General features: G+C 67.5%; 61 protein-coding genes, 1 pseudogene and 1 riboswitch (2 of these 63 only partly in view). Of the genes and pseudogenes, 22 read left to right on the forward strand and 40 right to left on the reverse strand.

Annotated elements, in window-relative coordinates; all coding sequences use genetic code 11:
• The 5 genes from KBZ33_RS01110 to KBZ33_RS01130 form a co-directional block, all read left to right on the forward strand.
• Positions 1–200, forward strand: the end of a protein-coding gene (locus KBZ33_RS01110) for a CHAD domain-containing protein (protein ID WP_254949558.1). It extends 772 nt beyond the left edge of the window; 200 of the gene's 972 nt are visible here — the last part of the coding sequence; its start codon lies off the left edge, out of view; it ends in the stop codon at positions 198–200.
• 77 nt (positions 201–277) lie between these two features.
• Complete coding sequence (locus tag KBZ33_RS01115; RefSeq protein WP_254949557.1) at positions 278–910, forward strand: Crp/Fnr family transcriptional regulator; 633 nt, start codon at positions 278–280, stop codon at positions 908–910.
• 44 nt (positions 911–954) lie between these two features.
• Positions 955–1,647 (forward strand): response regulator transcription factor, encoded by a 693-nt coding sequence (locus KBZ33_RS01120; protein ID WP_254949556.1) that lies wholly within the window; start codon positions 955–957, stop codon positions 1,645–1,647.
• Positions 1,648–2,748: a cell wall metabolism sensor histidine kinase WalK gene (locus tag KBZ33_RS01125; RefSeq protein WP_254949555.1), complete on the forward strand. Its 1,101-nt coding sequence runs from the start codon at positions 1,648–1,650 to the stop codon at positions 2,746–2,748. It begins immediately after the preceding gene.
• A gap of 1 nt (position 2,749) precedes the next feature.
• Positions 2,750–3,955 carry an aminotransferase class I/II-fold pyridoxal phosphate-dependent enzyme gene (locus KBZ33_RS01130; protein WP_261362139.1) on the forward strand — a complete coding sequence of 402 codons (1,206 nt, stop codon included), beginning with the start codon at positions 2,750–2,752 and terminating at the stop codon, positions 3,953–3,955.
• A gap of 13 nt (positions 3,956–3,968) precedes the next feature.
• On the opposite strand, the gene KBZ33_RS01135 is transcribed toward KBZ33_RS01130, so the two are convergent.
• Genes KBZ33_RS01135 through KBZ33_RS21570 form a run of 4 tightly spaced genes read right to left on the reverse strand, consistent with a single transcriptional unit; the run spans position 3,969 to position 5,873 of the window.
• A complete protein-coding gene (locus tag KBZ33_RS01135; protein ID WP_254949554.1) occupies positions 3,969–4,667 on the reverse strand; it encodes a hypothetical protein in 699 nt (232 codons plus the stop codon).
• A complete protein-coding gene (locus tag KBZ33_RS01140; RefSeq protein WP_254949553.1) occupies positions 4,664–5,029 on the reverse strand; it encodes a biopolymer transporter ExbD in 366 nt (121 codons plus the stop codon). Before KBZ33_RS01140 ends, KBZ33_RS01135 begins: the two co-directional genes overlap by 4 nt.
• Positions 5,026–5,379 carry a hypothetical protein gene (locus KBZ33_RS01145; RefSeq protein ID WP_254949552.1) on the reverse strand — a complete coding sequence of 118 codons (354 nt, stop codon included), beginning with the start codon at positions 5,377–5,379 and terminating at the stop codon, positions 5,026–5,028. The genes KBZ33_RS01140 and KBZ33_RS01145 overlap by 4 nt, the downstream gene beginning before the upstream one ends.
• Positions 5,376–5,873 (reverse strand): MotA/TolQ/ExbB proton channel family protein, encoded by a 498-nt coding sequence (locus KBZ33_RS21570; protein ID WP_254949551.1) that lies wholly within the window; start codon positions 5,871–5,873, stop codon positions 5,376–5,378. Before KBZ33_RS21570 ends, KBZ33_RS01145 begins: the two co-directional genes overlap by 4 nt.
• Positions 5,874–6,007: 134 nt before the next feature.
• On the opposite strand from KBZ33_RS21570, the gene cysK reads away from it, so the two are divergent.
• The 3 genes from cysK to KBZ33_RS01165 all read left to right on the forward strand — a co-directional run bounded on the left by cysK (position 6,008) and on the right by KBZ33_RS01165 (position 7,809).
• Positions 6,008–6,988, forward strand: coding sequence for a cysteine synthase A (gene cysK, locus KBZ33_RS01155; protein WP_254949550.1), 981 nt, complete (start codon positions 6,008–6,010; stop codon positions 6,986–6,988).
• A 37-nt stretch (positions 6,989–7,025) separates the two neighbouring features.
• The gene (locus KBZ33_RS01160) at positions 7,026–7,451 is read left to right on the forward strand and encodes a hypothetical protein (RefSeq protein WP_254949549.1); all 426 of its coding nucleotides are present in this window, start codon (positions 7,026–7,028) and stop codon (positions 7,449–7,451) included.
• Positions 7,452–7,527: 76 nt separating this feature from the next.
• Complete coding sequence (locus tag KBZ33_RS01165; protein ID WP_254949548.1) at positions 7,528–7,809, forward strand: 2Fe-2S iron-sulfur cluster-binding protein; 282 nt, start codon at positions 7,528–7,530, stop codon at positions 7,807–7,809.
• On the opposite strand, the gene gorA is transcribed toward KBZ33_RS01165, so the two are convergent.
• From gorA to KBZ33_RS01180, 3 genes are read right to left on the reverse strand one after another with little or no spacing between them, the layout of a single operon-like run.
• Entirely contained in the window at positions 7,810–9,168 is a 1,359-nt protein-coding gene (gene gorA / locus KBZ33_RS01170) for a glutathione-disulfide reductase (protein WP_254949547.1), read from the reverse strand.
• Positions 9,165–9,821, reverse strand: a complete 657-nt coding sequence (locus KBZ33_RS01175) for a pentapeptide repeat-containing protein (RefSeq protein WP_254949546.1) — start codon at positions 9,819–9,821, stop codon at positions 9,165–9,167. The genes gorA and KBZ33_RS01175 overlap by 4 nt, the downstream gene beginning before the upstream one ends.
• Positions 9,799–10,104 (reverse strand): metalloregulator ArsR/SmtB family transcription factor, encoded by a 306-nt coding sequence (locus KBZ33_RS01180; RefSeq protein ID WP_094584033.1) that lies wholly within the window; start codon positions 10,102–10,104, stop codon positions 9,799–9,801. The genes KBZ33_RS01175 and KBZ33_RS01180 overlap by 23 nt, the downstream gene beginning before the upstream one ends.
• 146 nt (positions 10,105–10,250) lie before the next feature.
• Here KBZ33_RS01180 and acsF point away from each other — a divergent pair, with 146 nt between their 5' ends.
• Positions 10,251–11,303, forward strand: coding sequence for a magnesium-protoporphyrin IX monomethyl ester (oxidative) cyclase (gene acsF / locus KBZ33_RS01185; RefSeq protein ID WP_254949545.1), 1,053 nt, complete (start codon positions 10,251–10,253; stop codon positions 11,301–11,303).
• Between the two features lie 50 nt (positions 11,304–11,353).
• A complete protein-coding gene (locus tag KBZ33_RS01190) occupies positions 11,354–12,043 on the forward strand; it encodes a long-chain fatty aldehyde decarbonylase (RefSeq protein WP_254949543.1) in 690 nt (229 codons plus the stop codon).
• A 13-nt stretch (positions 12,044–12,056) separates the two neighbouring features.
• Here the strand turns inward: KBZ33_RS01190 and KBZ33_RS01195 are convergent, their stop codons facing one another.
• Both KBZ33_RS01195 and KBZ33_RS01200 read right to left on the reverse strand, forming a co-directional pair.
• Positions 12,057–12,989 (reverse strand): L-lactate dehydrogenase, encoded by a 933-nt coding sequence (locus KBZ33_RS01195; RefSeq protein WP_254949800.1) that lies wholly within the window; start codon positions 12,987–12,989, stop codon positions 12,057–12,059.
• 100 nt (positions 12,990–13,089) lie between these two features.
• Positions 13,090–13,509 (reverse strand): tellurite resistance TerB family protein, encoded by a 420-nt coding sequence (locus KBZ33_RS01200; protein ID WP_254949542.1) that lies wholly within the window; start codon positions 13,507–13,509, stop codon positions 13,090–13,092.
• Between the two features lie 342 nt (positions 13,510–13,851).
• On the opposite strand from KBZ33_RS01200, the gene KBZ33_RS01205 reads away from it, so the two are divergent.
• Entirely contained in the window at positions 13,852–15,333 is a 1,482-nt protein-coding gene (locus tag KBZ33_RS01205) for a hypothetical protein (protein WP_254949541.1), read from the forward strand.
• A 250-nt stretch (positions 15,334–15,583) separates the two neighbouring features.
• On the opposite strand, the gene KBZ33_RS01210 is transcribed toward KBZ33_RS01205, so the two are convergent.
• Complete coding sequence (locus KBZ33_RS01210) at positions 15,584–16,009, reverse strand: hypothetical protein (RefSeq protein WP_254949540.1); 426 nt, start codon at positions 16,007–16,009, stop codon at positions 15,584–15,586.
• Positions 16,010–16,149: 140 nt separating this feature from the next.
• Between KBZ33_RS01210 and KBZ33_RS01215 the strand changes: the two genes are divergently transcribed.
• Together KBZ33_RS01215 and hemN are read left to right on the forward strand one after the other, a co-directional pair.
• Positions 16,150–16,887: a biliverdin-producing heme oxygenase gene (locus tag KBZ33_RS01215; protein WP_254949539.1), complete on the forward strand. Its 738-nt coding sequence runs from the start codon at positions 16,150–16,152 to the stop codon at positions 16,885–16,887.
• Between the two features lie 37 nt (positions 16,888–16,924).
• Complete coding sequence (hemN, locus tag KBZ33_RS01220; protein WP_254949538.1) at positions 16,925–18,295, forward strand: oxygen-independent coproporphyrinogen III oxidase; 1,371 nt, start codon at positions 16,925–16,927, stop codon at positions 18,293–18,295.
• Positions 18,296–18,302: 7 nt separating this feature from the next.
• Here hemN and KBZ33_RS01225 read toward each other — a convergent pair whose 3' ends face one another.
• The 3 genes from KBZ33_RS01225 to KBZ33_RS01235 all read right to left on the reverse strand — a co-directional run bounded on the left by KBZ33_RS01225 (position 18,303) and on the right by KBZ33_RS01235 (position 20,553).
• A complete protein-coding gene (locus tag KBZ33_RS01225) occupies positions 18,303–19,022 on the reverse strand; it encodes an SDR family NAD(P)-dependent oxidoreductase (RefSeq protein WP_254949537.1) in 720 nt (239 codons plus the stop codon).
• A gap of 87 nt (positions 19,023–19,109) precedes the next feature.
• Positions 19,110–19,448, reverse strand: a complete 339-nt coding sequence (locus KBZ33_RS01230) for a P-II family nitrogen regulator (protein ID WP_254949536.1) — start codon at positions 19,446–19,448, stop codon at positions 19,110–19,112.
• 586 nt (positions 19,449–20,034) lie between these two features.
• Positions 20,035–20,553 (reverse strand): phycocyanin subunit beta, encoded by a 519-nt coding sequence (locus tag KBZ33_RS01235; protein ID WP_254949535.1) that lies wholly within the window; start codon positions 20,551–20,553, stop codon positions 20,035–20,037.
• A gap of 119 nt (positions 20,554–20,672) precedes the next feature.
• On the opposite strand from KBZ33_RS01235, the gene KBZ33_RS01240 reads away from it, so the two are divergent.
• The 3 genes from KBZ33_RS01240 to KBZ33_RS01250 are packed head-to-tail and all read left to right on the forward strand — an operon-like array spanning position 20,673 to position 22,894.
• Positions 20,673–21,968 carry a glutathione S-transferase family protein gene (locus tag KBZ33_RS01240; protein ID WP_254949534.1) on the forward strand — a complete coding sequence of 432 codons (1,296 nt, stop codon included), beginning with the start codon at positions 20,673–20,675 and terminating at the stop codon, positions 21,966–21,968.
• A gap of 26 nt (positions 21,969–21,994) precedes the next feature.
• Positions 21,995–22,570, forward strand: coding sequence for a DUF2808 domain-containing protein (locus KBZ33_RS01245; RefSeq protein ID WP_254949533.1), 576 nt, complete (start codon positions 21,995–21,997; stop codon positions 22,568–22,570).
• Between the two features lie 45 nt (positions 22,571–22,615).
• The gene (locus tag KBZ33_RS01250) at positions 22,616–22,894 is read left to right on the forward strand and encodes a DUF427 domain-containing protein (RefSeq protein ID WP_254949532.1); all 279 of its coding nucleotides are present in this window, start codon (positions 22,616–22,618) and stop codon (positions 22,892–22,894) included.
• A 13-nt stretch (positions 22,895–22,907) separates the two neighbouring features.
• Here the strand turns inward: KBZ33_RS01250 and KBZ33_RS01255 are convergent, their stop codons facing one another.
• From KBZ33_RS01255 to KBZ33_RS01300, 10 genes are all read right to left on the reverse strand, one after another.
• A complete protein-coding gene (locus tag KBZ33_RS01255; RefSeq protein WP_315859114.1) occupies positions 22,908–23,159 on the reverse strand; it encodes a hypothetical protein in 252 nt (83 codons plus the stop codon).
• Positions 23,160–23,231: 72 nt separating this feature from the next.
• Entirely contained in the window at positions 23,232–24,380 is a 1,149-nt protein-coding gene (locus tag KBZ33_RS01260; RefSeq protein WP_254949530.1) for an NAD(P)/FAD-dependent oxidoreductase, read from the reverse strand.
• Positions 24,377–24,796 (reverse strand): tellurite resistance TerB family protein, encoded by a 420-nt coding sequence (locus KBZ33_RS01265; RefSeq protein ID WP_255011401.1) that lies wholly within the window; start codon positions 24,794–24,796, stop codon positions 24,377–24,379. Before KBZ33_RS01265 ends, KBZ33_RS01260 begins: the two co-directional genes overlap by 4 nt.
• 110 nt (positions 24,797–24,906) lie before the next feature.
• Positions 24,907–25,173, reverse strand: coding sequence for a DUF3136 domain-containing protein (locus KBZ33_RS01270; RefSeq protein WP_254949528.1), 267 nt, complete (start codon positions 25,171–25,173; stop codon positions 24,907–24,909).
• Between the two features lie 137 nt (positions 25,174–25,310).
• Complete coding sequence (locus KBZ33_RS01275; RefSeq protein WP_254949527.1) at positions 25,311–27,479, reverse strand: glutamine synthetase III; 2,169 nt, start codon at positions 27,477–27,479, stop codon at positions 25,311–25,313.
• 107 nt (positions 27,480–27,586) lie between these two features.
• Complete coding sequence (locus KBZ33_RS01280; protein WP_254949526.1) at positions 27,587–28,015, reverse strand: Hepatitis C virus core protein; 429 nt, start codon at positions 28,013–28,015, stop codon at positions 27,587–27,589.
• Positions 28,016–28,028: 13 nt separating this feature from the next.
• Positions 28,029–28,394, reverse strand: a complete 366-nt coding sequence (locus KBZ33_RS01285) for a hypothetical protein (protein ID WP_254949525.1) — start codon at positions 28,392–28,394, stop codon at positions 28,029–28,031.
• 70 nt (positions 28,395–28,464) lie between these two features.
• Positions 28,465–29,157: a pirin-like bicupin family protein gene (locus KBZ33_RS01290; protein WP_254949524.1), complete on the reverse strand. Its 693-nt coding sequence runs from the start codon at positions 29,155–29,157 to the stop codon at positions 28,465–28,467.
• Between the two features lie 13 nt (positions 29,158–29,170).
• Positions 29,171–29,689: an NADPH-dependent FMN reductase gene (locus KBZ33_RS01295; RefSeq protein WP_254949523.1), complete on the reverse strand. Its 519-nt coding sequence runs from the start codon at positions 29,687–29,689 to the stop codon at positions 29,171–29,173.
• Position 29,690: 1 nt separating this feature from the next.
• On the reverse strand, positions 29,691–30,758 hold the full coding sequence (locus tag KBZ33_RS01300; RefSeq protein ID WP_254949522.1) for an alkene reductase: 1,068 nt from the start codon (positions 30,756–30,758) through the stop codon (positions 29,691–29,693).
• A gap of 239 nt (positions 30,759–30,997) precedes the next feature.
• Here KBZ33_RS01300 and KBZ33_RS01305 point away from each other — a divergent pair.
• Positions 30,998–31,165: pseudogene (locus tag KBZ33_RS01305) on the forward strand (winged helix-turn-helix transcriptional regulator); the annotation flags it as partial.
• Between the two features lie 14 nt (positions 31,166–31,179).
• Here KBZ33_RS01305 and KBZ33_RS01310 read toward each other — a convergent pair.
• From KBZ33_RS01310 to KBZ33_RS01325, 4 genes are all read right to left on the reverse strand, one after another.
• Positions 31,180–33,147, reverse strand: coding sequence for a glycosyltransferase (locus KBZ33_RS01310; RefSeq protein ID WP_254949521.1), 1,968 nt, complete (start codon positions 33,145–33,147; stop codon positions 31,180–31,182).
• A gap of 633 nt (positions 33,148–33,780) precedes the next feature.
• Entirely contained in the window at positions 33,781–35,028 is a 1,248-nt protein-coding gene (gene glnT / locus KBZ33_RS01315; protein ID WP_254949520.1) for a type III glutamate--ammonia ligase, read from the reverse strand.
• 43 nt (positions 35,029–35,071) lie between these two features.
• Positions 35,072–36,103 (reverse strand): alpha/beta fold hydrolase, encoded by a 1,032-nt coding sequence (locus KBZ33_RS01320; RefSeq protein ID WP_254949519.1) that lies wholly within the window; start codon positions 36,101–36,103, stop codon positions 35,072–35,074.
• A gap of 11 nt (positions 36,104–36,114) precedes the next feature.
• Positions 36,115–37,086 (reverse strand): fatty acid desaturase, encoded by a 972-nt coding sequence (locus tag KBZ33_RS01325; protein ID WP_254949518.1) that lies wholly within the window; start codon positions 37,084–37,086, stop codon positions 36,115–36,117.
• A 171-nt stretch (positions 37,087–37,257) separates the two neighbouring features.
• On the opposite strand from KBZ33_RS01325, the gene KBZ33_RS01330 reads away from it, so the two are divergent.
• Together KBZ33_RS01330 and KBZ33_RS01335 are read left to right on the forward strand one after the other, a co-directional pair.
• Positions 37,258–38,118 (forward strand): sugar phosphate isomerase/epimerase, encoded by an 861-nt coding sequence (locus KBZ33_RS01330; RefSeq protein WP_254949517.1) that lies wholly within the window; start codon positions 37,258–37,260, stop codon positions 38,116–38,118.
• A 22-nt stretch (positions 38,119–38,140) separates the two neighbouring features.
• Positions 38,141–38,362, forward strand: coding sequence for a hypothetical protein (locus KBZ33_RS01335; protein WP_255011405.1), 222 nt, complete (start codon positions 38,141–38,143; stop codon positions 38,360–38,362).
• Here the strand turns inward: KBZ33_RS01335 and KBZ33_RS01340 are convergent.
• The 10 genes from KBZ33_RS01340 to KBZ33_RS01385 all read right to left on the reverse strand — a co-directional run bounded on the left by KBZ33_RS01340 (position 38,311) and on the right by KBZ33_RS01385 (position 47,055).
• Entirely contained in the window at positions 38,311–39,360 is a 1,050-nt protein-coding gene (locus KBZ33_RS01340; RefSeq protein WP_254949515.1) for an aromatic ring-hydroxylating dioxygenase subunit alpha, read from the reverse strand. The genes KBZ33_RS01335 and KBZ33_RS01340 overlap by 52 nt on opposite strands.
• Before the next feature lie 10 nt (positions 39,361–39,370).
• A complete protein-coding gene (locus KBZ33_RS01345; RefSeq protein ID WP_254949514.1) occupies positions 39,371–40,138 on the reverse strand; it encodes an ABC transporter ATP-binding protein in 768 nt (255 codons plus the stop codon).
• A gap of 5 nt (positions 40,139–40,143) precedes the next feature.
• Positions 40,144–40,920, reverse strand: coding sequence for an ABC transporter permease (locus KBZ33_RS01350; RefSeq protein WP_254949513.1), 777 nt, complete (start codon positions 40,918–40,920; stop codon positions 40,144–40,146).
• Between the two features lie 5 nt (positions 40,921–40,925).
• Positions 40,926–41,936 (reverse strand): ABC transporter substrate-binding protein, encoded by a 1,011-nt coding sequence (locus KBZ33_RS01355; protein ID WP_254949512.1) that lies wholly within the window; start codon positions 41,934–41,936, stop codon positions 40,926–40,928.
• 125 nt (positions 41,937–42,061) lie between these two features.
• On the reverse strand, positions 42,062–43,426 hold the full coding sequence (gene glnT, locus KBZ33_RS01360; RefSeq protein ID WP_254949511.1) for a type III glutamate--ammonia ligase: 1,365 nt from the start codon (positions 43,424–43,426) through the stop codon (positions 42,062–42,064).
• Positions 43,426–44,127: a hydrogenase nickel incorporation protein HypB gene (gene hypB / locus KBZ33_RS01365; protein WP_254949510.1), complete on the reverse strand. Its 702-nt coding sequence runs from the start codon at positions 44,125–44,127 to the stop codon at positions 43,426–43,428. The genes glnT (KBZ33_RS01360) and hypB overlap by 1 nt, the downstream gene beginning before the upstream one ends.
• Before the next feature lie 6 nt (positions 44,128–44,133).
• Entirely contained in the window at positions 44,134–44,520 is a 387-nt protein-coding gene (locus KBZ33_RS01370; RefSeq protein ID WP_261362140.1) for a hydrogenase maturation nickel metallochaperone HypA, read from the reverse strand.
• A 19-nt stretch (positions 44,521–44,539) separates the two neighbouring features.
• Positions 44,540–45,754: an agmatinase gene (gene speB / locus KBZ33_RS01375; protein ID WP_254949508.1), complete on the reverse strand. Its 1,215-nt coding sequence runs from the start codon at positions 45,752–45,754 to the stop codon at positions 44,540–44,542.
• Positions 45,755–45,785: 31 nt separating this feature from the next.
• Positions 45,786–45,931: riboswitch (guanidine-I (ykkC/yxkD leader) on the reverse strand.
• A gap of 68 nt (positions 45,932–45,999) precedes the next feature.
• Positions 46,000–46,278: a DUF3136 domain-containing protein gene (locus KBZ33_RS01380; RefSeq protein ID WP_254949507.1), complete on the reverse strand. Its 279-nt coding sequence runs from the start codon at positions 46,276–46,278 to the stop codon at positions 46,000–46,002.
• A gap of 90 nt (positions 46,279–46,368) precedes the next feature.
• On the reverse strand, positions 46,369–47,055 hold the full coding sequence (locus tag KBZ33_RS01385; RefSeq protein WP_254949506.1) for a response regulator transcription factor: 687 nt from the start codon (positions 47,053–47,055) through the stop codon (positions 46,369–46,371).
• A 121-nt stretch (positions 47,056–47,176) separates the two neighbouring features.
• Between KBZ33_RS01385 and KBZ33_RS01390 the strand changes: the two genes are divergently transcribed.
• Together KBZ33_RS01390 and ppk2 are read left to right on the forward strand one after the other, a co-directional pair.
• The gene (locus tag KBZ33_RS01390; RefSeq protein WP_254949505.1) at positions 47,177–47,335 is read left to right on the forward strand and encodes a hypothetical protein; all 159 of its coding nucleotides are present in this window, start codon (positions 47,177–47,179) and stop codon (positions 47,333–47,335) included.
• 375 nt (positions 47,336–47,710) lie between these two features.
• Positions 47,711–48,673, forward strand: a complete 963-nt coding sequence (gene ppk2, locus KBZ33_RS01395) for a polyphosphate kinase 2 (protein ID WP_254949504.1) — start codon at positions 47,711–47,713, stop codon at positions 48,671–48,673.
• Here the strand turns inward: ppk2 and KBZ33_RS01400 are convergent.
• From KBZ33_RS01400 to KBZ33_RS01410, 3 genes are read right to left on the reverse strand one after another with little or no spacing between them, the layout of a single operon-like run.
• Entirely contained in the window at positions 48,664–51,024 is a 2,361-nt protein-coding gene (locus KBZ33_RS01400) for a type II CAAX prenyl endopeptidase Rce1 family protein (RefSeq protein WP_254949503.1), read from the reverse strand. The genes ppk2 and KBZ33_RS01400 overlap by 10 nt on opposite strands.
• 31 nt (positions 51,025–51,055) lie before the next feature.
• A complete protein-coding gene (locus KBZ33_RS01405; protein ID WP_254949502.1) occupies positions 51,056–51,637 on the reverse strand; it encodes a rhomboid family intramembrane serine protease in 582 nt (193 codons plus the stop codon).
• Positions 51,638–51,674: 37 nt separating this feature from the next.
• A complete protein-coding gene (locus KBZ33_RS01410) occupies positions 51,675–52,616 on the reverse strand; it encodes an AEC family transporter (protein WP_254949501.1) in 942 nt (313 codons plus the stop codon).
• A 66-nt stretch (positions 52,617–52,682) separates the two neighbouring features.
• On the opposite strand from KBZ33_RS01410, the gene KBZ33_RS01415 reads away from it, so the two are divergent.
• Positions 52,683–52,774, forward strand: partial view of a prohibitin family protein gene (locus tag KBZ33_RS01415; protein WP_254949500.1) — the start only. Its footprint extends 712 nt past the window's final position; only the first 92 of its 804 coding nucleotides appear in the window; its start codon is at positions 52,683–52,685; the stop codon falls past the right edge of the window.

The following is a 52,774-nucleotide window of genomic DNA, read 5'->3' on the forward strand; positions in this document are numbered from 1 at the left end:
GCCTGCCGGCTCTGGAGGCCCTGCTGGACCACAGGGCCCAGGGCTGTTGGGAGCAGTGGCGGCAGCGGGCCGAGGGTCTGATGCTCCCCGAACGGCGCCTGAGCCTGTCGATGGCCCTCTGGCTGGAGCGGGGCTCCGACAGCCACTGCGACAGTCACCTGGATTCGGCCCTGCCGGCCCTGGCCTTACCAAGCCCTTAACCAAAGCACTACCAGCCCTTTGCTCGATTCCGGGGTGTTGCTGCATACAGTTCGGTGCATCCAACGCGCTTTTCCCGATGGTATTCACGCCTTCCCGTGAATCCGGCAGCAAAGATGGATTCCGCGAGCTTCTCGAAGCCAATTATCAGAAACGCAGTCTGGTTCATGTCAGTGCCGGCAGCCATGTGCCGCTGCTGAAAAATAATGTCTGGCTTGTGGTTCGCGGCATGGTCAAACTCAGTGCCATCACGATTCACGGCGATGACATGCTGCTCGGGCTGGCCGGCCCCAACGAACCCTTTGGTGATCCCCTCAACGGCGTCGAGGCCTACGCCGCCACCACCCTGGCCGACACTGACCTGCTCTGCCTGAGTTGCAGCGAGATCCGTCAGGACGGTGCCCTGGCTGTGGCCATGCTCGAGGCCCTCGGCCTGCGCCTCCACCAGAGCCAGGCCCTGCTGGCCCTGATGGGGCTCAAGCGCGTCGATGAACGGGTTCGCGGTTTTCTCGAACTGCTGGCCAGTGAGTATGGCCAGCCCTGCGAATCGGGCCTGCGCCTCAACCTGCGCCTCACCCACCAGGAGGTGGCCAGTGCCCTGGCGACCACCCGCGTCACCGTCACCCGCGTCATCGGTGCGCTGCGTGATGAAGGCTGGTTGCAGCTGGACGGCCAGCGCCGCCTCGTGGTCAGCTATCTCCCACGTCGTTGAGTCAGTTCTGGGATCTGCCTCCCGCAGACGCCGATAATGCCGGCATGCACCCCCCCCTCCTAGTCGTCGAGGACGACGACACGATCCGTGAAACGATCCGCGACGTCCTCGTGCTGGAGGGTTTTGCCGTCACGGCCTGCGGCAATGGCCGGGAGGCCCTGCGCACCCTGCAGGAATGCCCGCCGGGGGAGGAGTTTTCCCTGGTGGTTCTTGATCTGATGCTGCCCGGTCTGGGGGGCCTGGATCTCTGCCGCCAGCTGCGGTTGGCTGGCAACCAGACCCCCATCCTCGTGGTCAGCGCCCGCGACAGCGAAACCGACCGGGTGCTGGGGCTGGAGGTGGGCGCCGACGACTACCTGATCAAGCCCTTCGGCCTGCGGGAGCTGGTGGCCCGCTGCCGGGCCCTGCTGCGCCGCAGTCGCTCGCAGGAGGTCGCGGCCAAGGTTCTGCAGCACGCCAACCTGAGCCTCTTCCCTGAGGAATGCCGGGTCACCCGCGATGGCCTGGAGGTCAATCTCTCCCCCAAGGAATACCGGCTGTTGGAGCTGTTCATGCAGAACCCGCGCCGCGTCTGGAGCCGCGACAAGTTGCTGGAGCGGGTCTGGGGTTACGACTACTTCGGCGACAGCAAGACCGTCGACGTTCACATCCGCTGGCTGCGCGAAAAGCTGGAGGCCAATCCTTCGGCCCCCGAGCATCTGATCACCGTCCGGGGCTTCGGCTACCGCTTCGGCTGAATGGGCCTGCTGCTGGCCGGGCTGCTCGGGCTTGCCCTCGGCTGGCTGCTGGGGCGCCGCCGCCGCCGCCCCGGTCAGGGCCTCTCCGGGCTTTCGTTGCGCCAGCTGCTGCGTTGGATCGGCGAGGCCCCCGATGGCTGGTTGATCCTCGATGGCGCCGATCGCATCCAGTTGATCAACCTGCGGGCTGAAAAGCTGCTGGATGTCCCCGGGGCCGGTCTGGGCCGCCAGGAACCGCTCGAGATGGTCTGCCGTTCTGCCGAGCTGCTCGAAGGGATCCGCAACGCCCGCCGGCGGGAGCGGCCCCAGCGGCTGGACTGGGAGCCGGGCGATCAGCAACTGGCGGTGGTGATTCTGCCCGGCGATGACGGCTGGGTGGCGCTGCTGCTCCAGAGCCGTCGTTCGCTCGAAGCCCAGCTGGAGCAGCAGGAGCGCTGGGTGAGTGATGTGGCCCACGAACTCAAGACGCCCCTCACGGCCCTGCTGCTGGTGGGGGACAGCCTGGCGGCCCATGTCAACGACGCCAATGCGGTGCTGGTGGAACGGCTGCAGCGCGAGTTGCTGCGGCTGCAGCGGCTCGTCGGTGATCTGTTGGAACTCTCCCGACTGGAGAACACCCTGCCGGAGGGGGTGCGCCTGCGCAGCCGTGTCGATCTGCCCCAGCTGGTGCAGCAGGTGTGGCTGGGTCTGCGCCCCCTGGCCGAGCGCCGCTGCATTCGCCTGGAGCTGGCGGCGGAGTCCCCCCTGGGCGTGCTGGGCGATGGCTCGCGGCTGCACCGGGCGGTGCTCAACCTGCTGGACAATGCCCTGCGCTACAGCCCGGACGGTGGCACGGTGCTGGTAGAGATTGAGGCGACGGCGGGCTGGTGCCTGCTGACCATCCGCGACGAGGGCCCCGGCCTGAGTGAGGACGACCTGGAGCACATGTTCGAGCGCTTCTATCGCGGTGATCCCTCCCGGGTGCGCAGCGACCGGGGCGGCAGCGGCCTGGGCCTGGCGATCGTCCAGCAGATCGCCGTCACCCACGGCGGCCGCATCCAGGCCACCAACCACCCCGGCGGTGGCGCCGTGCTGGAACTGTTGCTGCCGGCAGCGGCCTGAGATGGGCGACGCGTACCCACGGGCGGCGGAGCGGATGGCGGCGGTGGCCGATCCGGTCATCGCCCAGGTCGGCGCCCTGCTGCACCAGTGCCCGCAGGCCCTGTCCCTGGCCCAGGGCATGGTGGCCTGGGCGCCCCCGCCGGGGGTGGGCCAGGCCGTGGCCGTGGCCCTGGCCCAGACCGATCGGCGGCTGGATCGCTATGGGCCGGTGTGGGGCGAGGAGCCCCTGCTGGAGGCCGTGCGGCGGGAGCTCATCGAGGGGCGTGGCCTGGATCTGGAGGGCAGTGACCTGCTGGTGACCGCCGGCAGCAACATGGCCTTCAACGCCATCGCCCAGGTGCTCTGCGACCCCGGCGATGAGGTGCTGCTGCCGCTGCCGTTCTATTTCAACCACGCCATGGCGATCCGCCTGGCCGGCGGCGTGCCCGTGCCGGTAGAGGCGGGGCTGGTGGCCGATCCCGACCGGCTGGCGGCGGCGATCACCCCCCGCAGCCGCGCCATCGTGACGATCTCCCCCAACAATCCCAGCGGCCTGGTGACGCCGCCGCAGGTGCTGGCGGCCATCAATGGCCTGTGCCACCGCCATGGGCTGGTGCATGTGAGCGATGAGGCCTATGCCGACTTCGTCCATGGCTCGGTGCCCCATGCAAGTCCTGGCCGGCTGCCGGGCAGCGGCGGCCACACGGTGTCCTTGTATTCCCTTTCCAAGGCCTACGGCATGGCGGGCTGGCGGGTGGGCTACGCGGCGGTTCCCCGCCAGCTGATGGGGGCCCTGGCCAAGGTCCAGGACACGGTGCTGATCTGCCCGCCCCAGGTCAGCCAGAGGGCGGCCCTGGCGGCCCTGGAGGCCGGGCCGGCCTGGTGCCGTCCCCATGTCGAGGCCCTCGGGCAGCGGCGGCGGCAGTTGCTCGACGCGGTGGCGGCGGCCCGTAGCGGCGGCCTGGCCGTGGAGCTGCTGGGTCCCCCGGATGGGGCCTTCTATGGCCTGCTGCGCTTTCCCTGTTCCCTGGATGGCGCCGCGTTGCTGCGGCACCTGGTGCTGGGGCACGGGGTGGCGGCCCTGCCGGGCGACAGCTTCGGCCTGCCGCCAGTTGGCGGCCGGGGCCTGCTGCGACTCAGCTACGGCATGCTCGGTGCCCCTGATCTGGAGGAGGCCCTGGGGCGACTGTTCCAGGCTGTGGCGGCCCTGGAGGCGTCCGGCCGCTGAACGTTGCGGCCGTTCAGGGGCTGGAGCTGGCCGCTTGGCTCTCGCCCGCGGCGCCCAGCATCCAGAGCGCTGTGCCCTCCGGCCACAGCAGCAGCACCCTGCCGCCAAAAAGCACGGCCAGGGGATCGCCCAACGGCAGCCCGGCGGCGCGTGCCTTGGCCAGGGGCAGGCGCCGCCATTCCAGGCCGTCCGCCGTGAGGCTCATCCCGGCAGGAGACTCCTTCGTGGGTGAGGCCTGCTCCCACAGACCCGCCACGGATGTGGCCTCGCTCGCCTCGATGGCCTTGGCCTGCAGGGCCAGGGCGAGCAGTCTGCTGACCGCCGTGGGTTCCGCGCCGGAGCTGGAAGGGGGGCGCTCCTGGGCTGTCCTCTCGCCCCGGCCGGGGGTGGTGGCCGCCCGGGCCTGGGGTCTGGCCGTGCTGGCAGCGTTGCCACGCCGGCCGGCCGGCAGATCCGTCGGCGGTGGCGGCGGCAGGGAGCTCAGGGAACCCAGGGAGAGGGGGGTCAGCAGTGGCAGGGCTGGTTCCCGGGCCTGCTGGCGGCTGAAGCGCAGCAGCTCGGGAGTGTCATCCGCTGGGGCCGTGGCTCTGCTGGGCACGGGACGCTGGGAGGGCCGCAGGGCCGTCAGCAACGGCAGCCCGTTCAAGGCCAGGGCCACCAGCAGGGGCAGCTGGAGACGGCGCCAACCGGGGAAGGGCAGGCTGGCTTTCATGGCAGCTGCAGCTCCAGGGGCAGGTCCGTGCGGCCCAGCCGCCCCATCAGCTGCTGCACCGCCCCCCAGGGCACATCGCGATCGGGGACCAGCCGCACGGTGGGGCGGGCCTGGCCGGCTTCGAGCTTCTGCAGCACGCCCATCAGCTCCCCGCTGGGGATCGGCTGGTTCCACAGCCGCAGCTGTCCATCGGCAGCCAGGTGCAGGCTGACGATCCCCTCCCTCGCCGGTCGCTGGGCCAGCCGCTGGGGAACCAGGATCAACGCCAGGGTCAGCAGCGCCAGTCCTGTCGCCACCGTCCCCAGGGCCAGGGCCTCCAACGCTGGCCCCCAGGCCTGGACGGGATCAGCGTCTGCCCTCATGGCCCCTGGCCCGACAGGGCCAGCCCCACGGGCCGGGGGCTGATCGAACGCAGGTGGGCCAGGGAGCGGCTCACCCGTTCCAGCGGCAGCGTGGCGGCCGGCAGGAAGCGGATCTCGGTGCTGGCCGGCTGGGAGGCCAGCAGGCCCGGCAGCCGGGAGCGGGACACCGGTTCCCCGTTGACGAACCAGCGATCCTCCGGCGCCTGCACGATCCAAAGGGCCCCCGTCAGGGCCGTCCCGCCCTGGGGGCGCAGCCGCGGCTGGCGCTCCCGGACCAGATCCGCCAGGGCCGCCACCGATCCGCACAGCAGCAGGGTCAGCCCCACAAGCGAAGCGAGGGTGTAGGTCATGCCTGGGGGGGGCAGGCACGGCCGAGTCGCTGCAGCCGCAGGCACTGGCTGCGCCGCAGCCATTGGTTCGCCACCAGGCTGGTGCTGGCGATCAGGCTGATGATCAACCCCAGGGCGGTGCTCAGCAACACCTGGCTGAATCCGGCCAGGTTGGCGCCCGCCGGCAGCAGCAGCTGGGGGCCGAGGCTGGAGAGCACCTGCATCAGACCGAGGACGGTGCCCACCAGCCCCAGCAGGGGGGCCAGCACGACGGCGGCCTGCAGCAGCGGCTCACCGAAGCGCATCTCCAGATCCCAGTCCTCCAGCTTCCGCCCAGCGGCGCCCCCTCCCTCCTCAGCCAGCAGCCGCTCCCACTGCTGCCGGCGGGAAGTCCGGGTGCGCCACCAGTTCCACCAGTAGCGGCCCCGGTCGAGCGCCACGGTCACCACCGCAATGGAGAGGAGCAGCAGCAGCAGGGCGACGGGTCCGTGGGTCCCGGGGATCGTTGTCTTCACCCCTGGCGATGCTGCATGGCTGCAGTTGATGGTATGGGCCGGTGTCGCCCCCGCGACGTGCTGCAGCTGCTTGACAGTCCCCCGCGATCGAACGCTGACTAAGGTGCCCGTGGACCGGATCTTGCGGGAGCACCATGAGCCCCATCCATGCCGATAACAGCCTCAGCATCGGGCAGACCCCGCTGGTGCAGCTGCACCGCGTCACGGAGGGATGCGGGGCGCGGGTGCTCGCCAAGATCGAGGGACGCAACCCGGCCTATTCGGTGAAGTGCCGCATCGGCGCGGCGATGATCTGGCAGGCGGAAAGGGACGGTCTGCTGGGGCCCGGCAAGGAACTGATCGAACCCACCAGCGGCAACACCGGCATCGCCCTGGCGTTTGTGGCCGCCTCCCGGGGCATTCCCCTCACGCTGACGATGCCGGAGACGATGAGCCTGGAGCGGCGCAAGCTGCTCACCGCCTACGGCGCCCACCTGGTCCTCACCGAAGGCCGGCTCGGCATGGGCGGGGCGATCGGTGCCGCCCGGGAGCTGGCGGAATCCGAACCGGACCGCTGGGTGATGCTGCAGCAGTTCATGAACCCGGCCAATCCCCGCATCCACCACGACACCACCGGCCCGGAGATCTGGACGGACACCGACGGTGTGGTGGATGTGCTGGTGGCGGGTGTGGGCACCGGCGGCACCATCACCGGCGTCAGCCGTTACATCAAAACCACCCTGGGCAAGCCCCTGGTGTCAGTGGCGGTGGAGCCCGCCAATAGCTCCGTCATCCGCCAGACCATCGCCGGCGAGGATCTCCGGCCCGGCCCCCATAAGATCCAGGGCATCGGCGCCGGATTCGTGCCCGCCAACCTCGACCTGAGCCTGGTCGATCGCGTCGAGGCCGTCAGCGACGAGGAGGCGGTCTCCATGGCCCGCCGCCTGATGAAGGAGGAGGGCATTCTGGCTGGCATCTCCTGCGGCGCCGCCACGGTGGCCGCCCTGCGGCTGGCCAGGGAAAAGGCCTTCGAGGGCCGCACGATCGTGGTGGTGCTGCCCGACTCCGGCGAGCGTTATCTCAGTTCGGTGCTGTTCGAAGGGGTGTTCAATGAACGGGGCCTGGCTGCCGTCTGATCCCACCGCCCGCCCGCGAGCTTCGAAGCCACCGCCAATGAGTTATCTGCGCCAGATCATGCAGCGGCTCCACGACCGCTCAACCCCGATGCCCACGGGCGAAAGGGGTGAGGCCCCAGGACGGCTCGACGAGCATCTGGCGCTCTATGCCTCACGGCTCGATGGATGCAGCAACGCCATGCTCCAGTACGAGGCCGCCTGGTTGGAGCAGCACATTGAGAGCCTCGAACTCTGTGGACGGCAGCCCACCATGCTGGCCAGTGCCGGTGGTGCCGAACGGGTCGAAGCGCTGCTGCAGGAGAGCCTGTGCTTCCGGCAGCGACTCGACAGCTGCCGTCGGGAGCGGGGGTTGGAGGACGGTGGTGTGCGGGCCGCCGTCGTGGCCAGCGAACATGCCTGGGAACTCTCTGACCCCGCCCTGCGGCGCGCCTGGGGCTTCCCCACCGAGCCACCATCGGCCTGAGCGGGCCCTGTAAGCCTCGATACACCCCCCAGCTCCAGGCTCCCCAAGGATTCCCTGCAATTCCTGCTGCGGCGCCATGGCGAGCTTCACGATCAGCCTCGAAGGAGGCAAGTCCTTCACCTGCCCTGACGACACCTACATCCTCGATGCGGCTGAGGAGCAGGGCATCGATCTGCCCTATTCCTGCCGGGCCGGGGCCTGCAGCACCTGTGCCGGCAAGATCCTCTCCGGCAGCGTCGATCAGTCGGACCAGAGCTTCCTCGACGATGAACAGATCGGCGAAGGCTTCGCCCTGCTCTGCGTCAGCTACCCCCTCTCCGACTGCACCATCAAGCCGGGCGTCGAAGAGGATCTCTGATCATCCCGGCATGGTGACGAACTCCTCGGCCACCGAGGGGTGCAGGGCCATGGTGCGGTCGAAGTCGGCCTTGGTGGCGCCCATGCCGATGGCGAGCGCCGCCATCTGAATGATCTCGGCGCTGTGCTCGCCCACCATGTGGCAGCCCACCACCCGGTCGGTGGCGTTGTCCACGATCAGTTTCAGCAGCACCCGGGGGCCACGGGCCGGCAGGGCCTGGGCCATGGGCCGGAACCGGGCCCGGTGCACCCGGATCCCTTCAGCGCCGAAGCGCTCGATCGCCGCTTCCTCGCTCAGCCCCACCCCGGCCAGCTCCGGCTGGCTGAACACGGCACTGGCCACCAGGTCGTGGTTCACCTGGCGCGACTTGTTCCCGTACACCGTGTCGGCGAAGGCGCGGCCTTCATCCACGGCCACAGGCGTCAGGTTGATCCGGTCGGTCACGTCGCCGACCGCATGGATGTGGGGCACGTTGGTGGTCTGGTCGGCATCCACCGGGATGCGGTGACCTTCCACCGCCACGCCGGCGCTCTCCAGCTGCAGCCCTTCCAGGAAGGGCTGACGGCCGGTGGCCAGCAGCACGCCGCCGCAGGGGAGCACCTCACCACTCTGGGTGACCAGCTCCAGATGGCCGGGCACACCGGTGATGGCGGCGGGACTGTGGGCGAAGCGGATCTCGATGCCTTCGGCCTCCATGGCCTCCTGCACCGCATGGGAGGCTTCCCGATCGAAGCCCCGCAACAGATGATCGCCCCGCACCAGCAGGGTCACCGCCACACCCAGGCCGTGCAGGATGCAGGCGAATTCGCAGGCGATGAAGCCCGCTCCCACCACCACCACCTGGTCGGGGAAGCGCTCCTGCAGGAACATGTCGTCGCTCACCCAGCCCAGTTCGGCCCCAGGGAAGACGGGCCGGTGCGGGCGACCGCCGGCGGCGATCAGGATCCGATCCCCCTTGATCTGTCGGCTGGTTGCGGATCCATGGACCACCTCGATGTGGTGGGGATCGGCGAACCGGCCCCAGCCCCGCACCAGCTCGACGCCCGCCTTCTCCAGCAGGCTGATGTGCAGCAGGTTGAGCCGGTCCACCTCGCGGCGCACGTTGGCCAGCAGCACGGAGGCGTCAGGCCGGAAGCCATCCAGCTGCCAGCCGTAGCTGGAGGCATCGGCCAGCAGGTGCCGGTAGGCCGAGCCGTAGACCAGCAGCTTCTTGGGCACACAACCGCGGATCACGCAGGTGCCCCCCACCCGGTCGCCCTCCACGATCGCCACGGAGGCCCCGTAGGAGGCCGCCCGTTTGGCGGCGGCCAGGCCACCGGAGCCTGCCCCCAGGACGATCAGATCGAAGCAGTCGCTCATGGCAGCAGGGCGTTGTGGAGCTTGGTTCCATCCAGCATGGCGTCCCGCAGATCGGTGTCCCGCAGGTCGCAGCCGCTCAGGTCGGCGTCGCGCAGATCGGCCCCCTCCATGTTGGCGCCGTAGAGACAGGCGCCGCGAAGATCACTGCCCTGCAACAGGGCCCCCTGCAGCAGGGCGAAGCTGAGATCGGCCCCCTGGAAATCGGCCCCGCCCAGGTCGGTGCGCTGGTCGAGCCCGCCCCGGAAGTCGGCTTCCACCAGCCGGGCGGCCCGCCAGTGGCTGTGGGCCCCGAGCACGCCCCGCAGGCAACAGCGGTGCATCAGGGCACCGCCGAAATCGGCGCCCTGCAGCCGCGCCGCCGACAGGTCGGCGTCGTGCCAGAAGGAGCCGCTGGCCGCCACAGCCGAGAGGTCGGCCCCCCACAGCAGCGCCTGCTGGAAGCAGGCCCCCTCCACGTTGGCGCCCGCCAGGCGGGCATGGCCGAATCGCCCTTCCTTGAAGCAGCCACCGCTCAGGTCGCAGTCGCCCAGATCGAGGGCCACGCCATCGAGATCCCCCAGCCGCAGGCCGGCAAACTGGCGACGGCCCTCGGCCAGGGCACGTTTGAGGGCGTCCAGGTCGGCGGGGAGGTCAGAGGATGGCCGCAAGGGCATCGAGTTGCTGGCGGCGGGAGGCGAGCATCAGCTTTCTGGCCTGAGCCAGGAGCTGGAAGACGCCCTTGTCGATCACTTCATAGAACACCAGGCTGCCTTCGGGACGGCGGCGCACCACGCCCGCGATCGTGAGCAGCTTGAGATGCTTGGACACCAGCGCCTGGCTGAGGCCGGTCTTCTCGACGACGGCGGTGACGTTCAGCGGGCCCGGGCGCAGGGTCTCGAGCACGGTCAGACGGTTGGGCTCGGAGAACACCTTGAAATAGTCGGCCAGGGATTCCATCGACGGCTCCAAAGCCTGGGATGGCGTGAGGTTACCACGCTGCCATCTCAGCCCAGTCATGCAGAATCATGAAAAAGACCTTCTGCATCACCTGGATCACGTAGTATCACGTTGTCGTTATGACGTGAAGCAACGTCGCCTCCCTGATGACAGCCACCCTCTCCTCTGCTGCTGCGGCCCCCTCAGCTGCCGCTCCGGCTGCCCCGCATCTGCGCGAGGACCTGCTGACGCCGCGCTTCTACACCACCCAGATCGCCAAGGCGGCCCGCACGGATCTGGAGCTGCAGCGGCCGGCCTTCGAGGCGATGCTCGCCGAAATGGAGGCCGACTACAACCGGGAACACTTCGACCGCAAGGCACCACTGGATCGGCTCCGGGATCTCAGCCCCGAGGAGAAGCAGGCCTACGAGAGCTACCTGGTGCGCTCCTGCGTGTCGGAGTTCTCCGGATTTCTGCTGTTCAAGGAGCTCTCCCGCCGGCTGATGCAGGCCAAGCGACCGGAGCTCGGCCGGTTGTTCCAGCTGATGGCCCGGGATGAGGCCCGCCATGCCGGCTTCCTCAACCGGGCGCTGGTGGCCGAAGGCATCGAGATCGACCTGCCCAGCCTGAGCACCAAGCGGCCGATCACCTGGTTCCCCCTCAGCTGGGTGCTCTACAGCGTCTTCCTGTCGGAAAAGATCGGCTACTGGCGCTACATCCTGATCGACCGCCACCTCAAGGCCAACCCCGACAGCAACTTCGCCCCCCTGTTCGATTTCTTCGAGCCCTGGTGCCAGGACGAGAATCGCCATGGCGACATCTTCAACATGCTGATCCGCTGCTGGCCAGCCCTGCGGCAGGGTTTTCGCGGCAAGTTGCTGAGTCGCTTCTTCCTCTGGTCGGTGTTTCTCACCCACAGCCTCACGGTGTGTGAGCGCGGTGAGTTTTACCAAATCCTGGGCATGGATCCGGAACGGTTCGATGCGGAGGTGATGCGCCAGACCAACCGCACGGCCCGCCGTGCCTTTCCCTGGGTCTTCGATCTGGACAACGGCCAGTTCATCGCCCTGCGCGATCGCCTCGTGACCTGTTTCCAGGAGATGGGTGCCGCCCGCCGCCAGGGGGCCTCTCCCCTGCGCCAGCTCGTCCTGAAGCTGCGCTTCGGTGGGCTGCTGTGGCGCCAGTTCTTCCAGCCGATGCTGCGGGTGGAAACGGCCTGATCCCGACCCGCCGCTGGCCATTCCCGTTCTTTTTCCTTGCTTCCTCTGCCATGCCCCAGCCCCATCTGAGTCCTGCTTACTGCCAGGCCTACAGCCGCATCAACGCCCTGGTGATCGTCGGTGAGGGATTGGCGGACAGCCACTTCCGCCTGCTGGCCGCTTTGCTGCCGGAGGACAGGCAGGAGTTGCAGCGGCTCGCGGCCATGGAGGGCCGCCATGCCCGCGACTTTGCTGGCTGCGGCAAGGAGCTGGGGATCCGCCCAGACCTGCCGCTGGCGCAGCGGTTGTTCGCGCCCCTGCACCGGCTGTTCCGCGAGGCGGTGGCAACGGGCGATCGGGTCAGCGCCCTGGTGATCCAGTGCCTGATCGTGGAGAGCTTTGCCGTGGCGGCCTACCGCTGCTATCAACCGGTGGCCGATGTCTATGCCGCCCCGATCATCCAGACGGTGCTGGACGACGAGGCCGAACACCTTGATTACGGCCAGCGCTGGCTGGCGGCCGGGTTCCCCGAGGTGGCAGCCCCGATCGCGGCCTGCTGTGAGCGCGCCGTTCCGATCGTGCTGGCGGTGCTCAACGCCGTCCGTGCCGATCTCACCGCCATCGGCATCGACCCCAGCGAGCTGGTGGGCGAATTCGTGGGCCGCTTCCAGGAAGCGATCGAGGCGGTCGGCTTCGAGCCGCGCCAGGCCCGGGGGCTGGTGGCGCGACTGGCGGGGCAGGCGTTGGAGGTGGCTTTCTAGGGGGCGCCGCTGCTCAGAACCCCGCCTCATCAAGCATCCCCCGCAGCACCTCGGCGCTGCTGCGCAGCTGCCCCATCTCCTTCTCGGTGAGGGCCATCTGCACCAGGGCGGCGGCGCCGCTGTCACTCACGATCGTGGGCAGGCTGAGGCAGACATCGGGCAGGCCGTAGTGGCCGTGGCTGCGGCTGCTCACGGTGAGCATCTGGTCCTTGCTGCGCAGCACCGCCTCGACGATCTCGGCGGTGGCCAGCCCGATCGCCCAGGAGGTGCTGCCCTTGAGCCGGATGATCTCATAGGCCGCCTGGCGCACCTCGCTGTGGAACAACGCCTGCAACTCAGGGTCCGCCAGGGTGCAGCTGCCTTCCCAGCCGCCATCGACCAGCCCCGAGCCAGCCACCACCACCCGGCTCCAGACCGGCACCTCCGAATCGCCGTGTTCGCCGATCACCCAGGCCTGGACGTCATGGGGATCGATCCCCAGCCGGCGACTGATGGCCATGCGGAAGCGGGCCGAATCCAGCACGGTGCCCGAGCCGATCACCCGGTGAGGGGGGAAGCCGCTCAGCTGGCCGGCGATGTGGGTGAGCACATCCACCGGATTGCTCACCACCAGCAGCACCGCCCGGGGACAGTGGAGCGCGATCGGTGGCACGAGCTTGCGGAACAGGGCCGCATTGCGTTCGATCAGCTCCCGCCGCGACTGGCCCGGCTGCTGGGCCACGCCGGCGGTGATCACCACTAGGTCGGCGTCCCGGCCCTCCTCTTCCACGCTCCCGGCCCGCAGGTCGGTGCGGGGCAGGAAGGGCAGGCCGTGGCAGAGGTCCATCACCTCCCCCTCCAGCCGGTCCTGGGCGACATCCACCAGCACCAGCTCCTCCTGGCAGCCCCGATGCAGGATCGCCACGGCGCAGGCCATGCCCACGGCGCCGCAGCCCACAATCACCACCTTGCGGCCGGGGAGGGTGCGCCCCCGCGCCTGGGCGCCCGTGGGCAGCAGCAGGTTGCAGAAGGGGGCGGCGGAGGCGTTGCCGACGGCCGGGGTGAGATCAGGCAACGGTTTCGCCGATCAGAACATCGCGCTGCAGCAGCGCCAGCACCTCCTGGATCTGGGCGGTCCGGCCCGGTGGCAGGGAAAGCTCGTTGCCCAGGGGGGTGAGGAAGGTGGCCTCTGCCGGTTTCACCTCCCGATCGCACAACACCAGCTGAACGGCCAGGCCGTAGGCCAGCTCCTGCTGGGTGCTGGTGAACACTGGGATGGCCTGGCGGATCAGTTCCTGCCAGTGGTCCCGGCGGAAGAGATGCAGCAGACCTTCGATGCGCTCGCCGAAGGCCAGCGGCGTCATGCTCCGGTAAGGAGAGCGGCGGACCAACTGTTCTTTGAGACTGTGGGCCTCCTCACGGCCGAAGTTGCTGTCGCAGCAAACGGCGGCCAGGGGAATGGCGGCGAAGGCCTCGGCGGGGGTCATGGCTGTCCTCGATCCTTTGCATTCATTGCAGCTGTTCTGTGTGAATCAGGAAGCCAGCGCGACACAAACCTTGGCAAACTCGTTGTTGGGTTCTCCCGACTTCCGGCAAGATTTTCCCCATCTGCCATTCAAGGAAGCCCTTCCGTCAAGCGGCCTGGCTACACCCCTTGGTGATGCACGATGCGAGACCATGGCGTTGGTAGGGGTGTGGAATTCTAAAGGTAGCCGTGCCCATCTGGATGCTGCGGGGATGCTGGAAGGGGGCAATCTCTGTGTGTCTTCCAAGTTTGCCCCCCACCCCGGCTACAGCTCCCGGTCCGATCCGCTTGGGCCCCGCGAGGCATGCCGCGATCTGGTGGCCATAAAGGCAAGCACAACGATGCCAACGGCGAGCAGAATCGCGATGCTGCCGACGACAAGGCCGGCTGGAACTGTGTGGTGGAAGACCCCAGCCATGATCCCCAGATAGCAAAGCGGCCCATCCGCTCCCTTGCCCAGGCGGCGATCCATTGGAGCGTCTTGCGGCGGCTGATCGCCTCCATGGCGAGCCTGGCCTTAGCTTCAGGGGTGACATTGCTGCTGATGCCACTGCCCATGCCGAGAGCACTGGTGGTCACTAAATCCATGGCCTATTCGCTGGTGGTGGCCTCCGCCGGCGCATTTTTAAAGAATCACACCCCCAACTATGGGTGGTGCAGGAGCATCCCAGACCTCCGGTCTCTGCTGTTGAAAACCCATGCTGAACTCGCCTTTCAGACTGTTACCTCAGTCATGCGTCCATCTCTACACATCGAGAAGGAGCTTGGACATGCCTGTGGAGAAGCATGCTTGCATCTCTATTATGACTTGGCTTACTTCTCGGCATTGCTTTTTGGTGTTCTGTTGTTATCGAGAACCCTTTTCCGTATCCTTGAAGCGCCATCGCAACTCCCGCATCAGCAGCGCTGGGCGCGATGGATCCTGTTCATTTTACCCATCTACATCATTCTGTTCTCGGGCGGGTCATTTGTCGACGCCTTATACCCAGCTTCGATCATAGGCCTGCTTGCATTGATTCACTTGGGTGGCGGCAAACCTGTCACCCTTCCGGTTGGTATTTCCGTTGGCCTGCTTGCAATTTTCTTAGCATTCAATGCGTATATGTCAAGGCCCTATGCTCCCTACGCCCTGGCATTGATTCTTTTGTCATCGCTGCTGAATAGAAAATTACTGGTGACTTTGGGACTGCTGCTTGGGCTCCTTCTGGCCTCCCCTTACCACATCAATCAGCATCGCTTGATTAATACATTTATGCTAACAAACTACACGGGTTGCAATCTTGCCGAGGTCTTCGTGCATGCGCCCAACATCAAAGGCGGTATTGATATGTCGGTGCACAGTGGAATCGAGGTAGCTGAGTATTGCAAAGAAAATCAGCATATTATCAAGAGCTATATCCTGTCTAGCCCATTGAGCGCCATGGGAGACATTCTGGAGCCCCAGCGTCTGGCAAGGATTGTTTTTCCGGCACCCTTTTCGCCATGGAAGTACATCCAGCTACCCAACCCAGCAGCAGGGCTTGAGGAGGCCCTGCAATGGCTCATGTGGGGAGCTCTTTGCATTTTTCTCTACTACCCTCTGGTGCGCATGATTCTTGCCAATATCTGGAAAAGCGTAAGTCAAAGAGCCTTGCTATTCTCGGCGTTGGCCTGCTTCGCGCCTCTCCTCTTTACGCTTGTGGGAAATGGCGGACAGGAGGCTGGTCGTCTCAGCTTGGCCTATATTCTGCCTTTGGCATTCTTTTACTCCTGGTTGCAATCACAACAAGCTTTCGATAGCCGTTAGTGTGGTTTTAACCAAAGGCGGAAAATCGGCTGTCTCTGTCTTGCTCTCCAGCTCCTCGTCACGAACTGCAGGCGGACCGACACCAACGCAGGCAAGGGGACGCCAGCGATTCTGATTGGCATGAGATCCTTCGTTGATAAGGACACGCTTTTCCCCTTGATCTGGCCCTGCTGCAGCTGAGGCGCCTGGCCGATCAGGCGCTGGATCGACGGAAGCCAACCTTTTGCAGGCCTTACCCAGGGGCTGGCCGTCACCAGGGCCTCCTGGAACCACTGCTGCTGGCCGTGTTGCTGGCAGGGGCCAGGGGCGGCAGTCGGCCTGCTCGTTCCTGAAGCCAGGTTGTCGGCACCGCGAGGGTTCCGGTGCAGCCGCCGAAGCGCAGCTGCAGCCAGGTGATCACCGTCGCTTCGCCGGCCACCATCGCCTCGATGAGCTTCTCGCTTGGGCGGCGCTCGTCGCCTTTCCCCGGAGGGTGGCTGAAGGCCGGCCTCAGACAGAGCTCCTCCACCAGATCCGGCCCCAGGTACCAGAGCTCCACGGCCGCTCCCTTGCACTGCCGGCGTTCCTCAATCAGTTCACGCAGCTGGCCGTCCTCGCTGAGCTGGCCCAGCGGAGCCACGAGGAAGGACAGGCAGCGCGTGGGCTCGGTGGCCGAGGCCTGGGGGGTGGCGGACATGGCGGCGTGTGTGGTGGGGGGTGGCGGATGCGGCGGTTGCAACGAAATTGTTGCCACAGAAGCATGGAACAATAGTACCGTTATAACGTAGGCATCAGCGCCCTGCGCGGACCCACGTTTTCTCTCTGGCATCGATCCCCATGACCACAGCCATCCCCACAGCCATCCCCGAAGCCATCTCCGAAGCCATCTCCGATCACGCCAGGCCCGCTGATGTGCTGGCGCGCAGAGCTTTTGGCCCCCGAGTGCGTCGGCTTCACGCCCGCATCGGTGCCGCCCACCACCAGGCCGAGGGCATGACCTTCTCCCGATCCCTGCTGGAGGGCCACGCCAGCCCCAGGCAGCTGGCGGCCCTGATCCGTGCCCTCGCCCCCGCCTACGAACTGATTGAGGAGCAGGGCCCCGAGCTGGCCGCCGCCCTGGGGGCGAAGGCCTTTCCCTGGACGGTCCTGGCTCGCCGCCAGGCCCTGCGGCAGGACGTCGCCATGTTGGGCGCCATCCCGGCCACACCGGCCTCTGCTGCCGCCCACGACTGGCTGGATCAGCTGCGCGACCTGGCCCGCCAGGCGCCACACCGCTTGATGGCCCACGTCTATGTGCGCTACGGCGGCGATCTCTCCGGCGGCCAGCAACTGGGCGAGAAGGCCCAGGCCATTCTCTCGAGCCAGGGGCTGCCCAGCCTGCGGTTCTGGAAGTTCCAGCGCCCCATCCCTGAGCTGAAGCAGGCGCTGCACGACGCCTTCGAACAGCTTGATCTCAGCGAGGTGGAAGAGGAGGAGCTGCTGGAGGAAGCGGTGGTCGCCTTCCGCGCCACCCAGCGGCTGTTGGCGGAACTGGCCGCTCTGGAGACGCCCGCGCCTGCCAGCTCCGAGGCCTGATCACCCCGACCGTTCCGCTCCACCCTCCCTTCCTCCCATGACCCCAGCGGCCACCGCTTCAGCGCCCGGCGCCACGACGATCGATCTGCTGCTCAAGCACGACCGGCCCGTACCCCGCTACACCAGCTACCCCACGGCCGCGGCCTTCCACGGGGGCGTCACGGCGGCCGACCTCGAGACCCAGCTGGCCCGCCCCACGGACGAGGCGCTGTCGCTTTACGTGCATGTGCCCTTCTGCCGCAACGCCTGCTGGTTCTGCGGCTGCAACCGCATCACCACCGGCGCCGGTTCGAAGGTGGTGGGTCCCTACCTGGACGCCCTGGCCGCTGAACTGGAGCTGATCACGCGCCATTCCGCCCAGCGGCGACGCCTCGCCCAGCTGCACTGGGGCGGGGGCACCCCCAATTACCTGACGATCCCCGAGCGCGAGAGCCTCTGGCGGTTGATCGAACGTCACTTCGATCTCGAGGACAACCTGGAGGCCTCCATCGAGGTCAATCCGGAGGCCCTCAGCCGGGAGGACGTCGTTGCGCTGCGCCGCCTGGGCTTCACCCGGATCAGCTTCGGCATTCAGGATGCCGACCCCCTGGTGCAGCAGGCCGTGAACCGGGTGGTGCCGGTCGACCAGCTGCGCCGGGCCATGGCCTGGATGCGGCAGGCGGACTTCGACAGCGTCAACGTGGATCTGATCTGCGGTCTGCCGCTCCAGACCCCGGAGCGTTTCGACGCCACCCTGGCGCTGGTGCAGGACCTGCGTCCCGATCGGGTGTCCCTGTTCTCCTTCGCCTACCTCCCCGACCAGCTGCCCCTGCAGCGCAAGATCGCACCGGACGACTTGCCCTCCCAGCGGCAGCGGCTGCAGATGCTGGAAAGTGCCGCCAACCGACTGGGCGGGTGCGGCTACGACGCCATCGGCATGGATCACTACGCCCTCTCCGGCGACAGCCTGGCCGTCGCGGCGCGGCAGGGGCGCCTGCACCGCAACTTCCAGGGCTACACCACCGGCGGGGAGCTGGAGCTGCTGGGGGTGGGGCCCACGGCCATCAGCCAGTTCCCCGGGCTGTTCAGCCAGAACCAGCGGGATCTGCAGGCCTACGCCGCCAGCATCGCCGCCGGCCAGCTGCCGGTGGAGCGGGGGCTGGTGGTGAGTGATCCGGAGGTGCTGGAGCGGCGGGCACTGATCCGGGAGGTGATGTGCCATTTCAAGGTGGCGATTGATCCGGATCGCTTCAGCCGCGAATGGGCCGATCTGGGGCTCCTGGCCGACGACGGCCTGGTGCGGCTGAGCCAGGCCGATGGCCTGGGCCTGGTGGAGGTCACGACCTCGGGCCGCTGGTTGATTCGCACCGTGGCGGCCGTGTTTGACCCCACCCAGCGCCGGGCGGCCTCTGGATCGCGGCTGATCTGAGCCGGCCTCAGAGCTCCAGCACGCAGTTGATCTTCAGCTCGAAGGGCACGGCGCTGGCGGGCAGCCGCAGCAACTGGGCCGTGAGGGTGGCCAGATCCTCGGGCTGGGTCATGGCCTCGGCGGAAAGTGTCGTCACCTGGGAGGCCATGGCGGTGTTGACCCAGCCCGGGCAGATCGCCGTCACCCGGATGCCGGCATCCCAACCCTCGTTGCGCATCGCCTGGCACAGGGCCATCAGGGCGAACTTGCTGCAGGGGTAGGCCGCCAGCGGGCCCTTCACCCGCTGGCCGCTCATCGACACCAGGGTGATCACCCGGCCGTCGCCACTGGCCACCAGCGCCGGCCAGGCGGCCCTGGTCAGCCACCACGGTCCCATCAGATTCACGCGCCACAGCGCTTCGATCTCCTGCTCCTGGCCAGCCTCAAACAGCAGACCCACCCGGGAGAACAGCCCCGCACAGTGGATCAGCCCGTCGATGGCGCCAAACTGGGCCAGGGTCGCCGCTACCCAGGTGCTCGCCTGGCTGGGGTCGCCGGCGTCGTAGGCCTGCAGCAGCATCCGGTCGGGCCGCAGGCGGGCGGCCTCCAGCAGCGGGCCTTGCGGCAGCCCGGCGGGATCCCGCACGCCGAGGCTGAGCCGATGGCCGTCGGCCAAGGCCCTTTCAGCGATGGCGCGGCCGATGCCCCGGCTGGCGCCGCTGATCAGCAGGATGCGGGGCTGGGCCACGGCCGGCGAGTACGGGGGAGTTCATGAAAAAGGAGCCGGCCATCCCGGCCAGCTCCTGTTGATCGGCTCGCTGATGCTGTCGCTTGGTCAGAGGGTGGCTTCGCCGGATTCTCCGGTGCGGATCCGAACCACCGACTCCACGGGGGTGACAAAAAGCTTGCCGTCGCCGATTTCACCGGTGTGGGCAGCCTCGGTGATGGCGGCGATCGCCGCCTCCAACTTGGCGGAAGGGACAACGATCTCAATCCTGGCCTTGGGGAGAAACTCGACGGTGAACTCCGTACCCCGATAGCGCTCGACCTGGCCTTTCTGGCGACCGAATCCGCGGGAGTCGGTGACCGTCATACCGATGATGTCGAGGGCCACGAGGGCTGTCTTGATGGCATCGACCTTGGAAGGGCGAACCATTGCCGTGATCATTTTCATGGATTTGAAGGCCTCAGTTGGTCATTGGGTCGTACGCCTCTTCTCCGTTGAAGACGAAGTTGAGTCCGCGATCTTCCTCCTCTTCGACACTGACGCGAAGGGGCATCAGTGCAACGAGAATCTTGAAAATGATAGCAGTTCCCAAGGCCAGTATCCCGTCGCTGACAAGAATGGCTATCGGCCTGTTGAAAGTCAGCTCAATGTCAGCTCAATGTCAGCGGATATGACCATGATCGCCCTCACTATATCTGTGGATAGGTAATATTGAAGCATTGAACAACCCGCGAACTGAGTGGGAAACTCGCTATCCAGCAATGAGGCAAGAGATGGGCTTCTTGATGGTGCCTATGCGATCGCCCATGCGCTGGTGATGAAGCTACGCATCGGTGGTTGATCACCCGTCGGTGATCGAAGCATCGACTGCTTGGTGATTAGAAGCAATGCCAAAGGCAACCTTCGTTGCAGGCGAAGCGGGGCCGTGTAGCGAAAATGACAAACCAGCCGTCCGGCCAGCGAACGGTCACAAAAAAGCCGGGAAGAATTCCCGGCGAGGTGGGTTGATGGCTGGCCGGTAGACCGACCCCACTCAGGCGACGGCCGCGGCGGCGCGATCGAAGTAGGTGCCCACTTCGGACATCAGGGCAGCGCAGTCGCCCTGGGTGATGCCATTGCGATCGCCGGCGATGGCAATAGAAGCCGCCTTCATCTTGCGGATGCCTTCGGCCACGGAAGCGCCAGGAACGCCGAGAGCCAGGTAGGTCTCACGCAGACCGTTGAGGCAACGATCCTCGAGGACGGAGGCATCACCGGTGAAGATCGCGTAGGTGATGTAGCGCAGAACGATCTCCATATCGCGCAGGCAGGCGGCCATGCGGCGATGGGTGTAAGCGTTGCCGCCGGGGGCGATCAGGGCCGGCTGCTGGTCGAACAGATCGCGGGCCGCGTTGGTGACGATCTTGGAGGCGTTGGAGGTGATGCGGTTGACGGTGTCCATCCGCTTGTTGCTCTCGGCCACCATGGCTCCCAGGGCATCGATCTGACCGGGGCTGAGGAATTCGCCGCGGGCATCGGCTTGGGCGACGAGCTTGGTGAAGGCGTCGAACATGGGGTTGCAGGAAGGCGTGGATGATCCGACTTTAGGTTCGTTGTCCGTGCCGGTGCGAGGGCCGGGGGGGGGTGTTGCCAAGGGGGTCTGTCTAGGCTGCACGGCCCCATCCCCCTTCCATGGCCGGCTCCGTGTCTGAGCTTTTCGAGCCCCTGGACTGGGCGGCGCTGGCCTCCGAGGCGACGCCAGTTCTGGCGACACCAGCCTTCACGGATCCCGCCGCAGGTCCCACCAGCGCCCAGGCCCTGCAGCGCCTTTTCGGCCGCCCGGCAGGGGAGATCCGCGTCACGCTGTACCGGGATCACCACGCCTGGTGCCCCTACTGCCAGAAGGTCTGGCTGTGGCTGGAGGAGCGGCGGATTCCTTATCGGATCCGCAAGGTGACGATGTTCTGCTATGGGCAGAAGGAGCCCTGGTACACCGACCTGGTGCGGGGCGGCATGCTGCCGGCCCTCGCGCTGGATGGCCGCCTGGTCACCGAGAGCGATCGCATCCTGGAGGCCCTTGAGACGGCCTTCGGTCCCCTGGGGCTGGGGATGAACGCGCGCGAGGCGCTTCCCCTGCGCCAGCTGGAGCGTCAGTTGTTCCGGGCCTGGTGCCAATGGCTCTGCGTCCCGAGCCGTGGCGCCGCTGAGGAGGCCCGGGGCCAGCAGGGCTTCGAGCGCTTCGCCGAACGCTTCGCGATCGCCCTCGCCGCCGACCCCGGACCGTTTCTGCTGGGGGACCTGGGCACGGTGGACCTGATCTTCGTGCCCTACCTCGAGCGGATGAACGCCAGCCTGGCCTACTACAAGGGCTTCCTGCTGCGGGAGCGTTACCCCGCCATCGACCGCTGGTTCGACGCCCTCGAGCAGCGCCCCACCTATCTGGGCACCCAGAGCGACTTCCACACCCATGCCCACGACCTCCCTCCCCAGATGGGGGGCTGTCACGCCAGTGGCACGCCGGAGCAGCGGGATCTGGCCCAGCGGATCGACGCCGGCCCCTGGCCCGTGCTGGCCCCCCCTGGAGCCGACCCCGAAACCAGCCAGCGTGAGCCGGCCGAGGCGGCCGGCGTGGCCCTGGCCAGGGTGCTGCGGCACCGGAACACCCTGCTGGCACGCAACCCCCTGGGCCCGGAAGGTCTGGATCGGGCGTTGCGCTGTGCGCTCACCCGCCTGATCACAGACAGGCCTTGCCCACCACCGGCTGGGTCGGCCAGGGGGCTGCGCTATCTGCGGGATCGCATCAGCGTGCCGAGGGACATGCCGCTGCACGCCGCCCGTCTGCTGCGCCGATCCCTGGAGGCCACCGCCTGCCTGGATCCGGCCGACCCTTGGGCTCCGGGGGAGCCGATTCCGGTTCAGCATCGCCGCGACCAGGATCCATCGCCCTTCCTGGCCGGTGCGAACCCCTCCCTAGCAGCGTCCCTCTAGCGTGAGCTCTGAAGCTTGAGGTGGCCATGGCACGTCCTCCACAGCGCAGGCTCTCGGTGAAGAACGACGCCATCCTGCCGGTGGCAACCCTCTCGCTGCTGCTGGCCTGCGTGCCACCAGGCACCCACGCCCTTGAGCTGGGGGGGCGCACCCAGTTCGTGCGGGCCCCCTGGAAAGTGGCCCTCACCAGCTACACCACCAATGTGGGCCAATCCCCGGCGGAGTACTTCTTCACCCTCAGCCTCGATGGGCAGGCGGGTGCTTCCCTCGGCGGCCTGACCATTCAGCAGACCCGCGGTGCCGACTGGCAATTCCCCTTCGCCGTCGAGCGGACCCGGGCCTTCCTGGGCGTTCCGCGCCGCGAGGGGCGTCCCATTCCGGTCCGAGCCAGCTTCGAGCCTGCCTCCCGCCTCTTCACCCTCAGCTTCCCTGAGCCCGTTCCCCCCGGCGCCACCGTCACCGTGTCCTTGCGGCCCTGGTTCAACCCCATCCAGGCCGACACCTACCTGTTTCAGGTGACGGCGATTCCCTTCGGCCCCAACCCCTTACCCAGTCCCGTGGGGGTGGGCACCCTGCGGATCTACCAGCCCAACGACTGGTAAGAGGTCGGAAGGCGCCAGAATGGAGCGTCTTCGACGACGTCAACGATGCAGGCCAGCTGGAACGGAACGGTGATCGCCAGCAGCGAGGACATCGTGACGGTGGAAGGCAACGCCTATTTCCCGGCGGACTCGCTGGATGCCGCCTGCATCCGGCCTTCGAGCCATCGCTCCGTCTGCGGCTGGAAAGGGGAAGCCCATTACTACGACCTGGTGGTGGACGGCAAGGAGAACGCCAATGCCGTCTGGTACTACCCGGAGCCGAAGCAGGCCGCCAGCAACATCCGTGGCCGGGTGGCCTTCTGGAAAGGGGTGACGGTGCGCTGAGACCCTCAGGTTCTCAGGTGCCGGGATAGCGCAGGGTGCGCCATTCGCCGCTCAGGGTGCTCACTTCCACGCCGATGCCCACCGGTCCCTGCACGGGGCCGAATTCTTCCTGCCACCAGTGCAGTGCCTCGCTCCAGGCCGCATCCAGGGATTCGTAGAGGTCGTCGAGGATGGGATGGGGCTCACCCTGCTGATCCACCAGCCGGTAGGTCCGGCAGGACTGGGAACTGCTGCGCTGACGGGTCTGAGGAAAGGAGATCGCCACGTCTTGCCTCGTATACAGGAATGGCATTCTGCCCCCTGTGCCAGATCGGAACTGTCACCTTCACAACATCTTTCAGTGTTGCTCCGCTACAGGGGGCCCGGCGGGATCCCGGGTCGGCGGGCGCTTCCGCCCCGTGCGATGGCTCACCTGGCGGCTGCGCTCCTGGTAGCGGTGCACCACCGGCAGCCTCTCCTCCTGGTAGCGCTGCAGGGCCAGCTCGGGGCTGGCGGCGACGCGAGGGGCGAGCCAGGCGGCCAGGGCCACCGCATCCTCCAGTCCCGCCGTCATCCCCCGGGCCTGGGAGGAGCTCATGGCATGGGCGGCGTCGCCGATCAGGGCCACCCGCCCCGCAACGAATGCCGGCAGGGGATCAATGTCGTAGGACCAGTTCGCGATCACCTCTTCCGCAGGCGTGGCGCTGATGATCGCGGCCGCGTCAGCGGGCAGCTTGGCCAGGGCGGTGGCGGGCACGCCCTCCGCCAGCAGCCTTTGCCGCGTGTCGCGGTCATCGGGGAGTTCCTCCTCCTGGAAGAAGCCCCAGTGGGTGCGCCCCTTGCCCTCCCCATCGGGGCCCAGATCGAAGAAGTTGGCGTAGATGCCCCGGCCGCGGGCATAGACGAAGAAATCCCCGTTGCTGCAGAAGCTCTCGTCCGTCACCACCCCACGCCAGACCCGATCCCCGAGGTACTGCAAGCGGCGATCGGAGCGGAGCAGGGTGGCCACCTTGGAGAAGATCCCGTCGGCCCCGATCAGCAGATCGCCCGTCCATGGCGGGCCCTCGGCGAACCGCGCCTCAACGCCCGTGTCGCTCTGGCTCCAGCTGACGAGCGAGTGACAGCCCTGGAAACAGGCGGGATCGAGATGGCGCCAGAGAGCGTCGAGGATGGCGCGGCGGTGAATCAGCAGCGACGGCAGGTCGCCGGCGTCCCGTTCGGCCGGGCTGGCTTCGATCAGATCACCCCTGAGGTTGCGGAAGACGAACCGCTGCACGGGATGGCCGCCGGCCAGCAGGTCGTCCAGCAGGCCAGGGATGGCGGCCGCGGCCACCGCCTCGACGCCGCTCTTCACCAGCAGGATCCCGCAACCTTCGGCGCGCAGCCGCGGTGAACGCTCAAACAGGGTGACCCTGTGGCCCTGGCGCTGCAGGATCAAGGCGAGCAGCAGGCCGGAGCTGCCGGCCCCCACCACGGCGATACGAAGGCCGGTGGGGGCAGAACTCATGCGCTCACCGCAGGCTCCAGGATGCTGGCATGGAGGACGTCCATCACCGCGAGGACCTTGCTGGTTTCCTCCGGATCGAGGCGCAGGGTGGCGGCCAGGTCGGCGAGGATCTTCTGTTCCTGGTCCTGCAGAGGCCCGTCGGAGCGCATGATCTCCGCCGCCACGGCGTAGGCCGTGTGCCGCTGGCGGTCATCAAGCACCGCGGCCGCTTCCTCCATCAGCCCGATCGATCCCTTGGCCCGCAGGCCCTGCAGCAGGGTGTCCATCAGGGTGATCATCTCCTTGTCACTGCGACCTTTGAAGGGGGCGCGGTAATCCAGGGCGTGGCGCAGGGCCCGTGTGCCCGCCATGGTGAGAGCGCCATCCCAGGAGACGGCGGCGAGAGCGACCGCGGCGAAGGCCGTAGGTGCGTCCATGAACAACGTCGACAGCAGGAGAACACCCGTCATCGTTCGCCCCAGGGGGCCCTGTCAGTGGCCGATGTGACCGAATCCACGAAAGAGTCCCCGGCTCCGCCCTCCGATTCTCAACGCTTGGAGGCCGCAGTCCCGCCGCTGCGGCTCTCCCGCCACAGCTTCAGATAGAGGGCATCGGGTTCCTGGTAGCGGGCCGGACGACAGTCGTGCAGGCGGGCCAGCTGCTGCCAGCACACGGTGCGCTGCACGTTTTTGAGGCTCTTGCCTTCCCGCACCAGCATTCGCATGGCCCGGCAATAGGAGCCGTAGTGATCTTCGAGGTCCCGTAGTTCGGGGGATCCGTCGGCGGCGGGGAGCTGGTCGGCTGGAGGGCTCATCGGTCGACTCCAGCACCTCCCCTGACGGCTCGACTGTGCCGAAGGGAACCAAGCGTGCAGAACGTGAGGTGCCGCCCGCCGGGAGGCCCAAAAAAAAAGGGCCCCGAAGGGCCCTCCGCGCTGCACCGGTAGGGAGCTCAGCGGATGAACAGCATCTCCTGGTAGGAGGGCAGGGGCCAGAGGTTGTCGTCGACCACCGCCTCGAGGCCATCGACCGCTTCCCGCAGCTGATGCATCAGGGGCATCAGGGTGTCGGCGGAGTAGCGCATGTGCGCCACGGTGCCATGGGGGGCCTGGCTGATGGCACTTTCGAGCGCACTGCTCAGTTCCATCGACTTGGCGCTGAGCGACGCGACCCTCTGCTGGGTTTCCGGGGACACCTGGAGGCCCATCGCCGTCTGCAGTTGCAGGGAACTGGCCAGTTCACCCAGATAGCGCATGGCAGCCGGGTAGATCTGGGTCTGGGCGATCTGCACGGCCAGCTTGGCCTCCACGTCGATGGCCAGCACGTACTGCTCGGCATAGACCTCAAAGCGGCTCTCCAGCTCCAGGGGGCTGAGGACGCCCTGGCTGGCAAACAGGTCGCGGATTTCAGGCCGCTGCAGCACCGGCAGGGAATCGGCGGTGGTGGGCAGGTTCTCCAGGCCCCGCTCCTCCACGGCCACCCGGTGCCATTCGCTGGAATAGCCGTCGCCGCCGAAGACCACATTGCCGTGGTCGGTCATGATCTGCTTGAGCACGGAGAAGGCGGCACCGGGAAGGCTTTCGCCCGCGGCCATCTTCTGCTCCAGCTGGTCGCTCACGTAGGCGAGCGAGTCGGCCAGGATCGTGTTCATGGTCACCAGGGGCCCAGCCACCGACTGGTTGGAGCCAACGGCACGGAACTCGAAGCGGTTGCCGGTGAAGGCGAAGGGGGAGGTGCGGTTGCGGTCGCCGGGATCCTTGGGGAACTCCGGCAGCGTGTCGACGCCCAGCTGCATGACGCCGGCATGGGTGGAGCCCGTCACGTCCCCTTCCTTGATCTGGCGGAAGACGTCCTCGAGCTGGCTGCCCAGGTAGACGGAGATGATGGCCGGCGGGGCTTCGTTGGCACCGAGGCGGTGATCGTTGCCGGCGGTGGCCACCACGGCCCGCATCAGGGGGCCGAACTTATGCACCCCGCGGATGACGGCACCGCAGAACAGCAGGAACTGCATGTTCTCGTGGGGGGTGCTGCCCGGATCCAGCAGGTTGCCCTGGGTGGCGTTGCCAACCGACCAGTTGACGTGCTTGCCGGAACCGTTGATGCCCTCGAAGGGTTTCTCATGCAGCAGGCAGTTCATCCCGTGGCGCCGCGCCGTGCTCTTAAGGATGGTCATCGTGAGCTGCTGGTGGTCGGTCGCCACGTTGGCCGCCTCGAAGAACGGGGCGATCTCGAACTGGCCCGGCGCCACCTCGTTGTGGCGCGTCTTGGCAGGGATCCCCAGCTTGTACATCTGGCGTTCCACGTCCTGCATGAACACCTGCACCCGCTGGGGGATGGCGCCGAAGTAGTGGTCATCAAACTGCTGCCCCTTGGCGGAGGGCTTGCCGAAGAGGGTGCGGCCGGCCAGCAGCAGGTCGGGACGCAGGGGCACATAGGCGCTGTCGATGAGGAAATATTCCTGTTCGGCGCCGCAGCTGGAGTTGACGGGTGCCACGTCGGTTTCACCGAGCAGCCGCAGCAGGCGCTGGGCCTGCTTGTTCATGGCGGCGTTGGAGCGCAGCAGGGGGGTCTTTTTGTCGAGGGCCTCGCCGGTCCAGGAGATGAAGACGGTGGGAATGCAGAGGGTGAGACCGTTGGGGGTCTCCATCAGGAAGGCCGGGCTGGTGATGTCCCAGGCGGTGTAGCCGCGGGCCTCGAAGGTGGTGCGGATGCCGCCGCTCGGGAAGGAGGAGCCGTCAGGTTCGCCCTGCACCAGCACCTTGCCGGTGAATTCGGTGATCACCGAGCCGTCGCCCTGCACCGAAATGAAGCCGTCGTGCTTCTCGGCGGTGGCGTTGGTGAGTGGGTAGAAGACGTGGGCGTAATAGAGCGCGCCGCGACCGGTGGCCCATTCCTTCATCGCCTGGGCCACCACGTTGGCCACCGAGACGTCGAGCTTGCCGCTTTCCCTGATGGTGCGCTGCACCGACTTGAAGATGTCCTTGGGCAGCGCTGCCTTCATCTTGGACAGGCTGAACACGTCGCTAGCCCAGAGATCATCGAGGGACTCGATGGGAGGCGTCACCACCGGCAGACGATTGTGGATCTCCTGCAGGGCGGCGAAGCGTTGGGGACTGGGCATCGGAGAGGCTTGGATTCGGCTGAGGGGTATCCAATCCTTGTGTCGGGGGCCGTCGGTGGTGCCGTTGATACAGAACGCCAGGTTGATCGGCGGCCCGGGGCGGCCCCTCAGCTCAGGTAGGAGCGGATCGCCGGCCGGCACCAGAACACCAGCGCCGCCAGGGTCAGGGCCCAGGCCAGGGGGGCGACCACAGCCAGCAGCAGGCGCTCCTCGCCCACCAGGGCCATCCGCACAATGCCGTAGGCCATCTCGATCGCCAGATCGAGCGACAGGGCCACGATCGCCAGCACCTGGCCCCACAGCCGCCACTTCAGCAGCGCTATGCAGGCCACCACCCCCAGGGCCACCGCGGGCAGCACGGCGCTGGTGTAGATGGCGACATTGGCCGTTCTCCAGAAGCCCCAGAGAAGGATCGCCGCCAGGCCCAGCGGCAGCACCAACAGGTTGGTCACGAGTCCGAACCAGGCCAGCACGCGATAGCCGCGTGGTGGCTGCAGTTCCGCGAGGGCGTCAGGGGTCGTGAAAAGGGTCTGCATCGCAGCCATTGTCTCAGTTGCGGTCGGGCAGGGCGCCGTCCCGGTCGGATCGAAACACCAGGTCAAGGTCCTGCATGACCTGGGCCGCGATCGCCACCAGCGTCTCGAACAGTTCCTTGGTGTGGGGCGCGCCGGCCCCCATGGCCTCCCGGCTCATCAGCACCAGTTCCAGCACGGGACCATCCGCCTTGGCCTGCACATCGGCGATCAGCTGCAGCCGCAGCTTCTCGTGCTCCCCCCGGACCATGGCGCTGAGGTGGGCGGGTGAGCGATGCTCCACCTCGGCGTGGAACCGCTGGATCAGGGGATCGAGCCGATCGATGAGTTCGGGTGGCGGCAGCGGCAGCCGGGGCCTGAAAAGGAGCAGAAAACGGGCCATGACATCCGGCTGTTCCACCCATCCTGGAGCCGGGGCAAGGTTCGGTACCACCGCTGCCGGCCAGCTGTGCTCAGCACAGCTCGAACAGCAGCAGATCCGCCCCATCGGCGCCGGCCTCGAAGCTGGCGGGTGGGGCCGCCGGGAAGCCCAAGCCGTCGCCCCGCTGCAGCGTCCGGCCGAAGGCCGTCCCCTGGCCAGCAATCAGCTGCAGCCAGCCGCTGGCCCCAGGGGCGATGGCCAGATCCAGGCGGTCCCCGGCAGCGGGCCGTGCCCGCCAGAGGCGCACCGGCCGGTTGATCGCCAGGGCTCCCTGGCGTTCGTCCGGGTCCAGCAGCGGCACCCAGCCTTGGCGAAGCTGGAAAGGCTTCTGGCGGTAGGAGGGGGCCTGGCCCTCCCGGCTCGGTTCGATCCAGATCTGCAGCAGGCGGCAGGCGCGATCGCCCTGGTTCATCTCGCTGTGCACCACGCCCGTGCCGGCGCTCATCGCCTGCACTTCCCCGGCCCGGAGCACCTCGCTGTGGCCCATGGAATCGCGATGGTTGAGCTGGCCGTCCACCATCACCGTGACGATCTCCATGTCCCGGTGCGGATGCAGGCCGAAGCCGCTGCCGGCGGCGATCGTGTCGTCGTTGATCACGCGCAGCGGACCGAAGCCCATCCAGGCCGGATCGTGATGGTGGGAGAAGGAGAAGCTGTGCCAGCTGTCCAGCCAGTCGAGCTGGCTGTGGAACCGCTCTCCGGCAGGTCGGAAGACAAGGGTCATGGGGGCAGGGTCGTCAGGGTTGGATCAGGTCCATCCGCTGGAGGCGGCGCACGATGTCGTCGATGCTGCTGTCCTTGGCGGGATTCTGGCGGCTGCAGGAGAGCTGGCGACCGACCACATGGGCCCCGAGGTGGGCCAGCTGGATGCGCAGCACGGCCAGCACTTCCACGCCGGGCCCGCCGGAATGGGTGGCGATCGCGATCGGCCGGCCGTTGAACAGGGTGCGGAACTCCTCCCCCTGGACCGACAGCCAGGCGATGGCGCTGGTCAGCACCGGGGGCAACGAGCCGTTGTACTCGGGGGCGCAGATCACCCAGCGGGGGGTGGCCCCGAGGGTCTGGCTGAGCGTGCCGACCGCAGCGGGAAGGCCGGCTTCGGCGTGGGTGCGGGGGTTGTAGAGCGGCAGGGGAAGGGCCGTGAGGTCGAGCACCTCGGCCCCCATGCCGCGGGCGCGAGCCGCGGCGGCAAAGCGTTGCGAGAGTGCCAGGTTGTCACCGTTGCTGGCACTGAGTACCAGAAGATCGGGGGCCATGTCAGGAGGGCTCCAGGACGGGGTAGTCGGTGTAGCCGGTCGGACCGGCGGTGTAGAAGGTGGCCGGATCGGGGTCCTGCAGCGGCGCGCCGCGGTGGATCCGCTCCGGCAGGTCGGGGTTGGCCAGGAAGGCATGGCCGAAGGCCACCGCATCGAGCTGGCCGGCCGCAATGGCGGCGTTGGCTTCTTCGGGGCTGTAGCCCATGTTGCCCACCAGCACCCCACCAAACCCTGCCCGGATCGGGGTGAGCACGTCACCCGTCTGCTGGCCGAGGAAGTCACTTCGCATCACGTGCAGGTAGTCCAGCCCGGTTTCATTCAGCCGTTCGGCCAACCAGCTGGACAGGCCGATGGGGTCGCTGTCCACCATGGCGTTGAAGCCGTTCAGGGGGGAAATCCGCAGGCCCACCAAAGGTGCTTCGCTTTGCACGGCCTCCAGCACCTCCAGCAGCAGCCGGGCTCGGTTGCCGATCGCTCCCCCGTAGGGACCGCTGCGCCGGTTGCTGCCGTCCCGCAGGAACTGATCGAGCAGGTAGCCATTGGCGCCATGCACTTCCACCCCGTCGAAGCCGGCGGCGGTGGCGTTGCGAGCGGCCGAGCGGAACCCGGCCACAATCGCCGGCAGCTCGTCATCGGCCAGCTCCCTGGGGACGACGTAAGGCTGTTTCCCCTCGGCGGTGTGCACCCCGTCGCCGGTGATGGCGATCGGGCTCGGCGCCACCGGCTGACGGCCGTCATTGAGCAGGGGGTGGCAAGCCCGACCGCCGTGCCAGATCTGCAGCACGATCCGCCCACCGGCGCCGTGCACCGCCTCCGTGGTGAGCCGCCAGCCCTCCACCTGGGCCGGCGAATGGATGCCGGGTTCGTGCCAGAAGGCCGAATGTCCCTCCATCACCATGGTGGCCTCGGCGATCAGCAGGCCGGCGCTGGCCCGCTGCTGGTAGTAGGTGGCCATCAGCGGGCCCGGGACGTGGCCAGGCTCGGCGCGAGCGCGGGTGAGGGGAGCCATCAACACCCGGTTGGGCAGCTCCAGGCAACCCACCTTCAGGGGGGTGAACAGGTCGCTCATCGTGCGCAGACCGGCAGGGGGGAGCGGGACGGTCCTGGATTGGAAGGGATCGTTAAGGTCATGGAGTGACTCTGGCGGACATGCAGCGTGCCTGACAAGAACGCACCGATGGGTGCCTGGGTCACCCGCCGGTAACCCTCCAGCCGTGACAAACTCTCGGGGATCTCAACAGCAGCGGTGATCACCAGGTCTGCCCGGCGGAACTCACCCTGCGGGTGATGCGCGGACGCTGGAAGCTGATGATCGTGCGTGAGCTCAGTGGTGATGGGCGCCGCTTCTCCGCCTTGCAGCGGTCCCTGAATGGGGTGAGCCACAAGGTGCTGACGGCCCAGCTGCGGGAACTGGAGGCCGACGGCGTGGTCTGGCGTCGCGTCTACAGCGAGGTGCCGCCCCGGGTGGAGTACGGCCTCACCGAGCGTGGTCAGGCACTGCTGCCCGTGCTGGAAGGTCTGAATGCCTGGGGGCGCTGGGGAATGAGGCTGCGGCGAAACCAGCTCTCCGGCCCGATCCGCTGCAGGGTTCGCAGCAACACCAGCGGCAGGGTGCGGAGCTCGAAGGGCGCCCGCAGGGTGGGCCAGAGCCCTTCGCGTCGGTAAAGCAGGGTCTCGAGCCGATCCCGCTGCAGCGCCGTGAGCGGTCCCCAGGTCCCGCCGACAGCACGGGCGTGCTGGGCCATCGGTACGAAGGGCAGCGTCAGATCCGGCCACAGACCCTCCAGGGTGAGGGGCCCGGTCGCCTCCAGAGCGCGGGCAGCCTCGGCGCTTGCCAGGCAGAGTTCAGCGCCGCTGGCGCTGATCGCCTGCAGGCGTCCTGGCTCGACTCCCCTCTGGTGGAGCAGCTGAACCGGTAGGGACAGGGCGAACCAGGGCGTCCCATCACTCCGGGGCCGATCCCAGCAACTGCGGATGGCCAGCAGCAGCAGCAGACCATTGAGCAGACTCCAGCCCGCTACCACCCCGAGCGTGGCGGCGGTGACCGGCAGCGCCGCCCCCTGGCCGGCCAGCAGCGGCAGCCGACCCGGCGCCAGGTTTCCCAGGGCCAGCAGCTGCAGGGCGAGCAGCACCACCAGTGGCAGGAGCAGGCCCGCAGCGGGGCCGGTGGTCCCCTGGCCCGTCACCGCCTTCGGGGTGACCTTGAACCGGCGTGGCCGGCCCAGGGCCGTGGACACCACGGCGGCGCAGATCGGCAGCAGGAAGATCCAGCGGTAGAGCTCCGGCAGGATCGCGGCGCGGGCATGGCCGCTCAGCCAGCGGGTGAGCAGCAGCTGGCTGAGGAAGAACGGCAGGGCGATGCTGACCAGCGCCTCGCCGCCGATGAGGATTGGGGCGATCCCCAGCAGGCCCAGGCTGAGCGGCGTGCAGAGCAGCACCAGCTGGGCCGGAAAGCTGAACCAATGCAGGATGCCCTCGCTGTAGGCCAGCCGTTGCAGGGGACTGAGCCCGGGGATCCGCAGCGGGTCGGCGCCGGTGCGGAGGGTCTGCAGCGAACCGCTGCCCCAACGACAGCGTTGCCGGGCCATGGCCGCGGCCGTGAACGGCGCCAGGCCGGCGCTGAGCTTTTCGGAGAGGTAGTGGTTGCGGTAGCCCGCGGCCGTGATCCGGATGCCGGTGGCGAGATCCTCCGAGGGGGTGGCCGTTTCGAAGCCCCCCACCTGCTCCAGGGCGTCGCGCCGCATCACGAAGGAAGTGCCGGCGCAGACCACCGCATTGAGGTTCTGGCGGGTGGGCTGGATCCAGCGGTAGAAGCTCTCCTCATCCGGCAGCAGCCAGCGCTCCAGGCGCAGGTTGCGCATCACCGGATCGGCATTCATGTAGCTCTGGGGGGTCTGCACGAACCCCACGGACGGATCACGGAACAGGCCGGCCGTGCGGCTCAGGAAGGGCCGCAGCGGCACGACATCGGCATCGAACACCGCCACCAGATCGCCTTGGCAGTGGCGCAGTCCGTGGTTGAGGTTGCCCGCCTTGGCATGGGGGTGGTCCTTCCGGGCGAGATAGCGGCAGCCGAGGCGCTCGCAGAGCTCCGCCAGCTCTTGCCTGCCGGCATCGTCCAGCAGCCAGACCGTCAGGTCCGGGTAGTCCATCGCCAGACAGCCCCGCAGGCAGCGCTCCACCAGCTCGGCCGGTTCACCGCAGCTGGGCACCAGCACATCGATCGCCGGCGCTGGCACAGGGATGGGGCTCGCCGGGGGCACGGGCCGCTCGGGCAGCAGGGTGAACCACAGCTGCAGGAAGAAGCCGGCCAGCAGCACCAGTTCGGCCGCCAGCGTCAGCAGGCTCAATGTGGTGGACAGGGGGGTGGCCAGGTTGAGGCTTCCGCTGACGCGCCAGTGCAGGTACCTGGCCCCCAGCAACGTCAGCAGCACCACGGCCCAGGGCAAACGCGTCATCGACCCTGACCAATTGTTAAGCAAATCTAGGTGGTTGCGACGGGCCCGAGTCCGCAGCCTCCGTCCTTGTCTGCCGGTGGAGCCCATGAAAAAGCCCGGCTTCCAGAAGAGCCGGGCATGGGTGGAACAAGGATTGTTCCTGTGTTGTGTTGATCGGTCTGATGTCGGTGTGGATTTGGACGATCAGAGGGGCTGACGATCAGGTCCTTGGGGACCGTTGATGGGTGATGACGAAAGAAGGCCGAGGATGCCCGCTCCGTCATGAACGCGCCATCGAAAAGAGGTCAGCTGGGCTGGGGATCCGTGGGAGTCCCCGGGAGGTGGTTTTCGGAGTCGGAGTTGCTGGCGGTGGCACCTGGGGCCGAGGCATCCAGGTGCCGGTTTCCATAAACCCGTGGGCACCTGAACGATGCATCGGGTGATCTGCAAGAGAACGGGAAACCGTTGTTGGGAACAAGACTGTTGGAGCAGGGGCCTGCCGTCAACGCACTCCTGAAACCTGACCGGGTGGTGTCTCTTCCATCACTGGAGCCTCCTGGTTGATACAGTCACTCTCTCCCTTCTGGAGCGTTCTGGCTATAGGCAGTTCTGCTGATCTTCCACTGGTCCGGAGATGACGTGCCCCTGGCGATCTCAGGCATCGGGGCGCTGGGCCACCAGGGCTTCGTAGGCGGTGCAGAAGGCCTCGCCCAGGGAGTCCCGCAACGGCCCGTCGTGGCGGAACGCCTCCAGGGCATCGGCCTGACAGGTGGGCAGGGAGGGAGCACCCACCGGCGCCTGCACATAGGTGTTCAGGTCGCTGCGGGGGCCGGGGTCGAGGCGCCGCTCAATGCCGTCGAGCCCTGACGCCAGCACGGCGGCCTGGAGCAGGTAGGGGTTGGCGGCACCGTCGCCGAGGCGCAGCTCAATCCGCTGGTCGTCGGGGATGCGCACCATGTGGGTGCGGTTGTTGCCGCCGTAACTGATCCAGGAGGGTGACCAGGTGGCGCCGGAGCTGGTGACGGAGCGGGCCAGGCGCCGATAGCTGCCGGCCACCGGATTGGTGAGGGCGCACAGGGCCGGGGCATGGGCCAGCAGGCCGGCGACAAACTGATAGGCCAGTTCCGACAGGCCCTTCTCCCCCGCCGGGTCGTGAAACACGTTGTGCCCCGCTTCGTCCCAAAGCGAGGCATGCAGGTGGGCGCCGTTGCCGGTGAGGGCCGCGATCGGCTTGGGCTGGAAGCTCACCCGCACCCCATGGCGTTCGGCCTGGGCGGCGGCCATGACCCGGAAAAAGGCATGGCGATCCGCCGTCAGCAGCGATTCGGCATAGGTCCAGTTGAGTTCGAACTGGCCGTTGGCGTCTTCGTGATCGGCCTGGTAAGGCCCCCAGCCGAGGCTCTCCATGCCCTCCAGCAGCGCACTGATCAGGGGGTAGTGCCGCATCAGGGCCAGCTGGTCGTAGCAGGGCTTCGACTGCCGGTCGAGGCCATCGGCGATGGCGTCCCGCTCCGGGTCCATCAGGAAGAACTCCGCCTCGACGCCACTGCGGAACTGCAGGCCCAGGGCGGCCGCCCTGGCGATCTGCCGCTGCAGTACCCGCCGGGGGGACTGCTCCAGCACCTGCCCTTCCACCTGCAGATCCGTTGCCACCCAGGCCACCTCGTGCTGCCAGGGGAGCACCATCAAGCTGGTGGGATCGGGGATCGCCAGCACGTCCGGGTCGGCCGGCGTCATGTCCAGCCAGGCGGCGAAACCGGCGAAACCGGCTCCGGAACGGGCCAGTTCGGCGGCCGCGGCGGCCGGCACCAGCTTGGCCCGCTGCACCCCAAACAGATCGCAGAACGAGAACAGGAAGTGCCGGATGCCATGGGTGGCGGCGAAGCGGGCCAGATCGGTCATCGGGGGGAGTGAGAAGGAAGAGGAGTCAGGGGCCTGGAGGCGGTCAGCCGGCGCAGAGCCGCTCCACGGCGGCCCGTATCTGGCACTGCTCAGCCGGGGCGTCGCGGGGATTGCCGGCCCGGTGCCCGAGGTCGGACTCCAGGACCTCGAAATGGGCGCCGCTGATCAGGGCGGCCTCGGCCCCACAGTCCTCGGGGGTGAAATAGAGGTCGTGGCGGCCAGCGATCACGGCGGTGCGGGCCTGGATCCGGCCGAGGGCTGCGGCCAGGTCGGCTTCGGCGTCCCCCGACGCGAGCCCCGCGGCGGCGGCCACGTCGTTCGCCAGCCAGACGTCCAGCATCGCCAGCAGGTCGTGGGGGTCATGGCGGCGGTAGGCGGGCAGCCAGGCCTCCTCCACGTAGGCCTCGACGCTGGCGTAACCCAGCTGGTGATGGGCGCCACGGCGGTAGAAGGGCTGGCTGGCGGCCCAGCTGGCGTAGATCAGGGCAAAGGTGCGCAACCCCTGCTCCGGCGCACCCCGGAAGCGACGTCCATCCCAGTGGGGATCGGCGGTGAGGGCCTGGCGGAGGCTGAGCAGGAACACCCGGTTGTGGGGGGTGGTGCGCGCCGTGCCGCAGACACAGCAGATCCGCTGGGTTCGCTCCGGCTCGAGCACCGCCCAGTGGTAGGCCTGCTGGGCGCCCATCGACCAGCCATAGATCAGGGCGGGGGAGGTCACCGCAAACACCTCCTCCAGCAGCCGGCGCTGGGCGGCCACGTTGTCGCGGTGATCAACGGACCAGCGGCCGCCCGTCAGACCTGGAGCACCGGTGCTGGGGCTGCTGGAGCGGCCGTTGCCGAACTGGCTCACCAGCACCACGCACCAGCGCTCCGGATCGAGGATCGGACCCACCACCCAGTCGATGTCCTCGGGCCAGGCGCCATAGGAGCTGGGGTAGAGCACCAGGTTGGAGCAGTCCGTGGCCAGGGTTCCATAAACCCGGTAATCGAGCCAAGCGGCGGGCAGCCATCCCCCACCGGCGAGGGGGACATCCCCTAGCGCGAAGCGGCGCGGGGGAGCAAGGGTGGGTGGCAAGGGATCGGGACTCAGGGGAGGGCCAGCCGGGCGGGGTCGCGTACGAAGGTGCGATGCACGGCCAGATAACCCGGATCGAGGTGCACTTCATGGGGGGCCAGATGGCCGTGGGCTTCGGCGAGGGCGTGAAAAGGAAGGGAGGGGTAGAGGTGGTGCTCGACATGGAACGGCATTTCCCACATCAGCCAGCGCAGCGGCGCCCAGGTGAGGGTGGTGCGGGTGTTGCTGAGGCCGTCGCTGCCGGTGCTGCAGCCGCCATGCTCGGCCAGCAGCACGAAACGCAGCAGGGGTTGGCCGACGGCGAGGGGCAGCAGCCAGAACCAGAACAGGGCGCCATTGGCCTGCCAGAGGGAGGCCGCCAGCAGCAGGGCGTAAACGGCGAACTGCAGCCGGATCGAGCCGGTGACCGCCGTCGCGGCCTCGGCGGGGATGTAGGGCCTGCCGCCGAAGTCACCGCGCAGGCCGGCGGCGTGGCCCCGGATCTTGCCGATCCACCAGGGCAGGCCGCTGAGCTCCAGCAGGTAACCGCCCAGGGTGCTGGCGGGCGCCTGCTCCAGCTCGGGATCGAGACCCGGCTGGTGGGTGAAGCGATGGTGCCACTGGTGGTAGCGGCGGTAGTAATCAGCGTTGTAGAAGCTCAGCACACCGGCCCACCAGGCCAAGGCGTCGTTGGCGTCCTTGCTGGCGAAGGCGGTGCGGTGACCGCACTCATGCATGGCGCAGAATCCGAAGGCCAGGCCCCATCCCAGCAGCAGCAGACCCACCAGCCGCAGGGCCCAGAGGGCCGGGCTGGGCAGCTCGGGCAAGGCAGGGAAGCCCCAGAGCAAGGCTCCAACCGCCAGCAGCGTGAGATGGCAGCCGAGCTGCCGCCAACCGGGCCCATTGCGGCGCTCGTTGAGACGCTGCAACAGGGGGCCTGACAGCAACGGCGCGGCGGCTCCGGGGCCGGTCGCTGGTGGCGCGGAGGAGGGTGAGGCGGTCACGGAGGGGGCAGCTGGCCTGTGGAGGTGGAAGACCAGGGTCCACTGTCCCGCTCGCGGTCCGCCCGCCACCGTCCGTTGTGAACATTTGCCCCGGGCCTGGCGCCTGGTGGGCACGGTTACCCGTCCTGGCTGGGCGGCAGGGAAGAGTGGGACGCGCCTGAGGCGGGTCTGGTGACGTCCCTTCTGTTTTTTTCCCTGTGGGGATTTCAAGGCTCCCTGGCCCTGGCCCTGCAGACGGCCAAGCGGGGGGGCTTCGATGGGCTGGAGCTGAACGTCCGCCATCCCTGCCTGCTGGCCGACGCGGATGGCCCAGCCCGCCTGCGGGATTCCGGCAGGCCCCTGGTGCTGGAGGTGGTGACCGGCGGCGGCTACGTGCCGGGGCTGGGCTGCACAGCGGCGCAACACCTGGCGGAATTGGACGAGCTGCTGCAACGCTGCGTCGGGTTGCGGCCCCACCGGGTGACCGTGCTCGCCGGCAGCGATGCCTGGCCGCTTGAGCGGCAACGCTCTTTTCTGGCTGAGGCGCTGGCGCTGGCGGAAGCGACCGGCCTGGCGGTGAGCTTCGAAACCCACCGATCCCGCTGCCTGGGGATGCCCTGGACCATCGCCCCCCTGCTGGACGCCCTGCCCGGGCTGCGGCTCACGGCGGATCTCAGCCACTGGTGTGTCGTCGCCGAGCGACTGATGACCCCGGAACTGGAGCCGGTCCAGGCGATGGCGGATCGGGTGGACCACATCCACGCACGGGTAGGCCATGCCCAGGGTCCGCAGGTGTCCCACCCCTTCGCCCCCGAGCATGGCGAGGCGTTGGCGGCCCACCTGGCCTGCTGGCAACTGTTCAGCGAACGGGCCCTGAAGCGGGGGGCGCCACCGCTGAGTTTCACGCCCGAATTCGGCCCTGATGGCTATTTGCCCACCCTGCCCTTCACCGACCAGCCGGTGGCCGACCTGCTGACGATCAATTGCGCCATGGCCGGTTGGTTGCGTCGCCTTTTTCCAGCTGCAGCCGGCGATAAGATGTGTTCACCATGAACAGACTTAAGCCGTGATGGACATGACCGAAGCTCCGATCGCAACCCCGACATCCACCCCGACATCCACCCCTACCTCCGCAGCAACCGATCCCCGCCAGTCTGTGCTGGTGGCCTCCCTGCGCGCCCGATACGCCATCGCCGACCAGCGCCAGGATGCGAACGCCAAGCAGGCCCTGTTCAAGGAGGCTGTCTATCTGGGCATCCGCCCCGACGCGTACCAGGGCTCCAGCAGCGCCGCGTAGATCGCCTGCTGGTGCAGGATCCGGGCCTCCAGTCGGTGGGGAGGTCCGCTGAGGAATCCTTCGCCGTATCCCCGCTGGGCGGATTCCACCAAGACGCGGTCTTCGGCGAGAAAGCTGACCATCTCCGCCATCAGAACCTCCCCTTCGCCCTTGCGGGCTTCCGGGCCCAGCAGCCACACCTGCATCGTGCAGCTGGTGAGGTTCTCAGGCAGAAACTGGATCAGGGCCAGGCGTCCGTCGGGCCACAGCAGCAGGTGGTTCCAGGGCGGTAGACCGAAAGTGAGGAATTCGGTGTCCCCGTCCTGCCACGGGGTGGCCAGCAGATTGGCCCAGGTGCCGAAGCGGTGGCTGTAGTGGCGCACAGGGCCCTGCATCCTGTGCAGAGTGGTGGGATGGGCGATGGCGACGTGGTAATCGTCGAGGGTGTTGTCGTGGGCGATCTTCCAGTTGCAGGCCAGGGTTTGCCTGTGGAAGGCCAAGGGCACCAGGGGCTGGCTGAGGGGGGTGGCGGCTTCCTGCAGCGGTAGATCCAGCTGGTCGTCGAGGGGGATCGGATCGGCCCCGGGAGCCACCCAGATCAGGGAGGCCCGCAGCTCGCAGCCCAGACCCTCAAGCGGCCAGGCGCCGCGATCGAACGGTTCAACGAACTCCGCTTCCCGGGCGGCCGCCAACAGCGTTCCGCCCAGGTCATAGGTCCAGCCGTGGTACGGGCACACCAGCCTGCGGCAGGCCACGGTGCCTTCGGCCGGCTCGCGGAAGGCCACGGCCCGGTGGGGGCAGCGGTTGCGGAAGGCCCGCACGACGCCATCGCGGCCACGGCAGAGCAGCACCGGCAGGCCCAGCAGCTCCACCGCCAGGACATGACCAGGGGGCAGATCGGCGGCGGCGGCGACGGGATGCCAGAAGCGCGTGGCGACGTGCTGGCGCTCGAGGGCGGCCACGGCTTCGGAGCGGTAGAGCTCTGGCGGCAGAAAGGCGGCTGCGGGGGCGGAATCCATCGAAGAGCGCTCAGAGCAGGGAGCCATCCAGGCTGCGTAGGCGGCCTGCGAGCTCCTCGCGCAGCTCAAGAAAGGGTTGGGACACCCGCAGGTGGCGCAGATCGGAACGGTCCAGCCGCACGTCGACGCTGTGCACGATCCTGCCGGGTCGCGGCGCCATGATGTGCACCGTGCCGGCGAGGAGCAGGGCTTCCTCGATGTCGTGGGTGATCAGCAGGGCCGTGAGTCCCGTGGTCTTCCAGAGGTCGTGCAGGAATTCCTGCATCGATTCTCTGATCTGCAGATCGAGGGCCCCGAAGGGTTCGTCCAGGAGCAGAACCTTCGGCTCGGTGGCCAGGGCCCGGGCGATCGCCACCCGCTGCTGCATGCCCCCGGAGAGTTCCTGCGGCAGCAGCCGGGCCGCATCGGCCAGCCCGACCACGTCGAGGAAGTAGGCGGTCCGCTCCCGGATCTCCGTCTTGTCCCTGCCCTGGAGTGACAGGCCGAAGGCGACGTTCTGGGCCGCCGTGAGCCAGGGGTAGAGGCTGTACTTCTGGAACACCATGCCCCGGTCGGAACCGGGGCGCCGGACTTGTTCACCGTCGAGATGGATGGTGCCCTCGCTGGGCCGCTCCAGACCGGCGATCAGGCGCATCACGGTGGATTTGCCGGACCCCGAACTCCCCACCAGGGCCATGAACTGACCCGAAACCAGCTCGAAACTGATGTCCTGGAGCACGAGCTTGCGATCACGCCCCTCACCGAAGCTCTTGGAAACCTGGGAAACCTGAAGGTGCATGGCGTTCAGTTGGCCCAGGAACAGGCCCGTCGCATCAGGAACCGGAAGCCGAGATCGATCAACAGGCCGATCAAGCCGATCACGATGAGGCCGACAAAGATCTCGTCGGTGCGCAGGAATCTCTGGGCCAGGCTGATGCGTTTGCCCAGGCCTTCGTTGGCCGCCACCAGTTCGGCGACGATCACGAGATTCCAGGCCGACGCCATGTTGATCCGGTAGGTGTCGAGCACCTGGGGCGCGATGAAGGGCGCCACCACCCTGGTGAGGATCGGCAAGCCCCGGCCCCCCAGGGTGAGGGCCGTTTCCACCAGTTCAGAAGGAACGAATTTCACCGCGTCCATGATCATCAGGGTGTTGAAGAAAAAGGTTCCGATGAAGATGAGCATCACCTTCGGCAGTTCTTCAAGACCGAAATAAATGATCAGCAGGGGAATGAAGGCCGGCGCCGGCATATAGCGGATCAGAGCCATGAGCGGCTCCAGGAAGTGGCAGATCGGGCGGTTGGTGCCCATGGCGATGCCGATCGGCAGGGCCAGCCCTGCAGAGATCATGAATCCCAGGAAGACTCTCCGGACACTGGCTACCGCATCAGCCACCAGGATCCCTTGCTGAAATTGGTCGCTTCCCGCCAACCACACGGCCCCTGGCCCGGGCAGGAAGAGCTTGTCGACCATGCCGCTGGAGGTGACCAGCCACCACGCCACAAAGACCGTGAGGATGCCGAGCACCCCCAGCACCCAGGGGTGGGAGAAGGAGCGCCGCAAGGGGGGAGACCAGACCATGGTGGTCAAGGGGCGTTGTCGACGAACTGGGAATTCAGCAGGTTGGTCAGGTCAGGCTTGCTCTTGGCCAGGCCTGTTTCCACCAGGAAGACGTTGATCTGCTCGGCGGCATAGGGCAGCGACAGCATCGTGGTGCCCTGCTTGAAGTTGCTGCGGTTTTCCGCGAGGGTCTGGATGGTGGTGCCGGCGTTGTACGCCTTGAACTCCGCCTCGCTGACTCCGGAGCGCTCCACCAGGATCGGCAGGGTGCCGGCTGGATCCTCCTCAATGGTCTTGAGCGTGGCGAACCAGGCGTTGACGATCTTCTGGACCTTCTCAGGATTCTTGGCGACGAACTCCGTGCGGCAGACGAGCAGATCGCTGATTGCCCCCGGATGGTCCTTGGAGGTGGCCAGGGCCCGGCTGCCGGGACGCTTCAGGGCCTGGGTGGTGAAGGGGGCATAGACGCCCGCCGCATCCACCCTGCCTGCAGCGAAGGCCGCGGCGGCGGCACCGGTTTCCAGGGGGACAAAGGTGATGTCCTTGGCGGAAAGACCCGCTTCCTTGAGCACCTTCAACAGCAGGAAGTGGTCGACAGTGCCTTCTTCGGCGGCGACCTTCTTGCCTTTCAGGCCTGGAATCGAGGTGATTTCCGCCGCGGCGATGATCTGGTCATTGCCGGTGGAGAAATCGTTCTGGAGCACGACCTGCAGATCCGCCCCGCCAGCCACGGAACTGATGGTGTCGTTGAGGGTCTGGCTGTTGCAGTCAAGCTGGCCGGCGTTGAGAGCGTTGATCGAGTCGAGGTAGCCGTCAAACCACTGCATCGAGGCCGCCACACCCTGCGCCTTGAACAGGTCCTTGACCTCAGTGACCTTCCATGGGAACCATCCCGGCCAGGCGCTGTAGCCGATTTTCACGGGCGCTTCCTGGCTCACCGGTTGCTGGCAACCGGCCAGCAACCCTCCCCCGAGGGTTGCCATCAGGACGAGGGAAATCGCCCGGCGTTGACGACGAATGAAGGAGGGTTTCAACATCAGGAGATTCTGGGAAAGGGTGGGGTCTGTAGATGGGGCTCAGAGCTGATTTCGGCGTTTTGGGCGATCACCTCGAGCGATGGTGTTCGCGGTGTCTGATGGTTGAAGCGCCTTTGCTGAGGGCGTCAGAAGAACTCCAGATAACGCTGCTGCTCCCATTCGGAAACCGCTGAGTGGTAAGACTCCCACTCATCTCTTTTGTAGGTGATAAATGCCTTGAACATGGCATCACCGAATACGCTTTTGGCAAGTGGATCCTGGGCGAAGGCATCAACGGCCTCACCGAGGGTTCGGGGCAGCATGGTCAGGCCACGTTCGGCCCGTTCCGCTGCGCTGAGTGTGTAGGCATTCACCAGATTCGGCGCGCCGGGATCGAGTTCTTCTCGGATCCCTTCCAGCCCAGCCGCGAGCATCAGGGCGGCGCCAAGATAGGGGTTGCAGGAGATGTCGGCGGCACGGCATTCCACCCTTCCCCCTGGTGAGGGAATCCGCAGCATGTTGGTGCGGTTGTTATTGCCGTAGCACACGAAGACCGGTGCCCAGGTGAATCCCGACATGCTCCCCTTGGCTACCAGCCGCTTGTAGCTGTTGACCGTCGGAGCGATCACCGCGCAGATGGCGGGTGCATGGCGGAGCACGCCGGCGATGAAGTGTTCGGCCAGCCGGGTGACCTTCCCCGGAGTGGCTTCGGGGGTGGCGAACAGGTTGGCACCCGTCTGCCCATCCGCCAGGGACATATTGAAGTGGGCGCCGCTGCCGGCGCGATCGCCGAAGGGCTTGGGCATGAACGTGGCCAGCAGGCCGTGGCGATGGGCGATCTCCTTGGCCATCAGCTTGAAGAAGGTCAGCCGATCGGCCATGGTGAGGACCTCGGCGTAATCGAAGTCGGTCTCGAACTGGCCAGGGCCATCTTCGTGGTCGAAGGAGTAGACCCCCCAGCCCAGGTCGTTCATCGCCTGCACCAGTTCGTCCAGCCAGGGCAGGTTGTCGAGCAGGCCGCGTACGTCGTAGGCGGGCTTGTCGAGGGTGTCGCGATCGCTGTAGGGAACCCAGCCCCCCGCCGCCCCTTTCTTGAGCACGAAGAACTCGGTCTCAATGCCGAGGTTGAAGCGAAAGCCCATGGCGGCGGCCTCCTGGCGGACACGGCCGAGGATGTGGCGGCTGCAGGCGTCAAAGGGCTGGCCGTGCAGATGCAGGTCGCTGGCGAACCAGGCCACCTCCCGCTGCCACGGCAGCACCGTGACACTGGCTGGATCGGGCACGGCGGCCACTTCGTCGTCGCTGACCTCCTGGGGCACCCCGTCGAGGGCCGCCCCGGTGAACAGTTCGGAGCCGGCCATCATCTGGCCCAGGTGCGCGAGGGGCACGGCCTTGGCCTTGCTGACGCCGTGCAGATCAACGAAGCTCGCCAGGGCGTAACGGACACCCTTCGCCCGCAGGTCGGCCTGAAGGGCTGCGGTCGGGTCGGAGGCTGGATGCTGGTGACTCATCAGGCGTGGATCAGGGCGGGGGTGGTCTGAACGCTGGTCAGCTGGGCGGCGAGCCAGTCGTGCCAGGCGTCGAAGCCCACGCCGCTGGTGGCGGAGAGGCGGAACACGGCGGTGTGGGGATTCACCTGGCGGATGTGGGTTTCGATCCGCTCCACATCCACCGGCAGGTGGGGCAGCAGATCCACCTTGGTGATCAGCACGCAATCGGCTTCCCGGAACATGACCGGGTACTTGAGCGGCTTGTCGTCGCCTTCGGTCACACTCAGGAGCGCCACCTTGCGGTGCTCACCGATGGCGAATTCGGCGGGGCAGACCAGGTTGCCGACGTTCTCCACCCAGAGCAGATCCAGTTCGGCCGGATCCAGCCGCTGCTGCAGGAGTTTCAACCCGCCGCCCACCATGGCCGCATCGAGATGGCAGGCGCGGCCGGTGGTGATCGGCACCACCGGAATGCCCACGGCCTCCAGCCGCTCGGCATCGAGCAGGGTGGTCATGTCGCCTTCCAGCACGGCCATGGCCCAGCGGCTGGAGAGGGCGGCGAGGCTGCGCTCCAGCAGGGACGTCTTGCCGGCCCCGGGGCTGCTCATCACGTTGAGGCAGAGCACGTTCCAGGCGTCGAAATGGGCACGGTTGTGGTCGGCACGGTGCTGGTTGGCCGCCAGCAGGTTGAGGCCGAGGCTGTCTTCGAGGGGCATGTGCATGGCGGCTCAGCAGGCGACGGTGGGACAGGACGCGGTGGGCGGTGGGCTGGCGGTTTCGAAGCCATAGGCGACGGAACGGATCCGCAGCTCGCGGCCGCTGACGATCTCCTCCATCGGGTGCTGACAGCAGGGGGAGCGGAAGCCGTCGGCGGCATCGGGGCTGTAGGTGGCCTGGCAGCGAATGCAGCGACCCACAAGGGGCACCGACTCGATCACCAGTTCGGACCCGTCGAGCCAGGTGCCTTTGACGGCATCGGACCAGGTGACCACCAATTGGTCGGGTTCGACGCAGGTGAAGCTGCCCACCTCAAGGTGGACCCGGTCCACCTTGGGCACCCGGGGGGCGTGCTGCTGCTTCCATTCGTGCATGGAGAGGAGCAGGCAGCGGGTCATGTCGACTTCGTGCACGCCCCTATCTCCAGGCGCGGTCGACCTGCATGTTGCAGTCGCTGTGCAGCCAGGCGGGGACTGACTTACGGGGCAGCTGGCCGCTCACCACCAGGTGGGCCATGGTGTCGCAGATGACCCGGGTGGCCATCAGGGAGGTCATGTCGCTGACGTCGTAGGGGGGGGAGACCTCCACCACCTCGAGGCCGCAGACCGGAACGTTGCGCACGATCAGCTCCAGCAGCTTGAGGGCTTCGCGCGGCAGCAGCCCGCCCGGCTCGGGCCAGCCGGTGCCCGGCACGAAACCGGCATCGATGCAGTCGATGTCAAAGGAGATGTAGACGCAGTCGGTGCCGTCGGTGGCCCGTTCGATGGCGAACTTGGCCGCCGCCTCCAGGCCCATGTCGCAGATGTCGGTGACGGTGAGCACGTTGGTGCCCTGCTCGCGGCAGACCTTCACCCCTTCGCGCGGCACTTGCCAGCCGCCGATGCCCAGCTGCACCAGGTTCTGGGCCGGGGCGTTGGCCATGTTGGTCGCATGGAACCACGGGGTGGTGTGCATGCGTTCGTCGAGGTCGGTCTCCTGGGTGTCGACGTGGCGATCGAAGTGGATGATGCCCACCTTCTTGTCGCCGAGGTGGCGGCAGACGCCCCGGACGGTGGGGAAGCCGATCGAGTGGTCGCCACCCAGGATGATCGGGAAGGCGCCGCTGGCGAACACGTGGGCGATGCCCTTGGAGATCTGATCGAAGCTCTTTTCGTTGTTGGCGGGGATGGTGAAGATGTCACCCACGTCGCAGAGGGTGATCTGCTCGCGCAGGTCGACCCCCATTTCGTAGTTGTAGGGGGTGTACAGGGCGGAAATGCGCCGGATGCCCTGGGGGCCGAAGCGCGTGCCGGGGCGGTAGGTGGTGCCGCTGTCGTGGGGCACGCCCACCACTGCCACGTCAAACTCCCCGACCCGGTTCACATCCTCCAGGTACGGGGCCTTCATGAAGGTGTTGATGCCGGCGTAGTGGGGCAGCTCGCCGCGGGAGAAGGTGGAGATGCGCCGATCGACGATGCTGCTGGCCGCCTCCAGGCCGTAGCGCAGGCCCTGATCGACCTCTTGCTGCCAGCCCGTCAGGGGCAGGGACGCTTCCTTCTCCAGGGCCCGGGCCCCTTCGCTGCCGGTCGGATGGCCGCCTCGATCAAAGGCGTCAGCCGCATCGGTGGCAGGGCCGCTGGACGGTTCGTTCATGCAGACCTCTGGGCACGGTGGGAATGGGGCGGTCTCCCGGGCTTTTGTCCCTCCGTGCCACTCACCGGTGGGGAGGTGAGGCCCCCGAACCAATGAATGCGCTTCTCTCGGACCAGGCATCCAATCCATCGCTGGCAAAGCCTGCAATGGAGGACCGGAACCCTAGAAGCAACTTCCGCTCTGGCATCGTGCAGGCCCTTGCGGCTGACCGTTGTGGCGGTTGCTACCGGATCTCTTCTGTCGGCTCAGGTGGGGCAGGGGAGACCGGCCGCCTTGCGGTTGGTTTCGCGGCGCAGCAGCAGAAAGAGATAGTCGGGGTCCTTGTACTGGCTCGGCAGGCATTGGTGCAGCTGCTCGAGGCGGTGCCAGCACACCGTTCGCTGGATCTTCTTCAGGGTTCGCCCTTCGCGGACGAGCAGCCGCAGGGCCTTGCAGTACATCGGGTAGTTGGCCTCCAGCTCACCGATGGTGACTTTCGGAATCGTGGCCTTCGGCAGGGACGCTGGAAGCGATCGGGCGCTCATCGGCCATCCTTCGGGGCAGGCCCCGCTGAGATCTGTTCACTGTCGTTCATGGCCGGCTATGGGGCGCCCCCCAAACGGGGACATTCCGGCTCAGAGCCGCACCATGCCGCAGCGCATACCCTTGAGCACCGCCTGGAGTCGGCTGTTGACGCCCAGCGCCTGGAGCAGGCGTTTGGTGTAGGTCCGTGCCGTGGAGGAGCTGACCTGGAGCCGTTCGGCGATGTCCTTATCGCTCAGGCCACTGGCCAGCAGATCCAGCACCTCGTATTCCTTCGGCGTCAGTCGGGGACAGCTGAGGTACGGGAGCGAACCGCTGCGCAGGGAGGCGCTGCGGTAGTGGTGCCGTCCCATCACGGCCATCACGGCCGCCTGCAGGGGCCGCTGGTCGTCGACGACATCTGCTTCTGCCACCACCGCCTGGAGCCAGGGGGCATCGGCGTACTCGGCCGGAATGACGTCCCCCAGGGCCAGCAGCACCACCATCAGATCCGGCTGTCGCTCCCGCGCCTGGCGTGCCAGCTCGAAACCGTTGCCGGATTCGAGCCGGTCGGTGCAGAGCAGCAGGGCATGGGGGGCCCTGGCCAGATAGGCCAGGCAGGTGGCGGCGTCCGTCACGGCGCAGCCGATCATGTGGCTGTTCTGGAGGCTTTCGCAGACGGCCCGCAGCAGGAAGCGTCCGTTCATGGCGATCGCCAGGCGGCCGGGGATCTCCATTGACAGCAGGACGTCATCGAGGCCTGCACCGTCCAGGCTGTCGAGGAAAGGGGTGAAGTCCATGGCCAGACGCTATCGACTTCGCTGAATGAGCCGGTCGTGGGGGTTCGCTGACCCGAACGCCGCGATGATGCTGCGCCCCTTCCGATTCAGTTAAGATTTTGGCAACAGGTCAACACTCGGCATGAACCCAGACCACCCCGTGCTGAATGCGCTGCTGGAGCAGCTCCGCTCCCTCAAGGAGCAGTACAGCGATCTTCCCAACGAGCTCAACCGCTATCGGGTCGTTCGGCACGAGCAACTCATCGCCCAGTGGGCCCCCGGCTTCAGTTTTGCCCTCTGAGAGTCTGCGGCCCCCCAGATCCCTGGATTTGTAAACTTTGATTAAAAAATCGACACCTTCTGGTCGAGGGCATGAATAAAAACCACCCCGTCTACCACTCCCTGGTCTCCAGGCTTGAGAGCCTGAGGGACCAGTACCAGCACCACCCCTGTGAGGGGAACAGGTATCGGCTTGTACGGCAGGAGCAGCTGATTGCCCAGTGGGTCCAGGTTTCTGACCTGCCCAGCTGAAGAGGACGGTGGAAGAGCCGCTGGGTCCAAGGATTCAGGCGGCGCTTCCCGAAGAAAACCACCCTGTTTGTCTCCGGGTGACGATTGTTGCCAATGATGGGCCGTAAATCGGCTAGGCCGTCAGCAGCTCACCTCCCTCAGTGGCATGGCTAAGAAAGACAAAAGTGGTTCCAAAATCAAGCTTGACAAGGCCAAGGCCCTGAGCGGCAAGCAAAAGTCAGCCAAAAAGTCTGCCGACGGCCACCGATCCGCCGGTGCCAGCGAGTCAGATCTCTACCGACTCTCCCCCATCTTCGACGACCTCTCCAGCCATTCCGAGGGGCGCCCGCCCAAGTTGGATCGGAAGTTTTACGAACAGGAGCTGGTCCGGCTGCAGGTGGAGCTGGTCAAGATGCAGTACTGGGTGAAGCATGTGGGCTACCGCATGATTCTGCTGTTTGAGGGCCGGGATGCCGCCGGTAAGGGCGGCACCATCAAACGCATCACCGAGCCCCTGAACCCCCGCGGCTGCAACGTGGTGGCCTTGGGCACCCCCTCCGACCAGCAGAAGACGCAGTGGTATTTTCAGCGCTATGTGGAGAATTTCCCCTCGTCCGGGGAGATCGTGCTGTTCGACCGCAGCTGGTACAACCGGGCCGGCGTCGAGAAGGTGATGGGCTTCTGCGCCCCCGAGCAGGTGGATGAATTCATGTTGTCCTGCCCGGAATTTGAGCGCATGCTCGTGCGCAGCGGCATCACCCTGATCAAGTACTGGTTCTCCGTCAGCGACGATGAGCAGGAGGTCCGCTTCCGCTCCCGCCTCGAGGATCCGGCCCGGCGCTGGAAGCTCAGCCCGATGGATCTGGAATCCCGCGATCGCTGGGTCGAGTTCTCCCGGGCCAAGGACGAAATGTTCGCCCACACCAACATCCCTGAGGCTCCCTGGTTCACGGTGGAGGCCAATGACAAGCGCCGGGCCAGGCTCAACTGCATCCGCCACCTGCTCAGCAAGGTCCCCTACGAGGACATGACCCCGGCCGCCATCGAATTGCCCCCGCGCAAGAGCGGCGGCGACTACCAGCGCCCCCCCATGAACGAGCAGTTCTTCGTCCCCAACGCCTACCCCTGAACCTCCTGGCCAAGCCGCCAGCGGCCCCCCAGCAGTTCCAGCCAGATCAGCACCACCAGCCAGTGGATCAGCACCGGCGGCCAGATGGAGCCGGTGGCCTGGTAGGCGATCACGCAGACCACCCCCAGCAGGCCGGCCAGAAGCAGGAAGCGGCCATCGTCGAACAGGCGCCGCCCCTGGGGATACCAGAGCCGGCCGGCCAGGGGATGCCAGGCCACAAACAGCCCCACGCTCAGGGCGCCCCAGGCGAGGTTGTCCCAGGCGCTCAGCCCTTCGAGCGGGTGGGGCAGCAGGGCCGCCCGGAACAGGGTTTCTTCGATCAGGGACGGCGTCAGCAGCAGGGCAACCGCCTGGCGCCTCAGGATCATGGGCCGCACCTTTGGCCGCTGCGCCGGCAGGAATCCCGTGCCACGCCCCAGGCCCAGGGCCACGGCGGCGTAGATCCCCAGCAGCAGGGTGCCCACGGCCAGCATGCGGCTGGTGAGCGGGGCGAAGTAAGAGTCCATCAGGCGGGGCAGGACCACCCCCACCACAGGGAACTGGCCCAGCAGCTGCGTTGGCGCCAGGGGGGCCAGGCGCTGGTCAGCCCCGGGAAGTTGGTTGGTGCGCACCAGATGCAGGCGGTCACCGTGGCGCAGGAACACCCCGGCCATCTCGTCGTGGGCCCGGCGGGGCAGCATCGAGCGCCAGCTGAGCACCCCGTCCCACAGACTCCGGCTGGCCTTGAAGCGGTCCGGGGCCTCGCCCGGGGTGTCCAGGAGCGAGGCGTTGTGGCGCCAGTCCTCGCGCACCATGCCGAAGGGGGTCAGCAGGGCATCGAGGGCCTGGGCCAGGGAGGCCAGCCGGGGCAGTTCACGGCCGTCCAGCTCCCGGCGGCGGCGACGCAGCTGGTCGATGGCGATCCACAGGGCCTGGCTGGAATCCTGCACGCAGGAGATGGCTGGCGTGACCAGGGACACCCCGCCGCCATCACCGCTGCGGTAGCGGGCCATCAGCACCTCCGCCTGGATGGCCAGCTCGTCCAGCAGCAGGGGGTCGGTGCGCACCAGCACGTCGGAGATCGGCCGCGTGCCCAGCCAGCCCCGCTGCAGGTTGCCGGTGTAGGCGCTCCAGTCCTGGCTTCCGGACACGATGCCGTTGGGGTTGTTGGCGTAGATCTGGTGGTACCGGAGGTCGAATCGTGGTTGCCCGGTGAACGGATCGATCACCACCCGGGCGGCGCCGAAGGCGAAGTGGCCCGTGACCGTGAAGGCGCTGATCGCTTCCCCTTCGGAGCCACCGATGCCGCCGAAGTTGTGGATCAGCAGGGAGCGGTCACCGGGTTGCCAAGGGGCGTGGGCACCGTCGGGAATCAGACCCACCCGGCTGAAGCGCCCGCGACGGGTCTGGCTGTCGCTCCAGTTGACCCGGCTGATCTGGTTCAATCCGGCGGTGGTGCCCCGCAGGAGCCGGTCGCTCGCCAGGGCGGTCAGCAGGCGGGGCTCCAGGGCCTGGGCGGTGAAGGTCCCGTCGCCATCCGGGGCGCCGTAGACGTACCAGCCGTCGGCGCCCGCTGGCGTCGCCAGCAGTCCCTCCGGGTCGAAGAAGCGCCGGCCGTGGCGATCGGGGGGCTGGCGGGGCAGCCGCATGGTCTCGATCACGCCGCTGAAGCTCCCCCGCCGCCGGTCGTAGTGCTGCACCTGGAAGCGTTCTGGATCCGCAGGGTCGCGGGAAAGCAGCCGCACCAGTCCCACCCAGCGTCCGGTGCTCTGCAGGGGCGGACGGCCGATGCGGAGCATGGGTTCCCCGTCCCGCTGCTCGAGCTGCACCGCTTCGAGCGTCACGGTGATGTCGTCGTGGGGGTGGGCCCCGGCCAGGGACTGCAACGGCCCGACGCCATCGCGACCGTCGAGGCGGGTGGGCACCACATTGCCCTGCTGGGCCGCCAGGCGGGCCTCGGCCCCGAGTCGCACCGGCGTTCGCACCATCCCCACCAGGACGCGGAGCCTGGGGTCGTCCTGCCAGCCCAGGCGCAGGCGCCGGCCGATCAGGTCTTGGCGGCCGGCCGGGGCCTGCTCCACCTCCAGCCAGACCCAGTCGCCGTCACCTTCGGCCATCTCGGCTGAGGGGGGAAGAATCAGCCGTCCGAACCAGTCGCCATGGGGGCGGTAGAGGGCCGGATCCGGCCGACGCTCCAGGGGGTAGTGCTCCGGCCGGTTGAAGGGGGCTTGCCAGGCCAGGTCGTAGCTGGTGGGGGGTGGGGGGCCCGGCTGGGCCAGGGCAGCCAGGGCCTGGGGCACGACCAGCAGGGCCGAGATGCCGAGGGCCAGCAGCAGGGCAAGCCAGCGGCGGCGGGGGCGGGCTGGACGCATCGGCCCTGGCCGTGGCAGGAGTACCAAGTCCCTATCTCCTCTCTTCGCGGTGGATGGCCAGTGCCGCCAGGATCCCGCCGGCGAAGCCGGAGGCGTGGCCGATCCAGCTCACCCCCGGGGGACTCAGGAAGGGCAGCAGGCTGGGTAGGGCCCCTCCGTAGGCGAACAGGGCCGTGAGCGACAGCAGAATCGAGAGTGGGCGGCGTTCCAGCCAGCCGATCAGCAGCAGGTAGCCCAGCAATCCATAGATCACCCCCGAGAGGCCGTGGCTGGCTTGGTGCCAGAAGAGCCAGACAGGAATGGCCGTGGCATAGACCCACAGCCACACGGCCAGGTAGTCGCCCCGACTCTTGGCCAGCACCAGCCAGGAGAGTGGCAGGAACCAGAGGCTGTTGCTGATCAGGTGACCGAAGCCACCGTGGCTGAAGGGGGCGGTGAGGACGCCGAGGAAAGGTCCCCCCGGCACCATTGGCAGGTTCCAACGTCCGCCGAAGACCAGCTGGTCGATGATTTCCTGAACCCAGGGCACCGCCAGAATCAGCAAGGGCAGCACGGCCACTCCCTTGAGTTGGGACAGGCTGCGGTCGAGCCGCTGGGCGAGGGATCCGGCCATGGCCGCCAAGGGGTGCGCAGAGCATTCCAGGCTTGTCCTAGCTCCCCAGTGGACCGCTCAGCAGCCACCACCACAGCGGAACCGAGACCAGGGCCAGGGCCGTGCTCCACAACACCAGAGCCGCCACCGCTTCGGCCGCCTCCTGCCGCCCCACGCCGGCCGCTTCAGTGAGCAGCAGCACCGAGACGCCGGTGGGTGCCGCCGCCTGCAGCACCACCGCATCCCGCAGCAGCGATGGCAATCCCAGCAGGCTGGCCAGCAGCAGCAAGGCCAGGGGCAACGCCAGCAGCTTGCCCGCCAGGGCCACCCCCAGCCCGGGGGGTCTGTCAGGGCTCGGATGGCGACGCCGGAGCACCAGACTCAGTCGCATCCCCACCATCGCCAGGGCCACCAGGATCACCAGGCGTGCCGGCCACCACAGCCACTGGGCCAGGGTGGCGCTCCAGGGGGTCTGGTGCACGAGCAGGGCGAGCAGCAGCCCCCGGATGGCCGGGCTGGTGGCCAGGACGCGCAGCTGTTGGCGGATGCTGCCCCCGCGCCGGTCGACCAGCAGCGGGCCAAGGCTCCAGGTGATCAGGGTGGCCATCAGATCGAAGGCGATCGTGAAGCCGATGGCCTCGGCAGGGAGCAGGGCCAGCCCCACCGGAAGTCCCCAATAGGCGGTGTTGCCCACGATGCAGCCCAGCTGCAGGCTGCCGTCGGGAATCCGGCGGCGCAGGGCCGGCAGTCGCAGCAGCAGCAGGCCCAGGCCCGAGGCTGCGGCCGCCATCAGCGCCGCCGTGAGCAGGTTGGCCTGGAAACCCGAGCGCAGCAGCAGGGCCACCAGGCCGATCGGGATGCCCCAGGAGATCAGCGGTGGGGCCAGCCTCCCCGGCAGTCCAGGGAACCGCAGCCCCAACAACACTCCGATCCCCAGGGCCGGCACCAGTTCGAACAGGAAGCGCAGCAGGAGCCCTCCCCCATCTGCCGGTCGTCCCACGATGGCGGCCCCGCCCCCCCAACGCTGCCTAGGGTCGTGACGCCCCCACGGTTCCCAAGGCTCCCGATGCAATCCCCCATGCGCTCCGGCGCAGACAACGGCTTCGGCGGCCTCTGGCAGCTGATCTTCGCGGCCGTGCTGGGAGGACTGGTGTTGCT

This window comes from Cyanobium sp. Cruz-8D1, assembly GCF_024345975.1.
GTDB lineage: Bacteria > Cyanobacteriota > Cyanobacteriia > PCC-6307 > Cyanobiaceae > Cyanobium.

Bases quoted from the DNA above. Each gene is read 5' to 3' on its own strand.
- KBZ33_RS01240 (WP_254949534.1), top strand. From the start codon at position 20,673: ATGGCCGGCTCCGTGTCTGAGCTTTTCGAGCCCCTGGACTGGGCGGCG.
- KBZ33_RS01165 (WP_254949548.1), top strand. From the start codon at position 7,528: ATGGCGAGCTTCACGATCAGCCTCGAAGGAGGCAAGTCCTTCACCTGC.
- acsF (WP_254949545.1), top strand. From the start codon at position 10,251: ATGACAGCCACCCTCTCCTCTGCTGCTGCGGCCCCCTCAGCTGCCGCT.
- KBZ33_RS01380 (WP_254949507.1), bottom strand. From the start codon at position 46,278: ATGAGCGCCCGATCGCTTCCAGCGTCCCTGCCGAAGGCCACGATTCCG.
- KBZ33_RS01230 (WP_254949536.1), bottom strand. From the start codon at position 19,448: ATGAAAATGATCACGGCAATGGTTCGCCCTTCCAAGGTCGATGCCATC.
- KBZ33_RS01350 (WP_254949513.1), bottom strand. From the start codon at position 40,920: ATGGTCTGGTCTCCCCCCTTGCGGCGCTCCTTCTCCCACCCCTGGGTG.
- KBZ33_RS01250 (WP_254949532.1), top strand. From the start codon at position 22,616: ATGCAGGCCAGCTGGAACGGAACGGTGATCGCCAGCAGCGAGGACATC.
- KBZ33_RS01180 (WP_094584033.1), bottom strand. From the start codon at position 10,104: ATGGAATCCCTGGCCGACTATTTCAAGGTGTTCTCCGAGCCCAACCGT.
- KBZ33_RS01300 (WP_254949522.1), bottom strand. From the start codon at position 30,758: ATGAGCGACCTGTTCACCCCCCTGAAGGTGGGTTGCCTGGAGCTGCCC.
- KBZ33_RS01275 (WP_254949527.1), bottom strand. From the start codon at position 27,479: ATGCCCAGTCCCCAACGCTTCGCCGCCCTGCAGGAGATCCACAATCGT.
- KBZ33_RS01190 (WP_254949543.1), top strand. From the start codon at position 11,354: ATGCCCCAGCCCCATCTGAGTCCTGCTTACTGCCAGGCCTACAGCCGC.
- speB (WP_254949508.1), bottom strand. From the start codon at position 45,754: ATGAACGAACCGTCCAGCGGCCCTGCCACCGATGCGGCTGACGCCTTT.
- KBZ33_RS01125 (WP_254949555.1), top strand. From the start codon at position 1,648: ATGGGCCTGCTGCTGGCCGGGCTGCTCGGGCTTGCCCTCGGCTGGCTG.
- KBZ33_RS01265 (WP_255011401.1), bottom strand. From the start codon at position 24,796: ATGGACGCACCTACGGCCTTCGCCGCGGTCGCTCTCGCCGCCGTCTCC.
- glnT (WP_254949520.1), bottom strand. From the start codon at position 35,028: ATGACCGATCTGGCCCGCTTCGCCGCCACCCATGGCATCCGGCACTTC.
- KBZ33_RS01260 (WP_254949530.1), bottom strand. From the start codon at position 24,380: ATGAGTTCTGCCCCCACCGGCCTTCGTATCGCCGTGGTGGGGGCCGGC.
- KBZ33_RS01235 (WP_254949535.1), bottom strand. From the start codon at position 20,553: ATGTTCGACGCCTTCACCAAGCTCGTCGCCCAAGCCGATGCCCGCGGC.
- KBZ33_RS01295 (WP_254949523.1), bottom strand. From the start codon at position 29,689: ATGGCCCCCGATCTTCTGGTACTCAGTGCCAGCAACGGTGACAACCTG.
- KBZ33_RS01335 (WP_255011405.1), top strand. From the start codon at position 38,141: ATGACCGAAGCTCCGATCGCAACCCCGACATCCACCCCGACATCCACC.
- KBZ33_RS01340 (WP_254949515.1), bottom strand. From the start codon at position 39,360: ATGGATTCCGCCCCCGCAGCCGCCTTTCTGCCGCCAGAGCTCTACCGC.
- KBZ33_RS01290 (WP_254949524.1), bottom strand. From the start codon at position 29,157: ATGACCCTTGTCTTCCGACCTGCCGGAGAGCGGTTCCACAGCCAGCTC.
- hypB (WP_254949510.1), bottom strand. From the start codon at position 44,127: ATGCACATGCCCCTCGAAGACAGCCTCGGCCTCAACCTGCTGGCGGCC.
- KBZ33_RS01200 (WP_254949542.1), bottom strand. From the start codon at position 13,509: ATGACCCCCGCCGAGGCCTTCGCCGCCATTCCCCTGGCCGCCGTTTGC.
- KBZ33_RS01280 (WP_254949526.1), bottom strand. From the start codon at position 28,015: ATGCAGACCCTTTTCACGACCCCTGACGCCCTCGCGGAACTGCAGCCA.
- KBZ33_RS01405 (WP_254949502.1), bottom strand. From the start codon at position 51,637: ATGGCCGGATCCCTCGCCCAGCGGCTCGACCGCAGCCTGTCCCAACTC.
- glnT (WP_254949511.1), bottom strand. From the start codon at position 43,426: ATGAGTCACCAGCATCCAGCCTCCGACCCGACCGCAGCCCTTCAGGCC.
- KBZ33_RS01345 (WP_254949514.1), bottom strand. From the start codon at position 40,138: ATGCACCTTCAGGTTTCCCAGGTTTCCAAGAGCTTCGGTGAGGGGCGT.
- ppk2 (WP_254949504.1), top strand. From the start codon at position 47,711: ATGGCTAAGAAAGACAAAAGTGGTTCCAAAATCAAGCTTGACAAGGCC.
- KBZ33_RS01130 (WP_261362139.1), top strand. From the start codon at position 2,750: ATGGGCGACGCGTACCCACGGGCGGCGGAGCGGATGGCGGCGGTGGCC.
- KBZ33_RS01400 (WP_254949503.1), bottom strand. From the start codon at position 51,024: ATGCGTCCAGCCCGCCCCCGCCGCCGCTGGCTTGCCCTGCTGCTGGCC.
- KBZ33_RS01285 (WP_254949525.1), bottom strand. From the start codon at position 28,394: ATGGCCCGTTTTCTGCTCCTTTTCAGGCCCCGGCTGCCGCTGCCGCCA.
- KBZ33_RS01160 (WP_254949549.1), top strand. From the start codon at position 7,026: ATGAGTTATCTGCGCCAGATCATGCAGCGGCTCCACGACCGCTCAACC.
- cysK (WP_254949550.1), top strand. From the start codon at position 6,008: ATGAGCCCCATCCATGCCGATAACAGCCTCAGCATCGGGCAGACCCCG.
- KBZ33_RS01370 (WP_261362140.1), bottom strand. From the start codon at position 44,520: ATGACCCGCTGCCTGCTCCTCTCCATGCACGAATGGAAGCAGCAGCAC.
- KBZ33_RS01115 (WP_254949557.1), top strand. From the start codon at position 278: ATGGTATTCACGCCTTCCCGTGAATCCGGCAGCAAAGATGGATTCCGC.
- KBZ33_RS01245 (WP_254949533.1), top strand. From the start codon at position 21,995: ATGGCACGTCCTCCACAGCGCAGGCTCTCGGTGAAGAACGACGCCATC.
- KBZ33_RS01120 (WP_254949556.1), top strand. From the start codon at position 955: ATGCACCCCCCCCTCCTAGTCGTCGAGGACGACGACACGATCCGTGAA.
- KBZ33_RS01135 (WP_254949554.1), bottom strand. From the start codon at position 4,667: ATGAAAGCCAGCCTGCCCTTCCCCGGTTGGCGCCGTCTCCAGCTGCCC.
- KBZ33_RS01385 (WP_254949506.1), bottom strand. From the start codon at position 47,055: ATGGACTTCACCCCTTTCCTCGACAGCCTGGACGGTGCAGGCCTCGAT.
- KBZ33_RS01175 (WP_254949546.1), bottom strand. From the start codon at position 9,821: ATGCCCTTGCGGCCATCCTCTGACCTCCCCGCCGACCTGGACGCCCTC.
- KBZ33_RS01140 (WP_254949553.1), bottom strand. From the start codon at position 5,029: ATGAGGGCAGACGCTGATCCCGTCCAGGCCTGGGGGCCAGCGTTGGAG.
- KBZ33_RS01270 (WP_254949528.1), bottom strand. From the start codon at position 25,173: ATGAGCCCTCCAGCCGACCAGCTCCCCGCCGCCGACGGATCCCCCGAA.
- KBZ33_RS01310 (WP_254949521.1), bottom strand. From the start codon at position 33,147: ATGACGCGTTTGCCCTGGGCCGTGGTGCTGCTGACGTTGCTGGGGGCC.
- KBZ33_RS01355 (WP_254949512.1), bottom strand. From the start codon at position 41,936: ATGTTGAAACCCTCCTTCATTCGTCGTCAACGCCGGGCGATTTCCCTC.
- gorA (WP_254949547.1), bottom strand. From the start codon at position 9,168: ATGAGCGACTGCTTCGATCTGATCGTCCTGGGGGCAGGCTCCGGTGGC.
- KBZ33_RS01145 (WP_254949552.1), bottom strand. From the start codon at position 5,379: ATGACCTACACCCTCGCTTCGCTTGTGGGGCTGACCCTGCTGCTGTGC.
- KBZ33_RS01205 (WP_254949541.1), top strand. From the start codon at position 13,852: ATGCCGCGATCTGGTGGCCATAAAGGCAAGCACAACGATGCCAACGGC.
- hemN (WP_254949538.1), top strand. From the start codon at position 16,925: ATGACCCCAGCGGCCACCGCTTCAGCGCCCGGCGCCACGACGATCGAT.
- KBZ33_RS01215 (WP_254949539.1), top strand. From the start codon at position 16,150: ATGACCACAGCCATCCCCACAGCCATCCCCGAAGCCATCTCCGAAGCC.
- KBZ33_RS01210 (WP_254949540.1), bottom strand. From the start codon at position 16,009: ATGTCCGCCACCCCCCAGGCCTCGGCCACCGAGCCCACGCGCTGCCTG.
- KBZ33_RS01390 (WP_254949505.1), top strand. From the start codon at position 47,177: ATGAACCCAGACCACCCCGTGCTGAATGCGCTGCTGGAGCAGCTCCGC.